The organism is Lysinibacillus telephonicus (assembly GCF_039654155.1).
GTDB classification, from domain to species: Bacteria; Bacillota; Bacilli; order Bacillales_A; family Planococcaceae; genus Ureibacillus; species Ureibacillus telephonicus.
The window spans coordinates 581,201-638,871 of the sequence record NZ_CP155468.1 but is presented as its reverse complement, the minus strand read 5'-3'; the positions used below and the strand labels follow the sequence as shown (position 1 = coordinate 638,871).

60 protein-coding genes and 1 other RNA gene (2 of these 61 running past the window's edge) are annotated in these 57,671 nt (G+C 34.8%); 26 read left to right on the top strand and 35 right to left on the bottom strand.

Annotated elements, in window-relative coordinates; translation table 11 throughout:
- A protein-coding gene (locus MKY04_RS03105; protein WP_126293143.1) for a response regulator transcription factor crosses the window boundary here: on the top strand, window positions 1-21 show its end. Its footprint begins 696 nt before the window's first position; the window shows 21 of its 717 coding nt (coding positions 697-717); its start codon lies beyond the left edge, outside the window; its stop codon occupies window positions 19-21.
- Window positions 18-1,412, top strand: a complete 1,395-nt coding sequence (locus MKY04_RS03100) for a HAMP domain-containing sensor histidine kinase (RefSeq protein WP_346235287.1) — start codon at window positions 18-20, stop codon at window positions 1,410-1,412. The genes MKY04_RS03105 and MKY04_RS03100 overlap by 4 nt, the downstream gene beginning before the upstream one ends.
- A gap of 261 nt (window positions 1,413-1,673) precedes the next feature.
- Here MKY04_RS03100 and MKY04_RS03095 read toward each other — a convergent pair whose 3' ends face one another.
- Window positions 1,674-2,189, bottom strand: a complete 516-nt coding sequence (locus MKY04_RS03095) for a hypothetical protein (protein ID WP_346235286.1) — start codon at window positions 2,187-2,189, stop codon at window positions 1,674-1,676.
- A 570-nt stretch (window positions 2,190-2,759) separates the two neighbouring features.
- Window positions 2,760-3,626, bottom strand: coding sequence for an SDR family oxidoreductase (locus MKY04_RS03090; RefSeq protein WP_126293133.1), 867 nt, complete (start codon window positions 3,624-3,626; stop codon window positions 2,760-2,762).
- A 342-nt stretch (window positions 3,627-3,968) separates the two neighbouring features.
- On the opposite strand from MKY04_RS03090, the gene MKY04_RS03085 reads away from it, so the two are divergent.
- Both MKY04_RS03085 and MKY04_RS03080 read left to right on the top strand, forming a co-directional pair.
- The gene (locus MKY04_RS03085) at window positions 3,969-5,108 is read left to right on the top strand and encodes an IS110 family transposase (RefSeq protein WP_346235219.1); all 1,140 of its coding nucleotides are present in this window, start codon (window positions 3,969-3,971) and stop codon (window positions 5,106-5,108) included.
- A gap of 214 nt (window positions 5,109-5,322) precedes the next feature.
- A protein-coding gene (locus MKY04_RS03080) for an IS3 family transposase (RefSeq protein WP_410799540.1) occupies window positions 5,323-6,680 on the top strand; the annotation gives its coding sequence in 2 pieces (ribosomal slippage) (window positions 5,323-5,809 and window positions 5,809-6,680; 1,359 coding nt in all).
- Between the two features lie 429 nt (window positions 6,681-7,109).
- Here the strand turns inward: MKY04_RS03080 and MKY04_RS03075 are convergent.
- The 3 genes from MKY04_RS03075 to MKY04_RS03065 form a co-directional block, all read right to left on the bottom strand.
- Window positions 7,110-7,736, bottom strand: coding sequence for a nitroreductase family protein (locus MKY04_RS03075; protein WP_346235285.1), 627 nt, complete (start codon window positions 7,734-7,736; stop codon window positions 7,110-7,112).
- Window positions 7,737-7,822: 86 nt separating this feature from the next.
- Window positions 7,823-8,257, bottom strand: a complete 435-nt coding sequence (locus MKY04_RS03070) for a MarR family transcriptional regulator (protein ID WP_346235284.1) — start codon at window positions 8,255-8,257, stop codon at window positions 7,823-7,825.
- 183 nt (window positions 8,258-8,440) lie between these two features.
- Entirely contained in the window at window positions 8,441-8,698 is a 258-nt protein-coding gene (locus MKY04_RS03065; RefSeq protein WP_346235283.1) for a hypothetical protein, read from the bottom strand.
- Window positions 8,699-8,832: 134 nt separating this feature from the next.
- Between MKY04_RS03065 and istA the strand changes: the two genes are divergently transcribed.
- The 3 genes from istA to MKY04_RS03050 all read left to right on the top strand — a co-directional run bounded on the left by istA (window position 8,833) and on the right by MKY04_RS03050 (window position 12,746).
- Window positions 8,833-10,263 carry an IS21 family transposase gene (istA, locus tag MKY04_RS03060; RefSeq protein WP_346234451.1) on the top strand — a complete coding sequence of 477 codons (1,431 nt, stop codon included), beginning with the start codon at window positions 8,833-8,835 and terminating at the stop codon, window positions 10,261-10,263.
- Window positions 10,256-10,981 carry an IS21-like element helper ATPase IstB gene (istB, locus tag MKY04_RS03055; protein WP_036180664.1) on the top strand — a complete coding sequence of 242 codons (726 nt, stop codon included), beginning with the start codon at window positions 10,256-10,258 and terminating at the stop codon, window positions 10,979-10,981. The genes istA and istB overlap by 8 nt, the downstream gene beginning before the upstream one ends.
- 406 nt (window positions 10,982-11,387) lie before the next feature.
- Window positions 11,388-12,746, top strand: a complete 1,359-nt coding sequence (locus MKY04_RS03050; protein ID WP_346235867.1) for an IS1182 family transposase — start codon at window positions 11,388-11,390, stop codon at window positions 12,744-12,746.
- A gap of 168 nt (window positions 12,747-12,914) precedes the next feature.
- On the opposite strand, the gene ssrS is transcribed toward MKY04_RS03050, so the two are convergent.
- The 7 genes from ssrS to MKY04_RS03015 form a co-directional block, all read right to left on the bottom strand.
- Window positions 12,915-13,101: non-coding RNA, 6S RNA (gene ssrS / locus MKY04_RS03045), on the bottom strand.
- 109 nt (window positions 13,102-13,210) lie between these two features.
- A complete protein-coding gene (locus MKY04_RS03040; protein WP_346235282.1) occupies window positions 13,211-14,146 on the bottom strand; it encodes a class I SAM-dependent methyltransferase in 936 nt (311 codons plus the stop codon).
- A gap of 98 nt (window positions 14,147-14,244) precedes the next feature.
- A complete protein-coding gene (locus tag MKY04_RS03035) occupies window positions 14,245-14,559 on the bottom strand; it encodes a putative quinol monooxygenase (protein ID WP_346235281.1) in 315 nt (104 codons plus the stop codon).
- A gap of 455 nt (window positions 14,560-15,014) precedes the next feature.
- Window positions 15,015-15,431, bottom strand: a complete 417-nt coding sequence (locus tag MKY04_RS03030) for a hypothetical protein (protein ID WP_346235280.1) — start codon at window positions 15,429-15,431, stop codon at window positions 15,015-15,017.
- Window positions 15,432-15,469: 38 nt separating this feature from the next.
- Window positions 15,470-15,961 (bottom strand): hypothetical protein, encoded by a 492-nt coding sequence (locus MKY04_RS03025; protein ID WP_346235279.1) that lies wholly within the window; start codon window positions 15,959-15,961, stop codon window positions 15,470-15,472.
- 23 nt (window positions 15,962-15,984) lie between these two features.
- The gene (locus tag MKY04_RS03020) at window positions 15,985-16,275 is read right to left on the bottom strand and encodes an N-acetyltransferase family protein (RefSeq protein WP_342774119.1); all 291 of its coding nucleotides are present in this window, start codon (window positions 16,273-16,275) and stop codon (window positions 15,985-15,987) included.
- Between the two features lie 20 nt (window positions 16,276-16,295).
- Window positions 16,296-16,475, bottom strand: a complete 180-nt coding sequence (locus tag MKY04_RS03015; RefSeq protein WP_342774120.1) for a hypothetical protein — start codon at window positions 16,473-16,475, stop codon at window positions 16,296-16,298.
- 117 nt (window positions 16,476-16,592) lie between these two features.
- Here MKY04_RS03015 and MKY04_RS03010 point away from each other — a divergent pair, with 117 nt between their 5' ends.
- The 3 genes from MKY04_RS03010 to MKY04_RS03000 all read left to right on the top strand — a co-directional run bounded on the left by MKY04_RS03010 (window position 16,593) and on the right by MKY04_RS03000 (window position 18,231).
- Window positions 16,593-17,045 (top strand): MarR family winged helix-turn-helix transcriptional regulator, encoded by a 453-nt coding sequence (locus MKY04_RS03010; protein WP_126295252.1) that lies wholly within the window; start codon window positions 16,593-16,595, stop codon window positions 17,043-17,045.
- A 119-nt stretch (window positions 17,046-17,164) separates the two neighbouring features.
- Window positions 17,165-18,067, top strand: coding sequence for a permease (locus tag MKY04_RS03005; protein WP_126295253.1), 903 nt, complete (start codon window positions 17,165-17,167; stop codon window positions 18,065-18,067).
- 14 nt (window positions 18,068-18,081) lie between these two features.
- Window positions 18,082-18,231: a hypothetical protein gene (locus tag MKY04_RS03000; RefSeq protein WP_185807769.1), complete on the top strand. Its 150-nt coding sequence runs from the start codon at window positions 18,082-18,084 to the stop codon at window positions 18,229-18,231.
- Between the two features lie 133 nt (window positions 18,232-18,364).
- On the opposite strand, the gene arsC is transcribed toward MKY04_RS03000, so the two are convergent.
- The 8 genes from arsC to MKY04_RS02960 form a co-directional block, all read right to left on the bottom strand.
- Complete coding sequence (arsC, locus tag MKY04_RS02995) at window positions 18,365-18,784, bottom strand: arsenate reductase (thioredoxin) (protein ID WP_126295254.1); 420 nt, start codon at window positions 18,782-18,784, stop codon at window positions 18,365-18,367.
- Window positions 18,785-18,806: 22 nt separating this feature from the next.
- A complete protein-coding gene (locus MKY04_RS02990) occupies window positions 18,807-20,102 on the bottom strand; it encodes an arsenic transporter (protein ID WP_126295255.1) in 1,296 nt (431 codons plus the stop codon).
- Window positions 20,103-20,116: 14 nt separating this feature from the next.
- Complete coding sequence (locus MKY04_RS02985; protein ID WP_126295256.1) at window positions 20,117-20,461, bottom strand: ArsR/SmtB family transcription factor; 345 nt, start codon at window positions 20,459-20,461, stop codon at window positions 20,117-20,119.
- Window positions 20,462-20,604: 143 nt separating this feature from the next.
- Window positions 20,605-21,801 (bottom strand): PLP-dependent aminotransferase family protein, encoded by a 1,197-nt coding sequence (locus MKY04_RS02980; protein ID WP_126295257.1) that lies wholly within the window; start codon window positions 21,799-21,801, stop codon window positions 20,605-20,607.
- Window positions 21,802-22,114: 313 nt separating this feature from the next.
- On the bottom strand, window positions 22,115-22,714 hold the full coding sequence (locus MKY04_RS02975) for a YdhK family protein (protein WP_185807770.1): 600 nt from the start codon (window positions 22,712-22,714) through the stop codon (window positions 22,115-22,117).
- A gap of 171 nt (window positions 22,715-22,885) precedes the next feature.
- Window positions 22,886-25,300: a heavy metal translocating P-type ATPase gene (locus MKY04_RS02970; protein ID WP_126295259.1), complete on the bottom strand. Its 2,415-nt coding sequence runs from the start codon at window positions 25,298-25,300 to the stop codon at window positions 22,886-22,888.
- Between the two features lie 99 nt (window positions 25,301-25,399).
- The gene (gene copZ / locus MKY04_RS02965) at window positions 25,400-25,606 is read right to left on the bottom strand and encodes a copper chaperone CopZ (protein WP_126295260.1); all 207 of its coding nucleotides are present in this window, start codon (window positions 25,604-25,606) and stop codon (window positions 25,400-25,402) included.
- A 75-nt stretch (window positions 25,607-25,681) separates the two neighbouring features.
- Window positions 25,682-26,008 carry a metal-sensing transcriptional repressor gene (locus MKY04_RS02960; protein WP_421664551.1) on the bottom strand — a complete coding sequence of 109 codons (327 nt, stop codon included), beginning with the start codon at window positions 26,006-26,008 and terminating at the stop codon, window positions 25,682-25,684.
- A 216-nt stretch (window positions 26,009-26,224) separates the two neighbouring features.
- Here MKY04_RS02960 and MKY04_RS02955 point away from each other — a divergent pair, with 216 nt between their 5' ends.
- Window positions 26,225-26,392 (top strand): hypothetical protein, encoded by a 168-nt coding sequence (locus MKY04_RS02955; protein WP_346235278.1) that lies wholly within the window; start codon window positions 26,225-26,227, stop codon window positions 26,390-26,392.
- 100 nt (window positions 26,393-26,492) lie between these two features.
- Here MKY04_RS02955 and MKY04_RS02950 read toward each other — a convergent pair whose 3' ends face one another.
- The 3 genes from MKY04_RS02950 to MKY04_RS02940 form a co-directional block, all read right to left on the bottom strand.
- The gene (locus tag MKY04_RS02950; protein WP_126295261.1) at window positions 26,493-26,762 is read right to left on the bottom strand and encodes a DUF1292 domain-containing protein; all 270 of its coding nucleotides are present in this window, start codon (window positions 26,760-26,762) and stop codon (window positions 26,493-26,495) included.
- Window positions 26,763-26,854: 92 nt separating this feature from the next.
- Window positions 26,855-28,309, bottom strand: a complete 1,455-nt coding sequence (locus tag MKY04_RS02945; RefSeq protein ID WP_126295262.1) for a protein adenylyltransferase SelO — start codon at window positions 28,307-28,309, stop codon at window positions 26,855-26,857.
- 260 nt (window positions 28,310-28,569) lie between these two features.
- Window positions 28,570-29,112 carry a hypothetical protein gene (locus tag MKY04_RS02940; protein ID WP_126295263.1) on the bottom strand — a complete coding sequence of 181 codons (543 nt, stop codon included), beginning with the start codon at window positions 29,110-29,112 and terminating at the stop codon, window positions 28,570-28,572.
- A gap of 244 nt (window positions 29,113-29,356) precedes the next feature.
- Between MKY04_RS02940 and MKY04_RS02935 the strand changes: the two genes are divergently transcribed.
- On the top strand, window positions 29,357-30,736 hold the full coding sequence (locus MKY04_RS02935) for an MATE family efflux transporter (RefSeq protein WP_126295264.1): 1,380 nt from the start codon (window positions 29,357-29,359) through the stop codon (window positions 30,734-30,736).
- 116 nt (window positions 30,737-30,852) lie between these two features.
- On the opposite strand, the gene MKY04_RS02930 is transcribed toward MKY04_RS02935, so the two are convergent.
- The gene (locus MKY04_RS02930) at window positions 30,853-31,806 is read right to left on the bottom strand and encodes a LysR family transcriptional regulator (protein WP_185807772.1); all 954 of its coding nucleotides are present in this window, start codon (window positions 31,804-31,806) and stop codon (window positions 30,853-30,855) included.
- Window positions 31,807-31,992: 186 nt separating this feature from the next.
- On the opposite strand from MKY04_RS02930, the gene MKY04_RS02925 reads away from it, so the two are divergent.
- From MKY04_RS02925 to MKY04_RS02900, 6 genes are all read left to right on the top strand, one after another.
- Window positions 31,993-32,778: an ABC transporter ATP-binding protein gene (locus MKY04_RS02925; RefSeq protein WP_126295266.1), complete on the top strand. Its 786-nt coding sequence runs from the start codon at window positions 31,993-31,995 to the stop codon at window positions 32,776-32,778.
- 166 nt (window positions 32,779-32,944) lie between these two features.
- Entirely contained in the window at window positions 32,945-33,691 is a 747-nt protein-coding gene (locus MKY04_RS02920) for an ABC transporter permease (RefSeq protein ID WP_410799423.1), read from the top strand.
- Window positions 33,692-33,717: 26 nt separating this feature from the next.
- Window positions 33,718-34,725 carry an ABC transporter substrate-binding protein gene (locus MKY04_RS02915; RefSeq protein ID WP_126295268.1) on the top strand — a complete coding sequence of 336 codons (1,008 nt, stop codon included), beginning with the start codon at window positions 33,718-33,720 and terminating at the stop codon, window positions 34,723-34,725.
- Window positions 34,726-34,744: 19 nt separating this feature from the next.
- A complete protein-coding gene (locus MKY04_RS02910; RefSeq protein ID WP_126295269.1) occupies window positions 34,745-35,383 on the top strand; it encodes a cysteine hydrolase family protein in 639 nt (212 codons plus the stop codon).
- A gap of 114 nt (window positions 35,384-35,497) precedes the next feature.
- Window positions 35,498-36,949, top strand: coding sequence for an MFS transporter (locus MKY04_RS02905; protein ID WP_126295270.1), 1,452 nt, complete (start codon window positions 35,498-35,500; stop codon window positions 36,947-36,949).
- A 182-nt stretch (window positions 36,950-37,131) separates the two neighbouring features.
- Window positions 37,132-37,323, top strand: a complete 192-nt coding sequence (locus tag MKY04_RS02900) for a DUF4177 domain-containing protein (RefSeq protein WP_126295271.1) — start codon at window positions 37,132-37,134, stop codon at window positions 37,321-37,323.
- A 205-nt stretch (window positions 37,324-37,528) separates the two neighbouring features.
- On the opposite strand, the gene MKY04_RS02895 is transcribed toward MKY04_RS02900, so the two are convergent.
- The 4 genes from MKY04_RS02895 to MKY04_RS02880 form a co-directional block, all read right to left on the bottom strand.
- Window positions 37,529-38,743, bottom strand: coding sequence for an ISL3 family transposase (locus tag MKY04_RS02895; protein ID WP_346235277.1), 1,215 nt, complete (start codon window positions 38,741-38,743; stop codon window positions 37,529-37,531).
- A 153-nt stretch (window positions 38,744-38,896) separates the two neighbouring features.
- Window positions 38,897-39,451, bottom strand: a complete 555-nt coding sequence (locus tag MKY04_RS02890; RefSeq protein ID WP_126294311.1) for an NADPH-dependent FMN reductase — start codon at window positions 39,449-39,451, stop codon at window positions 38,897-38,899.
- Between the two features lie 90 nt (window positions 39,452-39,541).
- Window positions 39,542-41,380, bottom strand: a complete 1,839-nt coding sequence (locus MKY04_RS02885; RefSeq protein ID WP_126294312.1) for a cation:proton antiporter — start codon at window positions 41,378-41,380, stop codon at window positions 39,542-39,544.
- 97 nt (window positions 41,381-41,477) lie between these two features.
- Window positions 41,478-42,284 (bottom strand): NAD(P)H-binding protein, encoded by an 807-nt coding sequence (locus MKY04_RS02880; RefSeq protein WP_126294358.1) that lies wholly within the window; start codon window positions 42,282-42,284, stop codon window positions 41,478-41,480.
- Window positions 42,285-42,441: 157 nt separating this feature from the next.
- Here MKY04_RS02880 and MKY04_RS02875 point away from each other — a divergent pair, with 157 nt between their 5' ends.
- Window positions 42,442-43,491 (top strand): PseG/SpsG family protein, encoded by a 1,050-nt coding sequence (locus MKY04_RS02875; protein ID WP_126294313.1) that lies wholly within the window; start codon window positions 42,442-42,444, stop codon window positions 43,489-43,491.
- A gap of 112 nt (window positions 43,492-43,603) precedes the next feature.
- Here the strand turns inward: MKY04_RS02875 and MKY04_RS02870 are convergent, their stop codons facing one another.
- From MKY04_RS02870 to MKY04_RS02850, 5 genes are all read right to left on the bottom strand, one after another.
- Window positions 43,604-44,419 (bottom strand): ABC transporter ATP-binding protein, encoded by an 816-nt coding sequence (locus MKY04_RS02870; protein WP_346235276.1) that lies wholly within the window; start codon window positions 44,417-44,419, stop codon window positions 43,604-43,606.
- 34 nt (window positions 44,420-44,453) lie between these two features.
- Complete coding sequence (locus MKY04_RS02865) at window positions 44,454-45,494, bottom strand: FecCD family ABC transporter permease (protein ID WP_126294315.1); 1,041 nt, start codon at window positions 45,492-45,494, stop codon at window positions 44,454-44,456.
- Window positions 45,487-46,515: an iron ABC transporter permease gene (locus tag MKY04_RS02860; RefSeq protein WP_346235275.1), complete on the bottom strand. Its 1,029-nt coding sequence runs from the start codon at window positions 46,513-46,515 to the stop codon at window positions 45,487-45,489. Before MKY04_RS02860 ends, MKY04_RS02865 begins: the two co-directional genes overlap by 8 nt.
- A 26-nt stretch (window positions 46,516-46,541) precedes the next feature.
- Window positions 46,542-47,561: an iron-siderophore ABC transporter substrate-binding protein gene (locus tag MKY04_RS02855; RefSeq protein ID WP_346235274.1), complete on the bottom strand. Its 1,020-nt coding sequence runs from the start codon at window positions 47,559-47,561 to the stop codon at window positions 46,542-46,544.
- Window positions 47,562-47,659: 98 nt separating this feature from the next.
- A complete protein-coding gene (locus MKY04_RS02850) occupies window positions 47,660-49,282 on the bottom strand; it encodes an AraC family transcriptional regulator (protein ID WP_346235273.1) in 1,623 nt (540 codons plus the stop codon).
- A 462-nt stretch (window positions 49,283-49,744) separates the two neighbouring features.
- Between MKY04_RS02850 and MKY04_RS02845 the strand changes: the two genes are divergently transcribed.
- The 3 genes from MKY04_RS02845 to MKY04_RS02835 all read left to right on the top strand — a co-directional run bounded on the left by MKY04_RS02845 (window position 49,745) and on the right by MKY04_RS02835 (window position 52,338).
- The gene (locus tag MKY04_RS02845) at window positions 49,745-49,930 is read left to right on the top strand and encodes an SE1832 family protein (protein ID WP_126294319.1); all 186 of its coding nucleotides are present in this window, start codon (window positions 49,745-49,747) and stop codon (window positions 49,928-49,930) included.
- 91 nt (window positions 49,931-50,021) lie between these two features.
- The gene (locus MKY04_RS02840; protein ID WP_126294320.1) at window positions 50,022-51,590 is read left to right on the top strand and encodes an ABC-F family ATP-binding cassette domain-containing protein; all 1,569 of its coding nucleotides are present in this window, start codon (window positions 50,022-50,024) and stop codon (window positions 51,588-51,590) included.
- A 184-nt stretch (window positions 51,591-51,774) separates the two neighbouring features.
- Window positions 51,775-52,338, top strand: coding sequence for a hypothetical protein (locus tag MKY04_RS02835; RefSeq protein ID WP_126294321.1), 564 nt, complete (start codon window positions 51,775-51,777; stop codon window positions 52,336-52,338).
- 348 nt (window positions 52,339-52,686) lie between these two features.
- Here the strand turns inward: MKY04_RS02835 and MKY04_RS02830 are convergent, their stop codons facing one another.
- On the bottom strand, window positions 52,687-52,974 hold the full coding sequence (locus MKY04_RS02830) for a hypothetical protein (RefSeq protein ID WP_346235272.1): 288 nt from the start codon (window positions 52,972-52,974) through the stop codon (window positions 52,687-52,689).
- A 734-nt stretch (window positions 52,975-53,708) separates the two neighbouring features.
- On the opposite strand from MKY04_RS02830, the gene MKY04_RS02825 reads away from it, so the two are divergent.
- The 3 genes from MKY04_RS02825 (at window position 53,709) to MKY04_RS02815 (ending at window position 56,131) form a co-directional block, all read left to right on the top strand.
- Window positions 53,709-54,563: a DUF2167 domain-containing protein gene (locus tag MKY04_RS02825; RefSeq protein ID WP_246020296.1), complete on the top strand. Its 855-nt coding sequence runs from the start codon at window positions 53,709-53,711 to the stop codon at window positions 54,561-54,563.
- Window positions 54,564-55,213: 650 nt separating this feature from the next.
- Window positions 55,214-55,618 carry a transcriptional regulator Spx gene (spx, locus tag MKY04_RS02820; RefSeq protein ID WP_126294323.1) on the top strand — a complete coding sequence of 135 codons (405 nt, stop codon included), beginning with the start codon at window positions 55,214-55,216 and terminating at the stop codon, window positions 55,616-55,618.
- A 69-nt stretch (window positions 55,619-55,687) separates the two neighbouring features.
- A complete protein-coding gene (locus MKY04_RS02815) occupies window positions 55,688-56,131 on the top strand; it encodes a MarR family winged helix-turn-helix transcriptional regulator (protein ID WP_126294324.1) in 444 nt (147 codons plus the stop codon).
- Window positions 56,132-56,355: 224 nt separating this feature from the next.
- On the opposite strand, the gene MKY04_RS02810 is transcribed toward MKY04_RS02815, so the two are convergent.
- Window positions 56,356-56,901: an RNA polymerase sigma factor gene (locus MKY04_RS02810; protein ID WP_126294325.1), complete on the bottom strand. Its 546-nt coding sequence runs from the start codon at window positions 56,899-56,901 to the stop codon at window positions 56,356-56,358.
- Between the two features lie 162 nt (window positions 56,902-57,063).
- Here MKY04_RS02810 and MKY04_RS02805 point away from each other — a divergent pair, with 162 nt between their 5' ends.
- Window positions 57,064-57,671, top strand: partial view of a dipeptidase gene (locus MKY04_RS02805; protein WP_346235271.1) — the beginning only. It continues 775 nt past the right edge of the window; only the first 608 of its 1,383 coding nucleotides appear in the window; its start codon is at window positions 57,064-57,066; its stop codon lies beyond the right edge, outside the window.

Sequence of the window (57,671 nt, the reverse complement as noted above, 5' to 3'; positions counted from 1 at the left end):
GTAAAGGAAGGGTTAACATGAAAGGTACAGTACGTATTTTAAAGCGATTTATTGGTGCAACAATGTTAATCTCTGCTTTTCTAGTAGTTTTCAACTTTATACTTTTAGGCTTTTGGTTAGTTAAAGGTATGACTGGTGTGCAATCTCCTGCTTCTATTGTTCAGGATGTTGCAGAAAATTTAAATCGCCCATCAAATAATACTCCTTATTCATTAGATTCTTCAGTTATAAAATTACTTGATCAGAATCATGCATGGGCAATGCTCATCGACGATAATACCGGTTATATAGCATGGGATTATATGATCCCCAAAGAACTTCCTGACCAATATTCTTTGACAGACATAGCTAAATTTACAAAAAACTATTTAGAAGATTACCCTGTTTTTGTATGGGAACACAATGATGGATTGGTAGTTGTTGGCTATCCTAAAAAAAGCTTGGCAAAATATGAATATATACTTCCAGTAGCTTGGGTTTCTTCTTTACCGTTAAGGATGGCCGTTTTGCTGCTTATAAATATTGTAGTAGCGCTACTTTTATCGCTTCTTATCGGCTATAGACTCGTTCACTCTATCCGACCGTTAACACAAGGTATACAGGCACTTGCTGAAGATAGAGAAACTTTTATAGAACCAAAAGGAATTTTGGCTGATCTTGCACAAAGTGTGAACCGAGCATCTACTTTATTACGGAAAAAGAATGAAAGTTTGAAAAGCAGGGATGAAGCCCGTTCAAACTGGATTGCAGGTATTTCACACGACATCCGAACCCCTCTTTCAATGGTGCTAGGCTATTCCAGTAATCTTGAGGAGAATTGCGATATCCCAGCTCAACAAAGACGCCAGGCGGGAATTATTCGGCAGCAAGGAGAATATTTACGATCTCTTGTCAGTGATTTAAACCTAGTTTCAATGCTTGAATATGAAATGCAGCCGCTTAACAAAAAGCTAATCCGCACCTCAGTTTTAATAAGACAAATTGCAACTGAATTTCTAAATAACGGTTTAGATGAACGCTTTATATTAGAAGTAGACAATTTAGACGAAAATGTTAAAGTCAATGGAGATGAACGACTGCTGACACGTGCTATTAATAACCTAATACAAAACAGCATTAATCATAATCCTGATGGTTGTTTGATACGCCTACAGACAACCTTTGATGAAAGCAATAATTCTTGTAGTTTCATTATTGCTGATAATGGCAAAGGCATTTCCCAAAGTGAAATTCCAAGTTTATTAGATTTACCTTATTCATCTAAAAGAAAACATCCACGTAACAATGGACATGGGTTGGGACTACCAATGGTTGAAAGAATTGCAAAGGCTCATCAAGGACATTTGATTTTATCAAGTGATATAGGAAAAGGTTTTAGAGCAGAGCTTGTACTACCTGTAAATGATAATTGATGATTATAAGTTTGTATAATGCTTTAGCCGTTATAAGCATTGAAAAAATGGATTATAATTCTCCCTTATTTGAACGCATTATCCTTATCAATCTAGAAGAATTTAATTTTTACGTCGAACAGGTCTTTAAAAAATTAAAGTAATCAAGATTTAAAAAGCTGCGTCTCAAAAGGCTATAGAAAAAAGCAGAAATGTTGTTAAATCAACGTTTCTGCTTCAGTTTTTAATATACAAGTAAGCTATGCGACAATATTAAACTTATTATTCTTCTATCAAATCATTATATCTAATCATTGAACTGCATTTATAATCGCTACATTCAAAATAATAGGGTTGTTCCGATTCTTTTGTAGTAATTTTCACCTTGTATCGATATGGAAATCCATCACCCTTTGTATACTCTCCTACTTCCACTGAAAGTATGTTTTCGCCATCAAGATTTAACGCTTTATATGCACTGGAAGCACCAGTAAGTAACAATTGCTTCTGATGAAAATCCGCATGTTTTTGGCTATTAAAATATACCGCCGAACCTATTACAACAATAAAAAGCAAACAGAGAGATGTTATCACGGCTGTATATAAATAATGGAAGTTTTTCATAACCATACCCTTTAAAAAGAGAAAAACAAGGATTGTGAAAATAGCATACATTATAGTAAATAAGATAGTCGTCTTATTGCTAAAACGCATTTGATAGATAAATATAATAAAAGCATATATGATAATTAACCCTACCCATATTGGAATAAGCTTCGGATCTTTTTCTTTTGCCATATACAATCCTCCCGTAAAACTCTTTCCCTATGAAAATGGAATTTAGTTAAAATAAAACTAAATGCCTAAGGATATCTATTGAATATTTAGCTTCACCATAGAAATAATAGACTGATTAGTGACATAATCAAAATTTTTAACTTTACTACTAACGCCTAAAGTTTGTACACTAATTAATTTTGAAGTGGAAGTCCTTCTATTATTCTAATATTAAAGAATAGAGTCCACTACTTTAAAGAAAACATTAACGCTCCGGGTTTTATCCACAGTTTTTGTAAAGCAAGTGGCTATAAACATATATATCTATGTCAATATTTAAAAACTATTTAATTTTACATTATCATTATCTCCTTTATAATACCAATCGTATTATCAAATATTAATTCTATGGGGGAAAATTGAAATATAAATTCTGTAAATCTATATTAAACTCATTTAAATTTCGACAATGTTTCTTAGTTTTTCTAAAAAGGGCTTTTTTTATAAATCTGTTTTGTTTGTATTACTTTTTTTATTAATTTATTCCTAGTGTTCAGTAACAAAAAAGACCATAAAAAGCCTATTCACACACTAATCCCCAAACAACCCTTCAGGTGCAGGAATTGCCTTTTCTGCTTTACGGCTAACTTCTTCCCACTGTTCCCAAACAGCAATGCGATTTTTTATCGTTTTGATTGCTATGTCATAGACAAAACTTCCGAGAATCAGACGAAGTGGTGGATTTTCACTATTCACCAATTTTAAAATAGCTTCGGCTGCTAGGCGAGGATCACTATCAACTGAGCCTTCTGAATGTTGTTTCGCCAGTTCTTCTTTCACCGGGTTATAAGCATCTAACGGTTGGCTAGTTTTCATTTTCACATAAAGATTTGTCCAGTATCCCCCTGGTTCAACAATGGTCAGTTTCACTCCAAAGTGAGCAGCTTCTTGCGCTAAAGCCTCACTCATCCCCTCTAAAGCAAATTTACTTGCACTGTATACGCCACTCATTGGCCCTGAAAGTACTCCACCAATACTAGAGATTTGAATAATATGTCCAGAGCGTTGTTTTCGTAAGTAGGGCATAGCCGCCTGACACACCCAAAGAGCACCAAAGAAATTTGTTTCAAGCTGACTTCTAGCCTCCTCCTCACTTTGTTCCTCTATCATCCCTAACACCATGTTTCCTGCATTATTGATTACTATATCAAGCCTCCCGAAATGTTCGAATGCCTTAGTAACTGTATCGAAAACCGCACTTCGATCTGTAACATCCAATTTCAATGGAAGAAGAGCTTCCTGATACTGATTCATCAACTCATTAAGCTTATCAATATTTCTAGCAACTGCTACAACTTGATCACCTGTTTCCAATGCAGCCTTTGTAAACTCATACCCCAGCCCACTACTTGCACCAGTAATAAACCACACACGATTATTTTTAATATTTATCATCATTAAACATCCTCTCATTTAGAATTCTAATCTATGCATTTTTTGTCATTTTATACTTTCTTATTTATAATCCCTTCCATCTAAAACAAAATAAACAATCATGAGTTTTTTACACCCAACCCTGGCATGAAAATAAGTACCTTCGGTTCATAATGGTAATGACACAAACAGGATGTAAGACGTGGCTTTTTTTGGTGGCTTTGACCCTGTAAAATAAACTGTTTGAGTGAATTTGGTGTTCAACCCTTTGTTAGCTCCACTTGATAGTAGGATGACTACGTACAGAAAAATGCTTATCTTCAAATTCACTCACTGTTTGTGATCTTAATGAATCGGAGTGATTTCATGGAAGTATTTATTGAGAAGTGTGCAGGTTTAGACGTACATTCAGAAACGATTGTAGCTTGTGTTATTAAAGGTAATCATGAAGACGAAATGTATATAGAGACCGAAACATTTCCAACACTCACAAAAGATTTATTTAGGCTTTTAAAATGGTTAGAGGGACATGAAGTTACACATATTGCAATGGAAAGTACGGGTGTGTATTGGAAACCTGTATTTAACATCTTAGAAGATTTCTTTGATATCACGTTAGCTAATGCCCAGCGAATTAAAAATGTACCCGGAAGAAAAACAGATGTTTCAGATGCAGAATGGATAGCGAAGTTATTACGTCATGGTTTGATAGAAAAGAGCTTTGTTCCCCCTGTAAATATTCGTGAACTCCGAGATTTAACGAGACTACGTAAAAAGTGGATTAGTCATTTAGTTTCAGAGAAAAATCGAATCCAAAAGGTATTAGAAAGTTCAAATGTCAAACTAAGTACAGTAATCTCGGATGTATTTGGTGTATCAGGTCGAAAACTATTAAATCGATTAATTGAACAAGGCTATGTCGACGAAACGGATGTAGAAAAAGATATTCATGGGAAGTTGATTCCGAAAAAGCAATGGATTACAGATTCCTTATTTGGAACAATAAATGAGCATCAAATCTTCCTGATTCGTCAGTCCTGGCAACATATTCAATACTTAGAAACCTTAATTTCAGAAATCGAAGAACGGGTGGATCAACTACTTCAAAATTATCAAGAAGAACTACAGTTGTTAATTACCATACCAGGAATAAGTAAAGATACTGCAGCTGTAATTATTGCAGAAATAGGAGTAGAAATGGAACAGTTCCCGACATCTCAACATCTTGCATCATGGGCAGGAGTTTCACCAGGGAATCACGAAAGTGCTGGGAAAAGGAAGAGTACACGTACAGTGAAAGGAAATCCTCATATAAAATCCGCTATGTGTGAAGCAGCGTGGGCTGTTTCAAGAAGTCGAAATCGATGGCTGGCAAACAAATATTGGTCATTAGCAGCACGAAGAGGAAAGAAAAAAGCACTCGTTGCGATCTCGCATCGAATGCTTCGGGTTATTTACTCCATGTTATTAAACAAGGAGCCTTATAAAGAACCCCAAATGTCATAACTTAACCAAAACCAAAAAGTAATATACAAAGTTACCCCACAACAGGTAGCTCTGCTTTCTTATTGGCTTTTTTCGGTCAATTTAAGAATAAACATATTTGATTAATAGTATTCAAAGACCGAAGGGATTAATTATTTTCACAGAAAAAAACACAGGCTCTTTGAACTGCCCCGTAAAAGTTAGACACTAATCTAATTTTTACGGGGGTTTTTTTATGGCAAAATTAACAGTTAAACAAAGAATTCAAGCGGTTGAACGATATGTAAATGGACATGAGTCCATGAATGAAATTGCGAAGGATATCGGTCTCACTCAACGGGTTATCAGTGACTGGGTCCGTCTTTACCAAGAGAATGGAAGAGAGGCATTCCTTAAATCCTATACAAATTATTCTGCTGAGTATAAAATGAGTGTACTAAATTATATGAACGAAACAGGTACATCCTCAATCGACACAGCTGCGATATTTAATATTTCATCTCCGGGCATGATTAGAAACTGGAAGAAGAAGTATGAAATTGGTGGTTATGATGCCCTTGTTTCTAAGAAAAAGGGGCGACCGTCGATGAAAAAGGATTTAACAAAAACAACGAAACCAGTACCGGCTGAAGGATCTGTAGAAGAACTAGAGGCACGGATTAAGCAACTAGAAATGGAGAACGCATATTTAAAAAAGTTGAACGCTTTAGTTCAGATGCAGGAAAAATTACAAACCAAATCAAAGCGCAAGTAATTTATGAACTAAAGGAAATCTATGAAGTGGTGGAATTAATCAAAGTCGCTGATATTCCACGTAGCACATACTATTACTGGGAAAAACGTTTAAGTCGTGCTGATAAATACGCTAATGTGAAAGCTGCTATTCAGACCATTTACCACGAACATAAAGGTCGTTATGGGTATCGTCGGATTGCTAAAGAATTAAAGAAATATGGTTTCAATCATGATCCAAAAACAATTCATAAATTGATGAATGCCATAGGCATTAAGTGTGAAGTACGAATGAAAAAATACCGTTCTTATAAGGGAAACGTTGGGAAAATTGCGCCAAATATTTTACAACGGGATTTTAAAGCAGAAAACATGAATGAGAAATGGGTAACTGATGTGACAGAATTTCATCTATTTGGTGAGAAACGTTATCTATCTCCTGTACTAGATTTGTGTAACGGTGAAATCATTGCCTACACGGTAATGAGTCGACCGGTGTATAAATTAGTTGATGAAATGTTAAAACAAGCGTTAACTCGTCTACAACCAGGTGATCAAGTCATCCTTCATTCGGACCAAGGGTGGCATTATCAAATGAGCCAATATCAACGAACATTAAAACAACATAATATTACACAGAGTATGTCCCGTAAGGGCAATTGTTTGGATAATGCAGTCATAGAAAATTTCTTTGGCTTATTAAAATCTGAGCTACTATATCTACAAAATTTTGATAGTATAGAACATTTTGAGAAGGAACTAGAAGAGTATATTTACTATTATAATAACAAACGAATGAAGTCAAAATTAAAAGACCTAAGCCCGGTGGAATACCGAACTCAGGTCCTTGGAGTAGCCTAATTATATATGTCTAACTTTCTTGGGTCAGATCACTTTACCTGTGCTTTGAATAATCGAGAAAATTTATGGGTGAAGAATATGGAAAAGTTTAATAATTAAATCTAAATTACAAGAAACCACCAGCGTATCTAGCTGTGAATATTTTTAATTTTAGGTACACAAAAAAGGGGGCAGATTTCTCCCCCTCTCTTAAGCATTTTAATATACCGTTTATAGGTTTCTTAAAAATAGGCAGACTAATCCCGATTACTCTACACACAGGTAGAGCCTTTAATAACTATTAAATTAGTTAAATAAAGAAAAATCGGAAATAATATATCCCATCTTAAGCAACCCTCCGTTCATCTAGTTGCATGTAATATAACATAGGTTAGTTGTTAAAACAATAAATAATAAGCAATCAAAATGATTTTTAAGTACCACACTTATTTAAATATATCTTACTACCTGTTCAATCGGCAGACGTGATGACCCATAAGCAGGAGCTGCTGCTTCACCAATAGCAATTAGTAGAATAGGTATTTCATTTTTTGGTAAGTTAAATTTTTCAGCAAATTTAACTTTATCAAAACCACCCATCGGCACTGTATCATATCCCATTTCTTTAGCTAATAACATAATTTGCATTGATATTAGTCCAGCATCAAAATGCACAATGTTTTTTAATGTTTCTTCTGGTAAGTTACCGTATAAAGAAAGTGAATTTTTAATCATTAAATCAGCTACTTCTCTAGCCATAAAACCTTGTTCAAAATTCGCATCATAAATTTGTTGTGCTCGTTTATACATTTCAAGATCTCCAAGCACTGCAATAATTGCGGAAGAAGTCTCAACTTGCTCTTGATCATTAGCAATCTTACGTAATTCTTTTTTAACTTGTTGATCTTCAATAACGATAAAGCGCCATGGCTGCATATTACTTGAAGAAGGAGCTGTTATAGCATTTTGTAATAAAGTTTCAAGTTTTTCATGTGGAATAACAACGCCCTCTTTATATTTACGAACTGATTTTCTTTCATGCATTAATTGTTCAATTGTTGTTTGTGTCATTGGCATCATTGATACCCCTTTCAGTATATTTATATAAAATTTAAGTAATGAAAAAGAAATTAGTGAGCAATGCGACTTCTAAAAAACCCTTTTTAACCATTTAGTTTTTCACTGTTATTAAGCAGTTTTTTTACCAAAGTTTGAAGCTGCTGTATCTCTTGCTCTGTACATTCATGAAATAAATCATCAAAAAATTGCTTTCTTTCTAAATCACAGTGCTCTAAAGCATTTTTACCAGCATCTGTAATCTCCACAATTACTTCCCGATTATTTTGTTTATTACGATTACGAATAACAAAATTATTTTCTTCAAGTAATTTTAAGTGTCTTGTTATAGCAGCTTGATCAATCTTCAGCGAATGCTGTAATTCTATTTGGGAAAGCTGTCCCCTTTTAAGCAATGTGTACAATATTTCATATCTGGTTAAGCTAATCCCCGTTCGCTTTTCGAAATTTTGAGTGACTTGTCTATCAAGATTTTTAAACATAAGGAGTATATGTTTTTTTTCTTCACATGATTGTTGCATTTCTTCCCTCCTTATAAATGACTAATCAATAGTTGACAAGTCAATTATAGTGTAAAATAGTAATTAATCAAGCTTTTTGCTTATAAAAAATACGTACCTAGTGTATATTTCCAAAATAAAACCCCGAACAAGTACATTTTACTTAGTGTTCCTATTCGGGATCAAAAATCTATATATTATGGTTTAGCAATTCTCACGATTGTTATTATTTTGATTACGGTTGCGATTGAAATTTAAGTCCTCTGCAAACTCTTCACGATTATTGTCGTTTTGAATGCGCTCTCGATTAAAGTTTAGATCTTCAGCAAACTCTTCACGATTATTATCGTTTTGAATACGCTCGCGATTAAAATTTAGATCTTCAGCAAACTCTTCACGATTATTTTGATTTTGTTGTTGGTTGTTGTTTTTATCCATCATCCATCTCACTGTGTATTGCATAATAAAAGTGCAGACTAGTGCAACGAATTTGTACAGAGTCTAGCACTTTTTTAGTGCAAAAAAATAGACTTGCCAGCCACCCCAAGTCACTCTACTGTTAAAGTGTCGAATTTTACCAGTGGAGGTTTGAAAGGATGCTAGCAATGTCTGAAATTAATTGTATCAAAACTTTAAGAAATGAAAAAGGATTGTCTATTTCTAAAATTGCAGAAACTATGAATGTAAATTGGCGTACCGCCAAAAAGTATGGTGATGGCAATCAGTTACCTCAAGAAAAAAAGCATATTAAAAAAGGGATGATGTACGAAGAAAAATGGGGAGAAATCGTTATAGACTGGCTTGAAGAAGATCTCAAACTAAAGAAAAAACTACGTCGAACAAATAAAAAAATAGTTGCGGATTTAAAAAGGATGGGGTTTAAAGGATCGTATCGAACGGTCTGTAACTTTATTCAAGAATGGCGTGCGACAGAAGATGATGAAGTAAGTAAAGGGCATGAGCGATTACAACATCCAGAAGGTGAAGCGCAACTAGATTTTGGCGTAATGGAGGCTGTTCAAGACGGAGAGATTGTCGATGTTCATGTTTTAGTTATGACGTTCCCAGCTAGTAATACTGGTTTTGCGATACCGATGCCTGGAGAAAATTTGGAGTGTTTCCTAGGTGGGTTACAAGAGCTGTTTAAGCAAGCTGGTGGAGTGCCAATTAGTATTCGAATTGACAATTTAACACCTGCGGTCAAAAAAGTACGCAAAGGTGATACAGAAGCTGAATTAACAGAAGCATTTCGCCATTTCCAAAACTATTATGGCTTTAAAGTGCAAGTGTGCAATCCATCCAGAGGTAATGAAAAAGGAAATGTGGAAAATAAAGTAGGCTATGTACGATATAACTTCTTTAGCTTACCACCAGTCATAAAAGACTTTGAAGATTTAACGGAACAATTAAAGCAACAACTGAAGGAAGATCGTGACCGACCACATTATGAAAAAGAAGAACTCATTGAGGATTTATGGCAGCAAGAGCAAAAGCAATTAATAAAATTACCAGAAGATCCGTATCCAGTATTTAAGCAGTTTCCGATTAAGTTTAATAAGTATAATGAGTTTAAGTTAGACAAGCATTTTATTCATGTGCCTAGAGCGCGTAACTATGTGCAGTTATATTGCATTACGTATTGGGATTCATTCAAAGTGATTACAAATGAGGGAGAAATTTTATTATCAGATGCAAGACCTTATATGAAGAAACGACGTTTCATTCCATGGAAAGATATTTTAAAAGATTGGTTAAAAAAGCCTCGTGTTATTGGGCATTCACGTTATACCCCTTATTTACCGACTCGTATAAAGGAGTATTTAACAGTTCCATCCTTGGCATTAAGGAAACAGCGTCTAAATGAATTACTCACTCTTTTAGTGACTCATGATATGAAAGAAATTGACCAGAATTTTTATGAACTTATTGGAAAAAATAGCGATGATCAAGAACATCCTTACGGTGTAAAATGGACTGATTATGATGCGCTATCTCCTAAAGGAATGGAGGCTTCAAGTCATGAATAATGCCATTTTACAATTGTGTAAGCAATTGCGGTTAGCTCATATCGCTGAAGCAATACATGATGTTCCATTTACAACACCTGAAGAATATATTTACCAACTTTTATTAAAAGAACAAGATGGTCGGGAACAAGCAAGGATCGCAAGAAACTTAAAGAATGCCCGATTTATCGATACGAAAACATTAGAGGGCTACGAATGGCACAAAGATATTTGTTTACCTAGTCATCTATCGAAAGAAGAACTAGTGCAGCTCGATTTTATTCGAAGAAAAGAGAATGTAATTCTAGTAGGGGCGCCTGGAACTGGTAAAACACATTTAGCTTCAGCACTGGGTAGAAAAGCTTGTGAGCAAGGTTTTGAAGTACGTTTTTATCGAGTTTCGCATTTAGTAGAAGAATTGGAACAGGCTTTACATGTGGGGAAATTAAAGCAATTTCGAAATAAATTAGAGAAAATTGATTTAATGATATTGGATGAAATGGGTTATCTTCCATTTGGTAAAGAAGGAGCGGAGTTACTTTTTCAAATCATTTCTGAATTTTACGAACAGAAGAGTTTGATTATCACGTCAAATTTAGAATTTAGTCAGTGGAATCGTATTTTTTCAGATTCACGTTTAACGGCAGCTCTGGTGGATCGTTTGATTCACCATGCCCATATTATTTCTTATACGGGACAGAGCTTCCGTTTAGCCAATGCGTTGTCGAGAAAACAGTAAAAATATTGGGTGGCAACACTCTGTATTTTTCATTGCAATTCTCTGCATTTTTATCTTGCAAAATACACTCACCTCCATCTAGATTATTGTGAGAAGTATAAAGAGCTTTATACATTAAAATAGGTAATATTTTTGTAAACAAAAAACACTCTTAAATGAGTGTTCAGACTGTAGACAAACTCGAAAATTCGAGTTTGCCTACAGTCTTTTTTCTTTTAAAATAAAATTAATAACCCTTTTTGAATAAGTTAGTTGATTTCCGTTTCGGCGGACGCTTTCCGCGGGCGTGGGCCAATCCTCCTCGTCGCTACGCTCCTGCGGGGTATCGGCCGTCACGCTTTTCCCGCAGGAGTCGCCGCCTACACTACAATCAACTACTTCTAAATATACGTTGAGGTGAATGGAAATGATGTCGAAAAATCAAATAAATGAACGCGATCAAATTGAGATGATTACGATTGAAGAACTTGTACCAAAAGACCATCTTGTTAGAAAGCTTGAATCAGCCATTGATTATTCTTTCATCTATCCACTAGTAGAACCGCTGTATTCTAAATTAGGTCGCCCGAGTGTTGACCCAGTCGTATTAATCAAAATGACATTTGTTCAATATGTATTTGGAATCCGTTCAATGCGTCAAACAATAAAAGAAATCGAAACGAATATGGCGTATCGATGGTTTTTAGGATTTGGCTTCCATTCAGAAGTACCACACTTTTCAACCTTCGGTAAAAACTATGAACGTCGTTTTCAAGACACAGATATCTTTGAACAGATTTTCTATCGAATACTTAAAGAAATTGCTGATAAAGGATTACTAAGTGCTGACCATGTTTTCATCGATTCAACGCATGTTAAAGCGAGTGCGAATAAACGTAAATTCGAGAAGAAGATGGTACGTAAAGAGACTCGGGCATATGAAGCTAAACTTCAAGAAGAATTGAATCAAGATCGGATTGATCATGGGAAGAAACCATTCCCACCAGATAAATTTGAAAAAGAAGAGATAAAGGAAATTAAAGAAAGTACGACAGACCCTGAAAGTGGCTACTATGTAAAAGATGAACGAACTAAGCAGTTTGCTTACTCATTTCATGCGGCAGCTGACCGCTATGGATTTATACTCGGATCAATTGTGACACCTGGTAATGTTCATGATAGTCATATGCTTCAACCACTTGTTGAAAAGGTAATGGAAAAAGTGAAAAAGCCACTTGCTGTTGCTGCCGATGCTGCTTATAAAACACCTGCGATTACTAAATTCTTATTTGAACATGATATTCAACCAGCACTTCCTTATACACGACCAAAAACAAAGGATGGATTTTTACGCAAACATGAATATGTCTATGATGAGTATTATGATTGCTATCTTTGCCCGGAAGGGCAAGTCCTTAAATATACGACAACGACTAAAGATGGGAAACGCCAATATAAATCAAACCCTACTCAGTGTGTAAACTGTCCTTTACTTACTCAATGTACAAGTAGTAAGGATCACAGAAAAATCATTGAACGTCATATTTGGGCACATCATGTAGAGGAAGCGGATCATCTTCGTCATCAAAGTGATATCAAACAAATATATGCTAGACGTAAAGAAACGATTGAACGTGTCTTTGCAGATGCAAAAGAAAAGCATGGTATGCGATGGACAACCCTACGTGGAATTAAAAAATTGTCTATGCAGGCGATGCTTACTTTTGCTGCCATGAATTTAAAAAAGCTTGCTAATTGGACGTGGCAAGCTTCAGAAATGGCCTAAAATATAATACTCGAAGAGTGTTTTTACCCCAAATAAGTCGGTTAAATACCCAATAATCTATTAAAATTACAAAAGACCTTCAGAATAAGCCCATTCTGAAGGTCTTTTGTCAACAACCTGAACACTCTTAAATGAGTGTTCTCGAAGTCCTGCTTTACAAAATTATGTATACAAGCCACCTTGCCGTAATTATTATAGAAAGTTTTAAACCACCACTCCTCAAAGTGGGTGTTCGCAAAAGATTTCCTGTATATCATCAGCTAATGTGATGCTCGCCATTCCACCTTCGATATAAAACTCCCTTTTACAGCTTAAAGGTTAAAACTTAATATTTATACGTACAACGCAGCTTTAACATTATAATACTAGGAAATATTATATTGTGCAAGTAAGTGTTTTTAATACAAAAAGTCAAAGTTTAATTTATGGAAATTAAGGGTTCCTCTATTGTTAATATCCATTATTTATGAAAGTCTTACTACTTTTGTTGAATGTTCAAAAGTCTCTACACTATAATTTTTATTATGCGTTATTAACAATTCTTCGAAAAACGAAAGACCCGGTGCATAAATAAAACTTCCACCAACTTTTAATGAATTTAAGATTTCCATATACTTAAGAGCATAAGATTCAAATTTCCCATCTGCTTTTAAATGATGGTGAGTAAAATGATTAGAAAACGCCATATGAGAGATTATTGTTCTCCAAGTCTTTGGAGAGAATGAAACTTCAAGCCAATTCCTCTTAAACAAATAATCATTAGATTTTACATTTCGGTCTATTCCAAAAGCTTCGATGCCCTTTTCTCGTAAAAAATAAACTAAGTGACCTTGAGAACCACATCCTATATCTAAGACAGGTTGTTCAATTGTTTCTAAATCAATATTTAATAACTTTAATTGAAAACTAGGCGTGTATTCTGCGCATTTTACTTGAAATAAATCTGGTGCTTCCTTATATTTTTTTAATATTTCAGCACCATTTGATTCATATAAAAATGCTTGTAAGTTTTTATAATGTCCAGCAAACAAGCAATCAATGTCTTCTTCTGAAATGTAATTTTGATACGCCAGAGCACAAACTTGATCAAACAAATTTGCATAAATATTTCTAAGAATTTTATAATCTTTACTATTAAAATCCAGGTACTGATTTACCTCCAAAAATAACTTGATGGATTTATCCGAAGCATAGTTTATTAATTCTCCATAAGTACCTTCCTCTTTTGAAAGCGCGATAAACTCTTGTATTTCATGTACTTTTTGCGCTAATAATTCCTTAGATTCCTTTGAGGCAGTTAATATTAATTGTCCATTTACCAACTCGTATAATAAACTTTTGTTTTTATTGTGAAATATTTGCTGCTCGATTACTTTCTTAAAGTCTCTAATGGTAAACATCTTCCACCCTCCTGAAAATTACATTAAATGATTAGCAGCTGCCCCCTAGTTAGATAATAACTGAGCTTTAATCCCTTTTGGTCAAAGCCTTAGTTAAATTAGTTAGATGATATCCCCTTACCTCCAATTGCTGATAGAATATTTATTCTCTCCATTCCAGTAATAATTGGTTTTGCACGATTGATTAAAGTTTGTGTAGCCTCGAGAGATAAAGAAGCTTGATGGGCTTCTTCATTACTCCACACTTCATAAACGTGAATAGCATTTGGTTCGGTCTCAGAAATATTTACGATATATATCTCACACTCATCTAGATCCTTCATTGATTTTGCTGCTTCTAACAAAATTTCTACCATTGTATCCCGTTTTCCCTCTTGAACAGTAAACTTTCCAAACAAACTAAATTTACTCATAAAGCTCCTCCTTCATCATGTCTTCTGCTAATTTGTTCTACATCCAAAAACAATTTACCTTTTTCTTTGCATTAATAAGGAAAGAATATAATCAATACAATGTTTTAATACTCCATATAAGTAAGGCTTTACTTTATAAATACATAGAAGTTCGATTAATATTAAAAAGGCATAGAAATCTAACCTTCTTCGCCTTTTCTTATTTTGCATATATTAAAATTAGTCAAAAGTTATTAGCTGCTTAGTTCCCCATTCACAAATCATATATAATCGATTTTCCCTTAACTCCGCAGTTAGGCGTCCGCTCGTTTTTTCCGTTAAGTCTTTTGTTAATTGGTTTTTATGGTAGAGACTTAAGAATTTCATGCTTGGATGTAGATTGTACTCATTTAGTTGCTGCCTTTCAAAATAAAAAGCACTCTATTTTAATTAGAGTGCCCTCCTATATTATGATATTAAGGTGTAATTCCTTCGCTTTTTAAGTCATCCCTATTAATATACACATTACCATTTACTCTATTAAATCGAATGCCATTAAAAGTATCTTCTGAATCATTTTCAAGATAATCGATTGGCATTTCAGGTACTTCATAAATCACTTTAGCAACATACCCAGGTATTATAAAAGCCATATCCCATTCTATCTGATTATCAACCATAGTCGCTGCCTCAGTAAACATTATCTCATCATAAAGTAATGCATGGTCCTCAACAGCAACCCATAATATAGGATCGACATTGTCATTATTAGGTATATAACTTATTGCTGAATCGTAGTCAATATCTGCATATGAAGACCTATCTACAATATGAATGCCTTCCTTTATTTTTAAATACTTATCTACGATTCTTGTAGCCTCCTGAGCATACAAACCTTGAACTAACCACTCTTGATATGTATCCCCAAAAGTTATTCATTTATGTCATAAATTAAAATATCGAATAATTTTTCATCTACATAAAGCAAAATAGCCCATTCTCCTTGCTCTGGAAATTGAACAGATGAAGGTGCATGTGCATCGGCCCCGTTGTTTTCTCCTCCAAGTTGAAGTGACCAGCCTGTCATTAATATAGGATGGACGGATTTTGTTTCTTTATGGAAGCCTACTATCGTGAGCTCTTTACCAACTGGATCATTGTTTTCCCATAGGTGCCACATCCATTTTTGACCGTTTAGGCTTGGCATACCTGCACCGATAACGCCTGATTTGTTTTCATTTCCTATGATTCCGCTATCACCGAACATGACTGCTTTTTGATCCCAATCAATGGATTCAAAATCACCGACTTTTACAAAATCTGGGATATCCTCAGGCAGTGAAACTGACTGTTCTTTCGCACATCCTGCTATGATTAAGCACATTCCCAGCATAATTAGTGCCGTTAGTTTTTTCCTCAGCATAAACATCCCCCTTACTTTTTCATCTAAATATATGCTTTACTCCTACGCTCTAACAGCACAGTATCTCTCCAAACACCATTTAGCTTTCCTATTTTTTCACGGGTACCAACAATACGAAACCCTACCTTCTTATGTAGTTGGATACTCGCTTCATTTTCCAGCAACACTGTAGATTGCAAAGTCCAAAAACCATTTCTTTCGCTTTCTTCAATAAGGTTAGTTAGCAACGCTGTACCAATTCCCTTCCCCTTCGCTTTTGGCGATACATAGATGCTTACTTCGCCAACTCCCGCATAAACACAACGACTTGACACTTCACTTAAGGCAACCCATCCTAAACCTCTTTATCTATTACCGCTACGAATCTACAAGTAGGATGATGTGATTGATTCCATTGGTCGAAACTAGGAGCAGTAATTTCAAATGTCGCATTTCCAGTAGCAATCCCATCTAAATAAATGTTTTTTACACTTTTCCAGTCATTATCAACCATATTTCTAATTTCAACTGACATTCCCATTTCCCCTCTTACTATCATAATTTGTAAAAAATATAGCAAATATTAGTTGACACGTCAAATAGTTGTATAATACAATCACCTTAATAAATTACTCTGTGTGGTGAAAAGTATATGAAAAAAGTTGAAGCTGGAAAAGAACATCAACAACTTAGAGAAATGCTTCAAATTTTAATCCGACGCTTTGGTTTACTTGAAAAAGAAGGTGCACAATGCTGTGGTGTTACATTAGTTCAAAGTCATATTTTATTTGAAATTCAACGGGCAAAGCAGCTTACATTAAATGAGCTATCAGCCTCTTTAGGGCTTGATAATAGTACGCTAAGTCGACATATCCAAGGACTTGTGGAGCGAAATTTGGTTACTCGAACACAATCCCCTACCGATCGTCGATACGTTCTTATTTCATTAACCGAAGATGGTGAAAAATATGAAAATGATATTACAGATCAAATGAATACCTACAATTTTGAAATACTTTCACATATTCCTTCAGATAAACGTGAACAAGTGCTAGAAAGTATAGAACTACTTTTACAGGCTATGAAAAACAGCAGTTGCTGTTAGTAGCCTTTCTTTCAGACTAATACTTGTATATTGCAACGGTTGTAATAACAAACCAAAACTATTAGTTGTAAATTACAACTATTATAAGACAAATTAATATAATGGAGGAATTTTTAATTATGTTTGAGTTACTTTCAAAAATCTTTATAGAGTTTCTTTCATTAAGTAAAAATTTATTAGTTTTATTTATCGGAATTTCATTTTTAATCAGTTTCTTGCAAGCCTATGCTCCTATTGAAAAAATCGAGAAATGGATGGGAAGCAAAAATACTTTAGTAGCAAATTTTGCAGGGGCATTTCTTGGATTTATCACACCTTTTTGCTCATGCTCTACCATTCCACTATTAGTGACAATGCTCAATCGAAATATTCCTTTTCAAACAGTTATGACTTATTTATTTAGTTCTCCGTTGCTAGATCCATGGATTATTGCACTCATGGCTTATATGTATGGTGTTAAAGCAACGATTATTTACACAATTACAACATTTATCTTTTCGATGATCATTGGTTGGTATTTAGATAAGAAAAACTACAAAGAGCATGTAAAAAATGTCTTTATTAAAGGAACAATCCCAGAACAAAACCGAGAGCGTAGACGAAATCTTTTGCTTAATATTAAGCTGTCCTTTAAAGAAACTTGGGAATTAATAAAAACTGTGCTTGTTTATATCCTTATCGGAGCACTTGTTGGGGCGATTATTAAAGAAGCTGTACCTACTGATTTTCTAAACTTAATTTCTGATCAAAATCAATGGTGGGTAATTCCATTAGCAGCGGTTATTGGTGTACCACTATATATCCGGTTGTCCACAATGTTGCCTATGGCTCAAATACTACTTGCCAACGGTTTTCCCATCGCGCCGACAATGGCATTGTTAATTGGTGGTGCTGGAGCTAGTCTACCCGAAATTATTATGCTAAAGAGTATTTTTAGTACGAAGTTAATCACAGCGTTTATAACATCCGTGTTTTTAATGGCTACTTTCTCAGGGTATTTATTTTTAATAATTGAATTTTAAAAGGAGGTGAAAAAATGAATATCCTATCACTTTTTAAAGGAAGTCAAAAAAAGAAAGATTGCTGTGACATTCAAATTATTGAAATAGAAGAGGAAAAAATTAATTGCTGTGATGGAAATAGTAACGAGCAATGCTGTACGGATGAAAATAATAAAAACAATTAACATCTTGGTAAATTCGGGCTTGTCGCATGAGATATGGGTAACCCCCTTACATCTCATGCGGCAATTAAGCGCGAATTATTTCTATTGCCTGTTCTTTAAAACTATAGATGAGACATCTAGCAAGTACTTTTTGTTATTCCCCTGTTGCAGCAAAGTGTCTAATTCTTTCACCTATTTCATCGCGAACACGCTGGAAAAATGCCCATTTTTCTTCATCAGTTCCTTGAGCTTTTGCTGGATCATCAAAGCCCCAATGTTCCCGTTTAACCGAAGGGGGTGTAACTGGACATTTGTCTGCTGCATCGCCGCATAATGTAACAACTAAATCTGCGTTGTTTAATATTTCAATATCTATAATATCAGAAGTTTGATTTGAAATATCAATTCCTACTTCATTCATAGCTTTAATAGCATTCGGGTTGATTCCATGTGCTTCTATGCCCGCGCTCTTCACTTCCCAGTCAGTGGGTAAAAGTTTTTTTGCCCATCCTTCTGCCATTTGGCTTCTGCAAGAATTTCCTGTACATAAAAAGTAAATCGTTTTTTTATTCATGCTTGTCTCCTTAAAAATGTTATTAAAATACGATAAGAGTTAAGTATAAACCTAATAATGTAAAGAACAGAATTGGGATTGTTAACACAATACCCGTTTTAAAATACGTTCCCCATGAGATTTTCACGCCCTTTTGAGAAAGAACATGAAGCCACACTAATGTTGCAAGTGACCCAATTGGTGTAATTTTTGGTCCTAAGTCAGATCCAATTACATTCGAATAAATTAGTGCTTCCCTTAAAATTCCTGTTGTATTCGTCTCTGCAATTGCTAAGGCATCAATCATAACAGTCGGCAAATTGTTCATAATCGAAGATAAGAATGCTGCAATAAAGCCCATCGCCATTGTACCTACAAACAGACCCTGTTCTGCAAAAAATTCAATGACACCAGCCAAGGAAGCTGTTAACCATGCATTGCCCATTCCGTAAACTACAACGTACATTCCGATTGAGAAAAATACGATATTCCATGGCGCTCCTTTAACAACAGCTGTTGTATTAACAGCTTTGCTTCTTCTAGCCATTAATATGAAAAAGATTGCAATTATACCCGCCACAAAGGAAACAGGAATATGAATAAATTCACTCGTAAAATAACCAATTAATAATATTCCAAGCACAAACCATGAAAGTCGGAACATTTTATAATCCTTTATTGCTTCTTTCGGAATTCTTAATTTTGATAAATCATAATTAGTTGGAATATTTTTTCTGAAATAAATTAGTAAAACAGTAATAGTCGCAATTAATGAAAAAATGTTAGGGATGATCATTCTTGAGGCGTATTCTGCAAAACCAATATTAAAGTAGTCTGCTGATACTATATTTACCAGGTTACTCACGATAAATGGCAAAGAAGTCGTATCTGCTATAAATCCACTTGCCATAATAAATGGGAAAATTAATTTTTCTTTGAAGTTTAAATTTTTTACCATTGCTAAAACAATAGGCGTTAAGATTAAGGCAGCTCCATCATTTGCAAATAACGCAGAAACAACTGCACCTAAAATACTCACATAGACAAACATTTTAATGCCATTACCTTTTGCGATTCTTGCCATATGTAATGCTGCCCATTCGAACAATCCGATCTCATCCAATATAATCGAGATTAAAATAATTGCAATAAATGTTAAAGTCGCGTTCCATGTAATTCCGACAACCTCAGCTACATCATGAAAATCTACCACACCAACTATTAATGCCAGTACAGCTCCTCCACATGCAGTCCAGCCTATATTTAAACCCTTTGGCTGCCAGATGACAAAAATTAGTGTTATTAAAAAAATGAATGATGCCAATATTGGAGTAATCAACAAACTCCCTCCTCCTACTTACATGAGATGCGCAATCCTTGTTCTTTAAGTTTTTGTAGATGAAAGTCTTGATTAGGGAGATGATGAAGTAAACTTTGTATAATCGGAAAATACTTACACTGCCTATTCAAAGAATAAATAACCCATTGCCCTTTTTTTGTTTCTTGAACTAACCCAGCATCCTTTAATTTTTTTACATGCTGACTAATAGCTGGCTGGCTCACCTTAAAAACTTCCACAAATTCACAAACACAATAATCATGGGATTCCAGCATTTTAATCATCGTTAAACGTGTTTTATCACCTAAAAGCTTTAAGATGGACGCTGTTTCATCTATTTCTTTCACTACTTCCTGCAAAATATTCACCTCCAATTAAGTAGCAAAAAATATATAACAATCCGCTTATATAATAATTCACTTATATATAATTTTCAAGGTTCATACACAATAAATAAAAAAGCAGGACATAGTCAAAAGTTTGACTAAGCCTGCATTGTTACTTACACTATTTGCTTTTCAGAGGTTAGAGAATATAAAATTTTCCCTAAACGTTTAATCCCTTCCTCAATCATTTCTGGAGAAGAGTTTGTATAATTTAACCGCAATGTATTTACGTTTGTTTTACTAGTATAGAATGGATCTCCAGGTACAAAGGCAACTTTTTCTTCCATCGCTTTATAGAAGAAATCAAGAGCCGATGTTCCCTCTTCTAATGTAACCCAAATGAACATACCTCCATCCGGTTTTGTATATTTCACAGTAGATGGGAAGTATTTAGCCATTGCATTCAGCATTGTATTTGCTTGCGTTTGGTAAAGGTTAATTATTTTCTTTACATGAGAGTCTAAATCATTATTTACTAAATAATCATGAATAATAATTTGAGAGAAAATATTTGTGTGCAAATCTGTTGCCTGTTTCGCTGTATTAATATGGTGCATTAACTCTTTATTTTTCGTTACGATATAGCCTAGGCGCATCCCTGGAGTTACGACTTTCGAGAATGAACCAAGCAACACAGAATTTTCTAAACGACCAGCACCGATATATGGCAATTGTTCACCATGCCATCTTAAATCCCCATACGGATCGTCTTCAATTAATACAACATCATAGTTTTTAACTACTTCATAAACGGCTTCACGATTTTCCCTTGAGTACGTAATTCCAGTTGGATTATGGAAATTAGGTACAGTATAAATAAATTTAATATTCCGATTATTTTTTAGTGTATCTTCTAATTGTTCTACATTTAATCCATCTTCATCTAATACAACTGTATAAAAACTAGGTTCGGCTAAAGTGAATGCTTGGATAGCACCTAAATAACCAGGTTCCTCCATCACTATTCCTTCGCCTTTATTAATAAGTACTTGTGATATTAATTGCAACGCCTGTTGAGAACCAGTTGTAATTAAAATATCTTCTGGATCAAAGTCTAAACCGTGACTTTTCTTATATTTTTCGACGATATATTGGCGTAACGGCAAATAACCTTCAGTAGTTGAATATTGGAATAATTTCGCACCATTTTCTTCGATTGCATGATTAATCGATTTTTGCAAATCATCAATTGGAAATGAAATTGGATTTGGTAAACCTCCAGCAAACGAAATGACGTCAGGTGCATCTGTCACCTTTAGTATATTTCGAATGAATGATGATGGAGTATTTAATATCTTATTTGAGTACTTCATTTATATTTCCCTCTTTTTCGGATAGTCGCTGAAAAGATTCTATAAAATCAAATCAGTGTTATCCGATTTTATCAGACTATTTAAAAAATTTCAAAGGGAAAATTAATAAAAAATGATAAAACATAGAAATTATTTATTCATTTCAAAAATAAATATCCATAAACCGCTCGAACAATCAATTTTCAACGAATATACGGTAAATATATTCTAATTTTTGATTTTATAAAAATAACATGAAATTTACATCACTATGTTATGTGAATTTTGCATTAAAAAGTATTCATAAATTTTATGAATTGGACTTTTACAAGTGTTACTCTGCAGATAATTCACTTTCTTTTAACCACTTATGATTTGCTACTGTTTCTCCCGTAGTAGATGTGAAATTTACCATATAAACTGTTGTATCTTCCACTGTATCAATAACACCAGTTGCACCTAGCATGCCTGGTTCGTGATCAGCATTAATGACTACTTCTGCACCTTGGTCAAGAGTTTCTTCTCCATATCCCTTTATTTCTTCTTTAATAACCCATTTATGATTTTCTTGAAATTCATTTCCATTTGTCGGCGTATAGGAAACTGAATAAACAGTTGTATCGTAAGCCCCTACAATTGTTGCTTCAGATCCAAGCATTCCCTCCATATGATCTCCTTTAATAGTAGCTTTACTGCCGACTGGAAATTTAGGGTTTTCAGCTTCTTTTAATCCCTCTGGAACATCACCTGTACTTGAGTGATTCGGGAGTGCTGTATCCCCATCCTCATGTTTATCCATTTCTTCATTGTTATTTGTGACAGTTGTCCCAGTTTCCGACGTATCACCATTGTTCGTATCATTCCAGCCGCAAGCTGTTAGCAAAATAGTTGCAAAGAGTGAAGTTATTAGCAACAATAATTTGTTCTTCATCATATGCCTCCTAAAGTTTTTTGAACAAAATCAGTTCAACTTTTACTTTAAGGATTGACCTTAAACTATTTTCTATTCATAAAGTTAGTCCAAATTAAAGATGCTTTTTTGAATAAAAAAGAAGCTAAATGAATAGCTTCCTAATAGTTTGATGATAAAAGGTTAAAATTATCTTTACTTATCTAGCCTTGCTCTTTGTAATCTTAGTGCGTTTAGGACTACTGATACAGAACTAAATGCCATTGCAGCGCCCGCTACCCAAGGAGCAAGGAATCCAGCAGCTGCAATTGGAATTCCTATGATATTGTAACCAAATGCCCAGAATAAATTTTGTTTAATATTAATCATTGTCTTATGACTCATGATGATAGCATCTGCAATACTGTTTAAGTCACCACGGATTAAAGTGATGTCTGCTGCTTCCATAGCAACATCTGTACCTGTTCCGATTGCCATTCCTATATCTGCTACAGCTAATGCAGGTGCATCATTAATTCCATCGCCAACCATGGCAACCTTCTTACCTGTTGACTGAAGTTTCTTTACTTCTTCCGCTTTTCCTTCTGGTAAAACTTCAGCTATTGTTTGTCCAATTCCAACTTGAGCAGCAATGGCTTTTGCAGTTCTCTCGTTGTCACCTGTCATCATAATAACTTCTATGTTCATTTCTTGAAGACGTTTTATTGCTTTTTTTGAAGTTTCTTTGATTGTATCAGAGACAGCCACTAAACCCGCATATTGACCATTTATACTTGCTAACATTGTTGTTTTCCCGTTGGCTTCTAATTCTTCCATCATGTTCAATATTGAAGTAATATCAATATTGTTTTGATTCATTAATTGGCGAGTACCTACTACAACTGCTTTTTGATTTACAATTCCTTTTACTCCATAACCAGGAATTGCCTCAAATTCTTTAACATCTCTTAGTTCTATTCCACGTTCTAGTATTCCTCGAACAATTGCTTGGGCAAGAGGATGTTCTGATTGTTTTTCAACAGATCCAATAAAAGAAAGAAATAATCTTTCACTGATATGTTCCTCTGCATAAACATCTGTTAATTCAGGTTTCCCCTTCGTAACAGTTCCAGTTTTATCTAGCACAACAGTGTTTATATGCTGTGTTTGTTCTAGATACTCCCCACCTTTAAATAAAATTCCTAATTCAGCTGCTCGGCCTGAACCAGCCATAATTGAAGTAGGAGTTGCTAAACCAAGTGCACATGGACAAGCAATTACAAGAACTGAAATTAAAGCTTCCAGTGCAGAGCTAAATTCTCCAGGTGTAATAAATACAAGCCAGATAATATAAGTAATAATTGCAATTCCTATAACGATTGGAACGAATATACCTGAAATTTTGTCAGCAAGTCGTTGAATAGGAGCTTTTGAGCCTTGTGCATCTTCCACTACCTTTATAATTTGAGATAGAGCTGTATCTCTACCAACCTTTGTAGCAGTCATCTTTACAAAACCATTTTTGTTAATTGTTGATCCATAGACTAACGAGCCGACTGTTTTATCAATTGGAAGACTTTCACCTGTTAACATCGATTCATCGACAGCTGTATTCCCTTCTACAATTACACCATCTACTGGGATTTTTTCACCGGGTTTTACTAAAATCGTATCTCCGATAATTACTTCTTCCAGTGGGACTTCTTTTTCTATCCCGCCCCGAACAACTAAAGCTGTTTTCGCTTGTAGTCCCACTAATTTCTTAATTGCTTCAGATGAACGTCCTTTTGCTTTCGCTTCAAATAACTTTCCTAAAAGAATTAAGGTAATCAGAACTGCGCTTGTTTCAAAATAAAGCTGCGCATGATGATGTTCACCAGATAGAATCGTTTGAAACACACTATAAAAATAAGCAGCAGAAGTTCCGATAACAACGAGGACATCCATGTTGGCGCTTTGATTTCTCAATGCTTTAAAAGCACCTACATAAAACTGCCACCCTATAATAAATTGTACTGGTGTTGCTAATATCATTTGAACCCAAGGATTCATTAAAATAGCTGGAACGTAAATAAAAGAAGTAAAAGAGAAATGACCAACCATTGTCCATAAAAGCGGCAAAGACAAAATCGCTGAAATAATGAATTTTTGTTTTTGTTTTTGAATTGCTTTTTCACGGAAATCTACTGTATCTTGCTCATTTTCCTTTAAATGTGCAAGATAACCTAATTTCTCTACTCTTCCCACAATGTCCGCGACGGAAACTTGAGATGGATAATATTCTACAGTGGCATGTTCAAGCGCTAAGTTAACATTTGCTAGCGTTACGCCCTCCATTTTATTGAGTCCTTTTTCTATTCGATTGGCACAAGCAGCACACGTCATTCCTGTTATAGCAAATTCCTTTTTATCTTTTACAACACCGTAGCCTAATGCTTCAATTTTCTTTTCAAATTCTTGTTGACTTACCTTCTCAGGATTATACTTTATAACAGATTTCTCTAAAGCTAGGTTGACGTTAGCTTCTTCAACTCCATCAATTTTGTTTAATCCCTTTTCTATCCGATTTGCACAGGCTGCACATGTCATTCCGGTAATTTGTAGACTCGTTTCTTTTACTTCATTACTCATTATTTCACCTCTCCCCATATACCTGCATAGGGTATTTAAAAAATGTGAAAGAGAGTGCTTTTTAAGCACTCTTTCGCTCAATATATAAAATGGCTGTTACTATACTACATCATAGCCTTGATCATCGATTGTTTCTTTAATTTCATCTAATGTTACTTTATCATGATCAAATGCAATGTTCACTTTTCCAGCTTCTAAGTTTATCTTTACTTGTTCAACACCTTGTAATGAACCAACACTTCCTTCAATAGCTTTTACACAATGGCCACAAGACATTCCTTTAACGTTTAGTGTTACATTTTCCATAGTTTATTCTCCTTTATAATTAAGTTTAATAGATACTATACAGGGGTATATTTTTTGTAAAAAAAATTATTATTTTTATCTTCTCATTAGTTTTTGAATAGTTATTAATAATTCATCGAGCACCTCTTCATCCCCTTCAGCTAAACGGTCAACAACGCAGCCTTTTAAATGTCCTTGCAGCAGAACTTTTGCTACGCTATTTAAAGCTGATTGAGTTGCCGCAAGTTGAGTGATGATATCATCGCAGTAGACATCTCTTTCAACCATGCCTTTAATCCCGCGAATTTGACCTTCGATTCGATTTAAACGAGTCGTTAAATCTTTCTTAACATGCTCTGGATGATGACTTTTTCTGCATGATTCCAATTCGAATTTTTCGTCGTTTATTTTATCCAGTTTCACCAACCTCCATTCGGTATTCACATTATAAGATACCCATATAGGGTATGTAAATAATACTGTATTTTATAAATAAAAAAATTTATCATACTAAAGTTATTAGTATGATGCTCTCCCGTAATTGAATATATCAATAAAAATTATTGTAGTTTATTGCCTATGCACTGCTACCTATATTGCATATGTTGTTTTGATAACATAATTAAAAGGAGAGAAACTATGGATCCTCGTTTGGCACAACTTCTTCAATTGACAAGTTTATATGGTACATTAGCTAAGTTTTATGAGCATATTGATCCAGAGAAGCACATTTATTTTTATAAAAAACATTTTATGTATGAGAAACAGCTTGTCCAATTATATTGGTCTTTGCACCATAAGTCATAATAGTTATTTTATGCAATATTATAAATGTTTAGTAGTAAATTTTTAATTTTACCCACTAAAAAAGCGTCTCCTACTGGAAACGCTTTTTATTGTATAAAAATTATTCATCATCTTCCATTATTTCATCAAAGGCAGCGGAAACTTTGTCAAATTCCTCATCGCTTTCGATAGCACTAAAGTCGCCCTCATCGTCAACTTTCAAAAAGAAAACGTCAATATCTTCTTCCGTTTCTTCTTTTAAATCTTCTACAAAGCTCACAGCAACATACTCTGTTCCTTCAATATTTATCGAAGCTAATACTTCTACCTCTAACTCCTCTTCATTGTCGTCTGTAATTGTGAAAACCTCGCCTACTTCAATTTTTTCCATGAGCTATTCTCCTTTGAAAAGTATCATATTTCAACATATTATTTTATTTCCATTGTGCAATTGAATCATACAATAAAAAAATTAATTTAAAATCAAGTTCCGCAAAATGTACGATACAGAATATTTGATGGCTCAGGAAGCTTGCAGTAATCATCTTGCTCTGCTGAATATGCATAAGGGTTGGATAGAACTTTTAATAATTGCTCCATCACACTAAAATCACCTTTTTCAACCGCTGCTTCTAATGCCTCTTCAACACGATGATTGCGAGGAATAACGGATGGATTGCTATCCTTCATCAACTGTATAGAATCTTCTTTAGATTGCTGCTGCCTCGCCATTCTTGCTTGCCATTTTTCAAACCATTGATTGAATTCTTCCTTGCCATAAAATGGACTATCCTCGAGTTCATTAAGTGTTAACGCCCGGAATGTATTCGTATAATCTGCTTTATATTGTTGCATCAAATTAAGCAGTGCATCGATTAGGTTTTTATCCTCTTCTTCTTCATCAAACAACCCTAACTTTGATCGCATTCCAGCAAGCCAATAATCTTCATATAACCCCATATATTTCGATATTTCATTTTGGGCTAGTTCAAGAGCTTGGTCTTCATCTTCATGAAGAAGAGGAATGAGTGATTCAGCAAAGCGGGCTAAATTCCACCCTCCAATTATTGGCTGATTTCCATATGCATACCGCCCATGAGTATCAATCGAACTAAATACTGTGGCAGGATCATAAGTATCCATGAAGGCGCACGGACCGTAATCAATTGTTTCCCCACTTATTGTCATATTATCGGTATTCATTACACCATGAATAAAACCAACAAGCTGCCATTTTGCAATTAAATCTGCTTGCCGCTTAATAACTTCCTGAAGTAAACGAAGATAGCGGTTATCACTATTGGGAATTGAAGAGTAGTGACGCAAAATTGTATAGTGAGCCAATACCTGTAGATCTTCAAAGCTTCCCCAATTCGCAACGTATTGGAATGTTCCAACTCGAATATGGCTTGAAGCAACTCTCGTTAAAATAGCTCCTGGCAACTCTGTTTCACGAATAATTGTATTGCCAGTTGTGACAACAGCTAAACTACGTGTAGTTGGTATACCTAATGCATACATTGCTTCACTAATAATATATTCTCGCAGCATTGGACCAAGTGAAGCTCGACCATCTCCGCCTCGAGAAAAAGGTGTACGACCTGAACCTTTTAATTGAATATCAAATCGCTCACCTTTTGGAGTAATTTGCTCGCCATATAGCAAAGCTCGACCATCCCCGAGCATTGTAAAATGGCCAAATTGATGGCCCGCATATGCTTGTGCTAGAGGCTGTGCTCCTTCTGGTGCAGTATTACCTGCAAGTATTTCAACACCTTTTTCGCTTTGCAATTTATCAATGTCTAATCCAAGATCTTCGGCTAACGTTTTATTTAATTTAATTAACTTCGGTAAACTTACAGGGTTTAATTCTACATTAGCGTAAAAAGAGTTTGGTAGACGTGCATAGCTATTATCAAAATTCCATCCTATTCCCATGTTGTCCCTCTTCTCTTTATTTAAATTATCAGCTCATTGACGCGTTTTACCTTCCCTCGAAAACGAAAAAACTTGTTAGTTCAGATATTTCGGCGTACTAGTGTCAACATGGACGTAAAAAGTACTTTTGGGGATAAGCGACAGCCCTTAGTTCTCAAACATGTAAGTTTTGTCGATTATCACAAGGATAAAGGCTATGCGCAGTAAAGGATTCTTAAGTTTTTCTAAGTTATTTTCTACCTTTGCCTGGGAATTATACTTTATGCATGAAACTGTATTTGTGCCTTGCCTTTGGAAAATCCTGTAATTACAAAACAAGCAGTAAATGCAACAAAAGTTACCATAATAGCAAGGAATAATCCAAGCGCTCTCATAAATGTATCATCACCTGGAAAATATGGCTCGATCGTTACATACTTGTAAAGAAAAATTACTGTTAATATTAAATAAAAGCTGCTTCCTATCGCTGCCATTTTTAGACGATCTTTTCTCTTACCTTGCCAAGATTTGTTGATTATGCTCCATAATACAAGACTTGTAATCACTGCAACAGCCATTACAATTAAATGAACATAAGGAATTAAGAAGGCCATTAATATGTAAAGTACTAAACAAGTTAGAAAAAAGAGAAGTCCATTCATGAAAAATAAAAAGAGACCCGAAATCCAAAAGTTTTGAAACCAACTTGTATTTTTTAGTACCATTCCAAATTTATTATTTTCTCCAAGAAAACTGACAACAGATGATTTAAAAAATAAAATTAGCACTACCCCTATTAGGCCTAATAAAAATATTAATGTCAATTAAGTAACCTCCAATTAAATTAATACAATTAATATAAACGACTATTCTAATTGGAAGTTTCCCCCTGTAATACAAGCTATATTTCTATAATTATTTAGTAAGTTTTTATAGTAAATAATTCTCATTACATCCTCCCTTAATTTAAAACGTTTTCATTTTAACAATTTTTTTAACTACACACTTTTTTCATAACTTTTATGGTAATATATTTTCTTATTAAAATACTTTAGAAAGAGGGACATCATGAACGAAACAATTCAAAAACCTCAAGAGAAGTTAAGTTTATTTCATTTAACTTGGCCGATTTTTTTAGAGGTTTTCTTATTTATGTTGATGGGTCTTGCTGATACCTTTATGCTCAGTGCGGTTTCAGATGACGCGGTATCTGGTGTGGGGACAGCTAATCAATATATACACATTGCAATATTAATTTTGGAAGTTGTCGGAAACGGTGCGGCAATTGTTGTCTCTCAATATCTTGGATCTCGCCGATTTTTTGAAGCAGCTAGAATTTCAGCGCTGGCAGTAACACTAAATTTGTGCGTTGGTCTTATTATGTCTGCTGTTTTTATTTTATCAGCCAACCAGCTTATGGTAATGATGAATTTGCAAGGACCAGTACTTGAACATGCACAACACTATTTAATTATTGTAGGTGGAGGTCTCTTTTTACAAGCCATCATCAACTCACTAGCCGCAATTATTCGTGTACACGGTTGGACAAAACAAACAATGTACGTATCACTTGGAATGAATGTGATTCATGTAGTCGGAAACTATATTTTAATTTTCGGTTCATTTGGTGCACCAGAGCTAGGAGTACAAGGTGCAGCTATTTCTTCAGTAGCTAGCCGATTAATTGCTGTATTTATTTTCTTCTGGCTTTTATATCAAGTGTTGGAGATTAAAATCAAGTTTGAATATTATTTTACGTTCTCAAAAGAGTATGTGCGTAAAATTTTATCTATCGGTTTACCAAGTGCCTTTGAACAAATTTTGTATCAACTATGTCAAATTATTTTCTTGTACTATGTGACGTATCTTGGAGCAGAGGCATTAGCTGCCCGACAATACGCAAATAATATTTCAATGTTTACTTATCTATTTGCAATTGCAATCGGAATGGGTACATCCATTATCGTCGGCCGCCTTGTTGGTTCAGGGGAAAAAGATCTGGCTTACAAACAGTTATGGTTTAGTGTAAGAATTGCAATTGTTATTACTATCGCAATGGCCTCACTCGTTACAATTTTCCGTGAACAACTGATAGGCCTTTTTACAACAAATCCAGAAGTAATAAAGTTCGGTGTTTCAGTATTAGTATTAAGTCTATTACTTGAAACAGGGCGTACTATTAATATCACAATTATTAATACATTACGTGCTACAGGAGATGCTCGCTTCCCTGTTAAAATCGGATTCCTATCTATGGTCTGTATGAGCGTTCCACTAGGATACCTTCTAGTGTTCGTTTTAGATATGGGATTAGTTGGTGTTTGGCTGGCAATCGCCGCTGATGAATGGACTCGTGCAATCATTGTTTTATTTAGATGGAGAAGTCGAAAATGGGAACGCTTTGCTCTAGTCTCTCCAAAAAATGACAATGAAGCTGTGCAGGCCTAGTTAATATAAAATGTATAGTTCTCTTTCTTTTTAAATACTACGAACCCCAAAATTCTTTTGATTTTTTGGGGTTTTTATTTTCTTCTTCCCTTCCAAGACATAAAATACATAAAAGGCTAGAAATCTCCTACTCTCATCGATTGTTCTATTTTATTCAATTCTTTCACTATATTTGGTTTATCAAAATAATTTAGAAATATTTGTGTTGCTTCAGTTAAATATCGCTCCTTGAGCCACATAAGGATAGATTCAGAGTAAAACTTTGTATCTGAAAATTGATATGCTTTTAAATTTTGATTTGGAAACTGCTTTAGAACGGATTGTGGTAAAATTGTTGCGCCAATACCCGCATCTACCATAGCGATTATTGTTAATATGTTATTACTTTCAACAACCAAGTTCGGAGTAAATTGATGACGCTCACAATGTTCCAATACTTTCTCATAAAGGCCATATCCGGTATCTCTTTTAAGTAACATTAGAGGAAATTGCTCAATTTTCCTAAAAGGAATTTCAAATGATGGCAAATTTAATTCCCATGAAGCAGGCATTATAAAAACAAAATCTTGTTTTTCAAGAGGAATATATTCAAAGACACCTTCATCGACTGGAAGATTAAGAATAACTAAATCTATTTCTCTAGCATCCATTCTCGTAAAAAGCTGATTGCCGTCAGTATGAACAATTTTAATTTTTATATTCGGATAATCTCTGCAAAACTGTTTAATTCGTTCAAATAAAATAGAAGACTGAAAGATTGCACTATAGAAAATAGATACTGCTAATGTTATTTGCCCTTTTACCCCCTTTCCCAATTCAGTCATTTCCGTTTTCATTTCATCGTATAAATTGATAATTTTCTTCACTCGTTCATATAAAATCTTGCCATGGGGAGTTAAATCAAGCTTCCTTCCTCTTCTTTCAAACAACTCAATTCCAAGAGTTTCTTCAATAATCTTCATTTGCTGACTAAGAGGAGGCTGTGAAATATGCAACCGTTTTGCTGCTTTGGACATATTTACATCTTCTTCAACTATAACCATAAAATTTTTTAAATGTTTCAAATCCATTCCACCACCCCTTCGCGTCATATTTATTAACATAAAAATAACCTTAAAGTATCTAATAATCAATTTTTTTGTACTTATTATTTGAATTTCAAATAGATTTTATTTGAAATTAAGATTTTCAAAATAAAACATGCTATGTTACCTTTTAATCATGTTATAAAAACTAACATAAAGGAGAGGGCGATTATGGAAGGGCGATTTAAGTTGGAAATAGTAAATAACACAAAAATTTTTAAAAAGAATGGAAAAGAATTCATCGCTTTGCGGGATGTCACACTTCAAATTCCAGAAGGACGCTTTGTTAGCATTATTGGTCCAAGTGGTTGTGGAAAGTCTACACTGTTCAACATTATTGCAGGTTTGATTAAACCCACTATGGGGCAGGTGCTGCTTGATGAAAAAAATATTATTGGAGAGAACGGTCATGTAGGATACATGCTGCAAAAAGACTTATTACTTCCTTGGCGGACAATTCTAGAAAACGTTATTTTAGGGTTAGAAGTAAAAGGATATAAAAAGTCTGAAAGCGAAGCGAAGGCCCTTCCATTAATGCACAAATATGGCCTTAAAGGATTTGAAAAGCACTATCCAAGAGAATTATCTGGTGGTATGAAGCAACGTGCAGCTCTACTTAGAACAGTATTATACGATTCCGATATTATTTTGCTTGACGAACCATTTGGTGCACTCGATGCTCAAACACGTTTAGTCATGCAAAATTGGTTGCTTCAAATCTGGACGGATTTAAAGAAAACCGTTTTATTTGTAACACATGATATTGATGAAGCAATTTACCTCTCAGATGATATTTATGTATTATCACCTAGACCTGGTCGTTTAAAAACGAAAGTAACAGTTAATTTACCTAGACATCGCAGCGAAGAAACTATGGCCTCAAAAGAATTTGTTGAATTAAAACAACTTTTATTGAATTTGTTAAAAGACGAAGAAAATGATTCAAAGATTGTTTAATAAAACATCAGGTCAACTAATCCACGGCTGTTTGTATTGATTTTTTAAAAGGAGGTAATTTTTTATGAAAAATTCTGCTGAAATTATAACTGATAAAACATTATTTCAAAAGTCAGCACCTGTTTCAACTGTTGTCATTAAAGATGAAGAAGAAATAAAAAAGAAGATGAAGCAAGCAACAATAGTAGGACAAGTAATACTCGGAGTAGGAATTATTGTACTTTGGGAGTTGCTTACTCGCTTTGGAATTTTAGATACCTATTATTGGAGTAGCCCGATCATCATTGTTCAAACGACTTGGATTGCATTAACTGAAGGTACACTTTTGTTTGACATCGTTTATACGTCTGGCTCCACGATTATCGGTTTTATTCTAGGCACTATTATTGGAGCGTGTATTGGTCTTTCATTTTGGTGGTCCCCTCTTTACTCCCGCATCTCAGAACCATATTTAGTAGCGTTTAACTCGATTCCAAAATTGGCGCTTGCCCCTGTTCTTGTCATCTTACTTGGTATCGGATTTGGCTCAAAAGTAATGCTCGCATTTTTAATGGTTGTTATCGTTACTGCACTTGCTGCATTTAGCGGTGTGAAAGCAATAGATTATGATTTAGAAAACCTACTTTTCTCTTTAGGTGCTAAAAAACATCAAGTGTTCACTAAAGTTGTAATCCCATCTTCTATGCCTTGGATTATTAGTAGCTTAAAGATCAATATTGCACTTGCTCTTGCCGGTGCAATTGTTGGAGAGTTTATTGCCTCAAGACACGGTGTAGGCCGCATGATTTTATATGCTGGTCAAATTATGGATACGAATCTCGTTTGGGTCGGTGTTGTTGCGTTATCTATCCTATCAACGCTAATGTATGTGGCAACAGTTTACTTAGAAAAGCTATTAACAAGAGGCAACTAATTTCAATATTTAAAGGGGGAAATCCTATGAAGAAACTAAAGAAATCATTAATTGGTGTATTATCTCTCTTTCTACTTCTAAGTTTAGCAGCATGCTCTTCAACACAATCAGAAGAAGTGGAAAAATTAGTCATTGCTGAACCTGTACATTCCATCGGCTACTTACCACTCTACGCTGCAGTCCATGAAGGATATTTTGAAGAAGCCGGATTAGATGTTGAAATCATTACTGCAACTGGCGGCGCCCATGTAACAACCGTTGTAAGTGGTGAAGCTTGGGGAAATATTGGAGGGCCAGAATCCAATCAAATGGCAAATAACGGAAGCTCAGATCCAATTGTTTCTGTTGTCAACGTCGTTAACCGCGCGAATGTTTACTTAATGGCAGCAACTGAACTAAACTACCAGCCAACTACAGAGCCAGCAACACTAAAATCATATTTTGAAGGAAAAACAATTGCCGCAGGTCGATATGGTGGAAGTTTAAACCTACTAACTAGGTGGCTCTTAATGGAGGTTGGTTTAGATCCGTCAACAGATGTAAAGCTTGAAGAACCCGCTGACCCAGCTGCCGTTGTTTCATTGGTTCAAAATGGTGCGGCAGATATTGCAAACGGCTCAGAACCGCAAATAAAAAGTGGACTTGATTTAGGAATTTGGAATGAGCCTTTCTATAAATTTACAGATTTAGGCGACTATCCGTATTCAGTTATTAGTGTTAAAAAGTCGACTATTGATGAGGACCCTGAAACAGTACAAGCATTTGTAGACGCTATCGTAAAAGGATTAGAGCTAGTTGCAAAAAATCCAGAAAAAGCAATGGAAGTATTAAAAGCAGAGTTCCCTACTACAGAAGAAGCTAGCTTACAAGCTGCCCTTGACCGTGCTTATGAAGATAATTTATGGAGTGAGGATGGCTTCATTAGTGAAGAATCTGTTGAAAGAGTATTTGATGTTGTAGAAAAAACCGGTATTTATACTGATGGCTATGTATATCAAGAATTAATCGATATGCAATTTGTAAATAAAGAATAACTATGAGGAGGAAGTTTTTATGAATGAAATAAATTCTCTATCGTTACAAAAAACAGCATTAATTGTTGTTGATGTACAAAATGATTTTTGTGATCAAAATGGTGCATTAGGCAAGCAAGGGGCAGATACGTCTATGGTCAAAGAGATGATTCTCAATTTGCAAAATTTAATCCACTCTGCTCGCGAATTAAATCTGCCAATTATTTTTATTCAAACAATTCATGAAGATGCGACTGATTCAGAAGCATGGGTATCTAGAGGAAATACAAAAAATGTTGAACATAACCAAGTATGCCGCAAAAATACCTGGGGGGCAGATTTCCATGTAGTTGCCCCACTTGAAACTGAGACGATTGTTATCAAACATCGATATAGTGCGTTTTATAATACACGACTCGATTCCATTTTAAGAACTTTTGGAATCAATAATTTACTTTTTACAGGAGTGGCAACAAATGTATGTGTCGACAGTACAGCAAGAGATGGCTTTATGAGGGATTATCATATCACAATGATTTCGGATTGTTGTGCTGCTTATTCCGAACAAGCCCACTTAGCGGCATTACAAAACATAGATTCACATTTCGGAAGAGTAGCTACATCAAACGAAATTATCGAGGAATTAAAAAGCAATAAAACTTCATTCATTCGAATTTAAATACAAGAAGGTTGTCCAATCAATCATTTGAAAGTATTGGACGACCTTCTCTAAATTAATAGCTTTAATTGCATTGCGCCTGCATAGTTAGTTTCGTCGTTAAGGAGGCAAACAATGAAGAACAGCTCAAATCCAGCAATGTATGAAACGATGATTCCAAATCGGAAAACATCAGAAATTTCAACGATTGCCATTTTATTAGCCGTTATCCCAGGATCGTTCTTATCCCATTTTTCCGCTGGTCTAGTGAACATTGCGCTAACTGATATTACAAACGATTTTCAAATTTCTCTAAGTCTTTCTCAATGGATTGTAACTGCTTATTTATTAAGTGTAATGATTTTTCTGCCGATTATGGGAAAGCTTTCAGACCAATTTGGACGGAAAACAATCCATAACTCAGGGTATATTTTTTTTGGCATTGGTGTACTTTTTTCATTTTTGTCTCATTCAATCATCTATTTACTACTATCAAGAATTTTACAAGGAATTGGAGCCGCAATGCTGCAATCTGTCAATATGGTGATTATTACAGAAAATGTCCCCACCGAAAAAAGAGTAAAAGCTTTAGGGTTAATTGGAACTTCGGTAGGAATTGGAGGGTTGCTTGGAGCACCTGTTGGCGGAATTTTAATTAATTGGTTTTCATGGAACACCCTTTTTTTGATTCAATTACCTTTTGTACTATGTGCCTTAATCGTTGCGATTCACTTTATTCCTAGTGACCCTAGAGGCACCAAAATTCGATTTGATTTTATCGGTGCATCATTATTCGCATTTTCAATTACTCTTATCGTCTTTGTCTTAAGTCAAATTGGTGAAGGTATCTTCCATTTAAAGCAAGTTGTAATCGTAGGTATTGGATTACTTAGTCTTTTCACTTTTATTAGATGGATAAAGCGCTATCATTCCCCATTTATAGAGCTTTCTATTTTTAAACATCCGATTGTTAAGATTGGATCATGTATTATTATTGGCAGCTATGCAGCGTGTTTTGCGACAATCGTTGTTCTCCCCTTTTATTTAAGAGGAGTATTAGAATATTCAACTACAGCTTCCGGCTTATTGCTAATGATATATCCGCTATTCCTTTCCTTCTTCGGCCCAATTAGCGGAGCAATATCTGCAAGAATAGGTTCTTATAAAGTTGTTCAGATTGCACTTTTATTTATGATTGCTGCATTTACCTTCTTTGCATTTCTTAATATGGATTCACCAATGTGGACAATAATTGTTATACTAGCTGTTTTAGGAATTTCAATGGGGCTTTTAACCTCCCCTAATTATGATTTAATAATGGAAAATATCCCAGCAGCATTTTTAGGAAGCATCGGTGGTACCATTGCACTGCTGCGCAATTTAGGTATGGTTGTCGGTACTGCACTCGGAATTTCCATCGTTAATTTTTCAGCAATTGTTCCTGTGACAAAATGGTTAACATTAGATAATATCGAGGAACAGATAAGTATTTTAAATGGATTTACAAATGTTTTTATACTGTTCATTTGTATTCTTGTCGTTTTATTCATACAACTAAAGATAGTTGGTAGGAAAATCCCTTCATAACAAAAACCCTTCAAGCCAGAAAATTTTAGGTTTGAAGGGTTTTATAATTAATCGTTTGTTTACCGATTCATCGGTTTTATTCTAAATATAAATTGCGACAACAAATTCGCTCGTTTTTCTGAAACTATTAACTTGTTTAATACGTATAACTACTAATACAACCTACATTGGAGAGATAAAAAATGTATGAATATAAATTTGTAAGAATTGAACTTAATTTTTGGGGTAATAATCCAAAAGATGATTATCAAGATATTATTATCGAACATGGGAAAGAAGGATGGAGATTTGTCCAAATTTTCGCTCCACCAACTAAAGGATATGGTGCTGCTGCATATTTTGAAGTCATTTTTGAAAGACCCATCAATCAATGAAGAAGCGTGTTTTAAAACGGAATCGGACTTAAGCATAGGTCTTTCACTCAATACCAATACGTATAAATTGCTGCTTTTTTTCGATAATTTTTCATTTCATTTATTGCTAAACTATTTTCTAATTAAGCTACCGGGGGTGTCTTATTTTAATAAAAAAGGTTCTATGTCAAATGTTGGGGTGAAGTGATATTACACGGCACCCCGATTATCCTAAATGAACCCCAATTTTCTTATATAAATTATTTAATAAAATTTTCGCTTTAAAGTGTTCATAGCTTCTAAAACCATAAGCATTGCGCTTCAAAACTTTTGATTTATTATTAATTCCTTCTAAAAAACCATTTGAATATCCAAAACTTAAACTATTTAAAATTTCAACTTGCCAATTTTTTAGCGTTTGAATAGCCTTTAAAAATGCCGGAATATTTGCTTTTTCTACCTTTCGGTAAAAGGCTTCTAATCTTTTTTTTATTTCTATCAAATCATTTGAAGTTTTTGCCCAATCAAACCATTCGCAGTAAGCTTCTTTTAATTCATAGGCTTGCTTTAGTTCCTTCGACATTCCTATGTAACGATTTAAGTACCAACGATTCGTTTCTGTTAACTTATCAAATCGTTTATATAGTACATGACGCATTTTCTTACATTTCTTTCGATCATATGCATGCCATTCTTTTTGAACATTTCGACGTACTTCATCTAGTGCCCAGTAAATATAACGACAATAATGGAAGCGATCCGCAATGATAATCGGGCGATTTAATGCCTTCCTAACTGCTGCTTTAAAGCTTGGATTCATGTCCATAACCACAATTTCTACATCTGCACCGTATTTCATCAAGTAATCCTTAATGGTTTCTTTTCTACGATTTGGTAAAATATCAATTGGTTCATGTGTTTCCGCATTGGCAATAATTAATTGATAAGTTCCCGCATCGGTATCTGCTTTATATTCATCAATCGCGATACATTTTGGTAAATGAACCCCTTCATTTAATTGTTCCTTTACTACTTCTTTAAAGCGACGAATCACTGTTGAGCTTGATGTACCAAGTACTTCAGCTGCTTCTTTAAATGTTTTTGCCTTTATTGAACGGATTCGTACAACTTGATTCCATTCTTTCGAGAAACGTTGATATTTATCCACGAAAGGGGATTTTTCTGAAAAACGTTTCCCACATTGGCATACATAACGACGACGTTTATAAAAAAGGACGGTTAATCGTTCAAACCATTTTAAATGATTAATTTTTTGAATTCGATAATCATGGACTTTTGATGTTATATTCTTGCATGCTGGACATTGATGTTCTTTTTTTGGTATGGAAACGTGTAGAACAATACGTTCCCCCATCTCCTCCACCTTATGAACAGTTACACCTTTTAATCCTGGAATATTCATGTTAAAATTCATTTGCACGTATCACCTTTCATTGCTTGTTTCTCGACAATTCAAGTATATAGAAATCGGTGATTACGTGCTTTTTTATTTATGAAATTTTTTCAAACCCCAACAAATATTATAGAGCCATAAAAAAAAACAGGACGCCCTCTCTTAGGACGTTCCCGTTAATCAATCCTTGTCTACCTGTTCCTTTAATAGTGGTTCACTTAGTTTGCAATATTGAACGAACACTCTTGCCAATTCACGTAAACGCTGAAGAATGGCATCATCAATAATGTTATTTTCTTTATCAAAATGTGAAGCATGTGTATATACGTAGTTTGGTGTAACCAAGCAGCGGAAGTAATCTAAAATAGGTCTTAACTGATTTTCTACAACTAAGTGGTGTTGATATGTGCCACCGTTCGCTACCATGGAGACTGGTTTATAACGCATTGCTTTTGGATTTATCATATCAAGTGCATTTTTTAACACACCTGGAATTGATGCTTGGTAAATCGGCGTAGCGATTATATAGCCATCTGCCTCTTCAAATTTTTGAATCATTTTTTTCATATCATCATTAAGGGGACTTCCATCTAATATCTGATGCTGTAAGTCAGCAAAGTATAAAATCTCAAGTTCCAGCTCTTTATTGAATTCTTGAATATATTGTTCCACTTGTCGTAAAATGGCACCTGTTTTTTCGCCGAAAACAGTACCGTCTACAAGTAATATTTTCATGTTGTATATCCTCCACTTTTCTATTTCCATTCGTTATTGTAACAGATGCAGCAAATGTCGAATAGGGAACGATTTTCAATTTTTTAAATTTCAGTCTTTTGTCGGAATATCAACATTACTTGCTTTTTCAAGTGCTTTTTCCATTTTACGAGTAGGTGAAGTTAAACTAACAATGGTTGTCCCTGGCTCAAATGCACGTTTCTTTGCATTAGATAAAAACACTAAATTATTATCTTTATCAACTGCGAAAAGTGGAATGGTTTTATGGCTATCATCCTCAAGAAAATCCCCTAACGTATATTGTTCTGTTAATTGTGTTTTCCGGATCATATAACCTTCATCAATATAACGATTTAAAGTATGAATATCATTATCCTGGTCAAATAATGCCTTTCCACCAATTGACTTACTATAATCACTTGGATCACCTGTGTGTATTGGTGTTTGGAAAATATTCTCACGTCCAAGTTCCGGAACAAACCTTTGGCAAATTAGAGCATTATAAGAATCTTCTTCTGTAGCAGCTATTAAAATTTCATATGGTGTTAAATCCACATGATATTCTGTATGTTCGCTTAAAATATCCCCTACTTCTGTTTTAATTCCAAGTTGACGCGCTTGTGAAAGTGCGCCCCATGATCGATCTATTATTAATACTGGTTTATTATAGGATTGGATTGCCTCAGCAAATATCGCACTAAATGGACTCCCCCCCACAATCATAACACCAGTTTCTTCAGTAGCCTGAAGCCCAAGCTTTCTAGCCAACCAACTAATCGAAAATCCATGAGCAAGTACAGTAGCAAAGACAAGTGCAAGTGTTAAAGCAGTGATTATATCAGCATCTTGAAAGCCAGCCTCAGATAATCTACCCGCAAAAAATCCAGAAACTGTAAGAGCAACAATCCCTCTTGGAGCAATCCAACCAATTAACGTTCTTTCTTGCTTTGTTAATCCAACCCCTATTGTAGAAAGCCAGATTGATAAAGGTCTTACAATAAACAACATTGCTAAAACGAATATCAACATTCGCCAATTCAAAATATCCATTAATGTATTGTTTGATAATGAAGCAGTGAGCATAATGAATATACTTGAAATCATAAGTACTGAAATATTTTCTTTAAAGTGCAGTAAATCTCTAAACGATGTTAAATGCATGTTTGCCATGACAATCCCCATAGCTGTTACTGCAAGCAGCCCAGTTTCATGCATAATCCCATCTGATAAAACAAATACCAACAATACACTTACTAAAACAATCGGTGATTTTAAAAATTCTGGAATATACCCATGCTCTAATAATCGACCAAGCAAATAACCTGCACCGATACCGATTATAGCTGTTAAAACAGAGGCACCAAAGAACATGAGTAATGATGTTCCCGTAATCATTTTATTCGCCCATAAAACTGCCTCCATAGCAAACAAAGCGACTAATGCACCAAATGGGTCTACTACAATCCCTTCCCATTTCAAAATCGTTGCGGGACGTTCCTTCAATTTAGCTTGCCTTAATAAAGGCATAATAACAGTAGGACCTGTTACAATAAATAGCCCTCCAATAATAAAGGAAACATCAAGAGAAATTCCGGCTAAAAAATGGGCTGCTAAGGAACCGGTAATCCAAGTGATTAGAGAACCTACTGTAGATATGCGAAATATCGAGCGGCGAAACCCTTTAATTTCCCGTATATCTAAGCTTAAACTTCCTTCAAATAATATAATTGCAACTGCGAGTGAAATAATTGGATTAAACAATTCGCCAAAGCTTTCTTCTGGATTGAATAAATGTAAAAGTGGACCAACAATCAATCCAACCAGAGACATAATGACAATAGCTGGAAGTTTGAAGCGCCATGCAATCCATTGTGATACAATACCAAGCATTACAATGGCTACCAATTGGAAAGTTATGGAGTCAAGCATCATTACATCTCCTTTTCATTTCAAAAAATAAAATCCTCCACTGTATGTAGTATTTGCGGAGGAATCTCTTTCATTCCATTATTTATTTTGATTTCGATTAATTATCAATATCGTTATTTGTTTTTATTTTTCTTAATTTTTTCTGATCAAATACAACTTCTTCATCTAAAGGTGCGATTTCCTCACTCTTCAATTTATCCCAATTGAAAAGCTTTTCACGATCCGGACCTTCCTCTTTTTCCTTTATAGGCATTTTCATATTTGCAAGCTCATCTGCCTCATATATGGATACTTTCGATTTTTTACTATGTAATGCAATTACCATCATAGCAAGGGCAACTTGGGTTGCTTCAATTGAGCGATATTTTTTTACAGGGCCAATAAGAATAGGATTTAGAATTTTTAACATCCATTCCCCTATTTTTTCTCCGAATCGGAATTCATTTCTGTCGCCAACAAGCAACGATGGTCTTACGATTGACAGTTGCGGCAACTCCAAAGCCATTAACTCCTGCTCAAGCTTACCCTTCACTCTGTTGTAGTAAATAGCGGAATTTTCTTTCGCCCCCATTGCAGACACAACGATGAAATGCATAATACCACATTTTTTAGCAAGAGAGGCAACTTGCAAAGGATAGCTTACATCAACTTTTTCAAACTCCTTGCGGGATCCTGCCTTTTTTATCGTTGTTCCTAAACAGCAAAAAATTTCATGTGCAAAGTCAATGTCTTTTTCTTCAAGCTGATCAAATGAACGTACTTTTACAGTAAGTTTTGGATGTTCATAATCTAGTTTTCTTCGTGCAATCGCTACAACTGAAATATATTCTTCACTTTCACATAGAAGTTTTATTAGAGCGGAACCAACCAGGCCTGTTGCCCCTACTACAATAGCAGAACGCATTTTCACTTTTATGCCACATCCTTTCATGTTTCTCTTATTCACTGCATAAACTTGAAAATCTATATGTCTCTTATGAAAGTATTATATTGTCAATTTTCACACATACTTTCAAAATTTTCACCATAATTTATTTATAGTTGGGAAAGGATGGGATTTTATGCACAACGAATTAAGTGTAAATACTCTAAAAAAGAAAATTGTCTTTATCGTAGAGCATAGTTTAATTAAAGGATATTATCCACTTGAGCGAACTGCTATCTTAGCAAAATTATTAAATACCGAAGAAAATATTTATATCTTTTTAAAACAAACAGGTCCTGAAGCCATTGAAATTTTTACAGATTTACAGCTTTCTCCTATTTTATTCGACAATTATGATGAACTTAAAATGCAAATTCGTAATCTTGAGCCAGATTTAATTGTTCAGGACGGAAAAGATACATTAATCGAACATATTGAACAACTGCGTCCTTATTGTAAAACAATTGTTCACTTCGACGATTTTGGTGAAGGTGGACAACTTGCTGATTGCAATATAGTTGCTCTTTATGAAGAAATGAGAGAAAATACAGCACAAAATATATTAGCAGGTACTTATGCATTTGCAGTAAAAGATACACTAAAAACTATCGCTGAGGAACGAGTTTCAAACGAACTATCTAATCCACCACATATTGTTGTCGCCTATGAGGATGGAGACGAGAATAATTTAACATACCGCACATTACGCCACTTAACTCAATTACAAATTCCATTAAAAATTACAGTTGCAATTGATCGAGAATACCGCCACTCAGTTGAAGATTTGCAAATGATGGTTTTAAGCCGTCGCAATACAAAGATATTTAAGGATGACCAAGCCCTAGAGAAACTTTTACAGGAAGCTGATATTGTGATTTGCAATGCAAATTACACACCATATAAAGTTGCTACAGTTGGTATTCCTTGCATTACTGCAGCGCAAAACGAACGCGAGTTAAACAATGCATTCCCTAGAGAGCATAACGGATTTATTCATCTGGGTCTAGGTCGTAAAATGAAACAATCCAATATTCAAAATGCAGTAATGGAGCTTCTACTACATGAAGCAAGACGCGAGCGTGCAGTTCGCAAACAATTCGAGCTAGAAATTACAGATAACAATGATGTACTAAAATCCTTACTATTAGATTTTGCTTATGAGCGCCATAATATGGTGCCTTTGTGAGTTATATAAAAGACTTCAACCAGCCAGTACATTTTCTAATATATTGGCTGGTTTTTCATTACTATTACACTTAATAAATCTATCTTGTATATGAAACTAATAGTTTCAAAGATTAAAAGTTATTAACTCTTTTTGAATTAATACTCCGCCCCTTTCCATACGGAATAAACAAAGGTGTCCCAAATATAGGATCGAAAGTTATTTCACAGTGCATGTTGAACACAGTAGCCACTGTTTCTTTTGTCATCACATCTTCCGGCTTTCCGGCTGTATATACGGATTTATTATGGATTGCAACAATGTGGTGTCCGTACCGACATGCTAGATTCAAATCATGCAGAACCATTACAATCGTTCGCTGCTCCCGTTCATTTAATTCATAAAGTAAATCAAGAATTTCAATCTGGTGTGCTAAATCAAGATAGGTAGTGGGCTCATCCAACAATAATATATTAGTTTGCTGCGCCAAGGTCATGGCTATCCAGGCACGCTGACGCTGCCCCCCAGATAAAGAATCCACAGTTCGATGATCTAGTTCAGATAATTTTGTTTCATGTAATACTTTGTTAACAATACGTTCATCTTCCTTTGACCATTGTTGCAGCCAGTTTTGATATGGATATCTTCCTTGACGGACCAACTCTTTTACGGTAAGTCCCTCTGGAACAATTGGTCCTTGAGGCAAAATACCCATCTGTTTTGCAACTTCTTTCGTTGGCAATTTAGAAATATTTTTTCCGTCCAACAGTACTGCTCCACCATCTGGTTTAAGCAATCGGCAGATAGAACGCAACAGTGTAGATTTACCACAGCCATTACTACCGACAAATACAGTGATTTTCCCTTCATGAATTTGTAAATGAAGATTATCTATAATTCGTTCTTGACCATAAGACAGCATTAGTTCTTTTGTTTCCAACATTTGCATCCCTACTCTCCTCCTACTAACAAATTGCAGTTATTTATTTGTTCCGGTTACGGTAAAGCAAGTAAATAAAAAAGGGAGCACCCACTGCAGAGGTAAATACACCAACTGGAACATCCTGGGGTAAAAAAGCTGTTCTACCTATAGTATCAGCCAGCAGAACTATAAGACCTCCAATGAAAGCCGATGCTAGTATTAAACTTCTAAAATTGGAACCGACCAGTTTTCGTGCTATATGAGGAGCTATCAAGCCAACAAAACCTATTGCTCCTGCAACAGCTACAGCTGATCCTGCAAGCGCAACACTAATCATTAACAAAATCGCACGATGATACTGTAAAGGAGAACCGAGTCCCCTCGCAATATCATCTCCAAGTTGTTGAATCATAATATTGTGCGAAAATATAAAAGCAAATGGAATAAATACAGCCACCCATGGAAGCAAAATTAATACATTACTCCATGAAGAACCATAAACACTACCCGTCATCCATATGTAAGCTTGACTTGCAGAAGCTGAAGGGCTAATTGTTATCATTAGCATTGTTAAAGCACTGGTTATTGCCGACATACCAATTCCAATCAATACAAGGCGTGTTGAAGTTACTCCTCTCCTCCATGCCAATAAATAAATAATGATTGATACGAGTCCCGCTCCACAAAACGCAGCAAATGGCAGCCAGTGAATACTTACCTTACCGGCTAAATAAGTAATAAAAGTCACCGCTGTAAAGGAAGCACCGCTAGAGATTCCAATTACGTCTGGTGAGGCAAGCGGATTACGGATAATTCCTTGCAAAATCGCTCCAGATACCCCTAATGCCATACCAGCAAGAAATCCTACTATCATTCGAGGCAACCGTAAAATACCTAAAATAAGCACTTGATCCTCTGTACCTTGTCCCACCATTGTTTTCATTACATCAAAGGGAGTAATAATTACATTACCTAAGCAAATGCTAAATAGAAAAGCTACGATACTTAGAATAGCGAGACATATAATAGCTTTTAAATTCCGTTTATAAATAAATAATGAAAATTTATCATGTTTGCTTCGTATAACATATTTATCAGCCATGGTGTTCCCCCTTTTTAGAAAAGCCTTTACGAGCAATGTAAACAAAGAATGGAGCACCAATCAAAGCAGTCATTATTCCGACTGGCACTTCTCCCGGCATAATAATAAAACGCACCGCTACATCTGCAAGCAACATTAAAATCGCTCCAAGAATTGCACTGTAAGGAATAAGCCAACGATGATCTACCCCAACAAGAAAACGGGCAACGTGCGGAATGACCAAACCTACAAAACCGATTGCCCCTGCTACTGCTACTGTACTTCCAGCTAATACGACAATCGTTAAAGCAATTAAAATTTTAACTAGAACTGTTTTTTGCCCTAGACCCATAGCGATATCTTCACCAGTGGTCAATATATTTACAGCCCGTCCAAGGAATAATGCAGTTGCCATCGCAATGAACATATAGGGCAAAATAGGCCATAGCATGTTTATTTCCCGACCTGCTATCGATCCAGCTAACCAGAATAAAACCTCTTGTAACCCAGATTCATTAAGCACTAACATTCCCTGTGTAAAGGAAGAAAATAAAGCAGTCATTGCTGATCCAGCAAGGACGATTTTTATTGGCTTTGCTCCATCTCGCCCTAAGGAACCAAGGACATATACTGTAGCAGCAGCTACACCAGCACCTAAAAATGCAAACCATACTAATTGTGAAAAAGAACTGATATTTAGAAAATTTAATGCCATAACAACGAAAAATACTGCTCCTGCATTTACACCAAATACACTAGGGGAAGCTAGAGGGTTTCGGGTTAATGCCTGCATAAGTACACCCGCGATAGATAAATTCATGCCAACTAAAGTTGCTATTACTGCTCTTGGAACTCGTGTTGTTTGCACAATAACATGAAAATCAGATGTTGAATCGTATTGCCAAAAAGATTCCAAAGCCACAAAAAACTGAATTTTTGTTGCACCAAACATAAGGCTGATTATAAACGCTAAAATCAGAAAAAAAAGGCCGAACAACAGCCCGACTACTTTGGTTGATGTTCGACTAAACAATGCAGCCATATTTAATCTCTCCTTTTGAAGAAATGCTAATTAAGGTTTTGAAAGTATTCAAATAAATCTTCCACCATTAAATTTGCTGCCATCGGTCCAGATCCATTGTTCCAGACAGCAGTATCCACCTCAAAAACCTTATTATTTTGTACAGCTCGCAAATTTTGCCAAAGTGGGTGTTCCATCCATGAAGCCCTAATATCTAATCTTCCATCATCCCTGTCCAAGCTTGTCTGATCAAAGATTATATCAGCATCCATTTGAGGTATATTTTCCTTTGTTGTAAGTTTTACACCCCACGATTCACTTTTTTGATTATCCGGACGTGGTATACCTAATTCGTCCAGGACAAGAGCAGCAAAACCGGTATGTACAATTCTTACATGGTCTGCCCGAAAGTCGATAACTGAAACCTCAATATTATTTAATTGGTCACCCATCTCTGATTTGAACTCTGCTACCTTTTTATCCCATTCCTTCAAAAACTCCTGTTCTTTGTCCTGTTTATTTAAAGCAGCAGCCGTTATTGACAATGTTTCTTTCCATAGATGAACCTCATCTGTCATTACCGTTGGTGCAATAGCACTCAATTGGTCATAAATTTTTTCATGTCGGGTTTTTGAAGCAATAATTACATCTGGATTTAAAGCCGTAATTTCCTCTAAATTAGGTTGATTTTCTGATCCTAAATTTGTTACTCCATCCATTTTATCGCGAATATAATGGTACCAAGGCTGCTCAATCCATGATTCAACTGCACCGACTGGTTTAACACCCAACTGTAAAGCAGCATCTGTTGCACCTTGGAATAAGGTTACAACTTTAGTAGGTGTACCAGTAATCTTTGTGCTTCCCATTGCGTGTTCCACTGTCCTTACTTCATCTAATCCATTTTGTTCGGTCTTTTTATCATTAGAAGCAGACCCTCCCCCTTCAACAGACGCTTCATTTACTTCTGTACTTGTATTATTGCTATCACTGCCGCATCCAGTTATAATCATGGCAATTAGCATTATAAGTAGTCCAATTAGCCACTTGTTTGAAAGTTTTTTCATATTAATCTCTCCTTTTACACAATTCCATTTGTGATATTGATAATCATTATCAATTATAGAGCGATTTTCTATATTCACCATGGATTTTTCCGACTTTTTTATAAGAGATTATTATTATTTCTTTCAAACACTTCTAAAATTTTATCCAATAATATTTCGTGAGACATTGCATTATAGCTTGTATACAAATGACGCATATCAAAAAGGTTATACGTTTTAATTTCTTTTTGCTTGATGTGATTTTTCCATCTCTCATCCTCTAACAATATGTTTAACTGGTGTTGAATCCTCCAATCAGCATAAGTGCTTCCATCATGCTGAAAATTTGTAAATATTATGTGGTCTGCTTCGCAGCAAAGTAATTCATCCATTGTAATTTCCTTATAATGAGCGATTTCATCCACACCTTTTGGAGCTGTAAGATGCAAATCGTTATACAAAACGGTTCCAATGTTTCGTTTACCAAACAAATACATATTGTTATCGATGCCAAAAGCAACGATAAGCACCCTATCATCCCCTATTCTTCCTTTTATACGATGACGAAGTTTCTCTGCCTTATCCTCATAGTAATCCATCCATCGGTCCGCCTCATGCTCCTTTCCAATAATGCGAGCAATTCTTTGAAAATGCGTTCGCCAATCTTCTGAATAGTCAAGTATGATAGAAGGTGCAATTTGTCCGACCATCTGTTCATATGATGTTATTGTCTCCCCCCTTTTTCCACGGCCTATGATTAAATCCGGTTTGATATCCCACAACCTATTCAGTTCAGGGACTTTTTCTCCAAGCATTAACGTATGATTTAATTTGACAGGAAATGCAGCATTAACTATTGCTGCATAGGGTTCCGTTTTTAAAGCAAGTAAATGCCCAGTTACTAAATGATTAAGAGAAGCTAACTTCCCTTCCATCTTAATTCGATTTACATAAATAGTTGGGGCAACTCCGATTTCCGTCTTGAATTTCCGACTGAAATAAAATTCATCACGAAAACCAAGACTAAATGCAATGGATTTTATAGACTCGTTTGATTGGATCATCCTCTGTTTCGCATGGCGTATACGTAATTCCGTTAAATAAGTGACAGGACTTTTTTTATATATTTTTTTAAAAATACGAGAATAATAATCCGGATTTAATCCAGCAACTGCTGCTAGTTCATTTCTAGTGATCTGTTCAGAAATATGCTGTTCCATATACTCAATGGTACGGTATAAATGTTGGTTTACACTTTTCTTACGTTCTTGTACATCATGTTCAAGCAAGGGGATAAACATTTCCTGAAAATAGACATCAACTTTTTTAAACTTCCACTTATCACTTTTATTTAGTAATTGATCCAATTCTTCGACAAAGCATTTAACAACATCCCAATTTTTCACAACAAGTTCAACTGACTCATTCAAAATCAAATGAAGGTGAGATTTCTCTAGCGCTTCTAACGCCTCAAATTGTATATCGTAATAATAAGAATTGTCACCGTTAAGTGAAATATGGACCCACGATCCGCATGGCACAATGAATAGATGTCGATTGTCCAATGAATAATGCATAGAATCAATTATGACTTGTCCTTTCATTTCCATAAAAACAAGTAAAGAAAAATAACTATTTGACTGTTGGTAAGTACTTAACTTCTTCTCATGGCGTCGCATTGCACCTAGACGAAAGTAATCGTTCTTCCCTTGTAGAATATAAGAAGAATTGTCTATTTCCATTAAAAGCACACCTCTCTTTGAGAATGATTATCATTTATAAGTTTAAAACAACTCCTGTTCTTGCTTCAACAACAAGAATGTAATATGGTGAAATGTTCTATTCACTTTTCAAGTAAAAGTTACTGTGAGGACAATTTAAAAGGTTAAATGAAGAGTTTTAAGTGTAGTTATTTAAGAAAAAAATGACTTGAAAAGAATTCTCTTAATCTATGTAAAGAAGATATTATAAATTAAAAAAATAAGTTGAAGGGTTTGTTGCTGCGACAAATACATAATACTCTACAATTACAGTTATTATTTGAGCTCGAAAAAATGAATCTTAAAATTTCATTTTTAGCCCCCTCCTGTTTGTCATTGCTGTTGTTTACTAATGTAAAACTTCCTTGTCCTGTGTTACAATGTTCAGTAGATATTTTTATTAAATTATAATTACGATTGTTTAAATAAAAGGAGCGTCTTTCCATGCAAACTAAAAGCGAGCTTCAACAAAAAATTGCAGAACTAAAAATGGATTATATAAATTTACAAGGTGATATTGAAAAGCTTGAAAGTACAGGTCATGCTGATTCTGTAAAAAAAGCGGAAGAACGCCTTGCAAACATGGAAAAACAACTTGCAGAACTGAATAAGCAGCTCGCGGCGTTGTAACATGCCGCGATTTTTTTATGGAAACGTTTTTAATTAAAACGAGATTGGGTTTTATACAATATCTTATTTATTATCGGAGGAACATATATTTATGGCGATATTAACGGTTGAAAATTTGGGTCATTCCTTTGGTGATCGTACACTTTTTAAAGATGTATCATTTCGTCTTGTTGAAGGTGATCATATTGGCCTTGTCGGTGCAAATGGTGTAGGGAAATCTACGTTAATGGGTATTATTACTGGTCAAACCATCCACGATACAGGGCGTGTTGAATGGCTTCCAGGAACTCATTATGGCTATTTAGATCAACACACTGTGTTAACTGCTGGTCGTACTATGCGTGATGTTTTGCGTGATGCCTTCCTTCCGCTTTATAAAAAGGAAGAAGAATTAAATGAAATTGCTGGTAAAATGGCAGATGCAACGCCCGAAGAGCTAGAGGATCTACTAGAGCAAATGGCTGAAGTACAAGACGCATTGGATGCGGGTGATTTTTATACGTTGGATATAAAAATAGAAGAAGTTGCCCGCGGTTTAGGCTTAGATGCAATTGGATTAGATCGTGATGTTGCTGCTCTTTCTGGTGGACAGCGTACAAAAGTTTTACTAGCAAAACTTCTACTTGAAAAACCAAAAGTCTTATTGCTGGATGAGCCGACTAACTACTTAGACGAAGAGCATATAACATGGCTTTCAAATTATTTAAAGGATTACCCGCACGCATTTCTCTTAATCTCTCATGATACTGAATTTATGAACGGAGTCGTTGATGTCATTTTCCATTTAGAGTTTTCGAAGCTTACACGATATACAGCGACATATGAAAAGTTTTTAGAGCTTGCGGAAATAAATAAGCGCCAGCATATCGATGCATATGAGAAACAACAGGAGTTCATTAAGAAACAAGAAGAATTTATTGCGAAAAATAAAGCACGTTATTCTACAACAGGTCGTGCAAAGTCGCGTCAAAAACAATTAGAACGATTAGAACGAATTGACCGTCCAGAAACAGCGGTGAAACCTGAATTTAGTTTCAAAGAATCCCGTGCTTCAAGTCGTTTTGTTGTAGAAGCTGAAAATTTATTAATTGGTTATGATCCAGCAAAACCTCTATTGCCTCCTCTTACATTTGCCATTGAACGCGGGGAGAAGATAGCATTGATTGGGATGAACGGTGTTGGTAAATCAACATTATTGAAAACAATGCTAGGTAAAATTAATGCTCTTGGCGGAAAAGTAAGTCGTGGGGATTTCCTATTCCCTTCTTATTTTGAACAAGAAGTGAAAGCTGGCAATATAACACCAATAGATGATGTATGGAATGCATTTCCTAACATGGATCAACATCAAGTTCGTGCTGCTTTAGCACGCGCTGGTCTAAAAAATGAGCATATCTCTCGCCCACTAAATTCATTATCTGGTGGTGAGCAAGCAAAAGTCCGTCTATGTAAATTAATGATGGAAGAATCCAACTGGTTAATCTTTGACGAACCTACCAACCACTTAGATGTTGATGCAAAAACTGAATTAAAACGTGCAATGCAGGAATATAAGGGGACGATTGTTTTAGTTTCCCATGAACCGGAGTTTTATGAAGGTTTAGCAACAAAAGTATGGAATGTACAGGACTGGTTTACGACAGGAAAAACGGATTTATAATAGAGACGGTTTGGGCATCGAGGGATGCTTAAACCGTTTCTTTCATTTACGCAGCTCATAATACATATTTTAATGATATGGGAAAAACGCGACAATCCCTCTAAGACAAGGTTTTTGGAATTTTTTATAGAATATAAATTAATATAGTATTCTTTTTAAAATTAAATTTGAGGATGTGCATTTGATGGGTTTTTTCAATCGCTTTTTTAAAAAAGTAGAAGATGTCAATAAAGGAGAATCTGCTGTTTCTGAACTAGAATCTGAGTTTTATCTAGAATCACCAGTAGAAGAAGCAAAAAATTTTTGGGTAGAAATTGCTCAGAATATTATCGTAAATTCGGTTAAGGCTACAAACAACACTGTAGAACGTGCCTTTATTTTAGTGGATATGGGGGAACAACCCTCTTTCGATATTTTTTACCAAATTGATGGCAATCTAATTATGTGGCATGATCTTGAGGATCCTATAATAAAAGAAAAGATTGAAAGTGAATTACTACCTCAAGCACCTAATGTTGCTTCCGCAGTAAATGGTGAATTTGTTCAAGCCCGACACCCTCGGATTGCATTTGCCGAGCTACAATTTGAATGGGCAACTGGCGCTTGGTTTTCTCATATAATTTGGGAAGACGATGACCATGCAAAGCTAGTGAAAGAAGAAATTTTAAGCAAATGGTTCAAAATACTGAGTGCGGAAATTAAAAGCACACCATTAGATAGTGATTCCAAACTTTCATGGTATCCATAAAGTTTTTATTATGCTTGAAATGATTTAGAGGTTAATTTACTAGACGAAAACAAATAGATTTACCTTAGGATGTAATTTTTCAACTCGTGAAGTGTATTCGATAGTTATTAATCGGGTACGCTTCTTGATTTTAAAAAATTAAAAACTAATCAATTTCATAATTCGTATTTTTCAAAAGGTTAGAGTACCCCTAATATGAAAAATTGCGTTATTTACACTATGCTACTTGATTGCAATTTCTTCTTATCTCCCAAAAATATCTTCTAAGCTTTTTTATCTGATGGATTAAATATACCTGGTGTATAACTAGACATCTCCCCTATAGAACCAACTATTTCTCCTTCATATTCATATATTAAGGATAAGATTATCTCCTTCGGGGTCCTTCTCTTTTAATTTATAAGTGGTTATTTTTAGCTCTTTTCCTATATAATTTTCAACAAATGTTATATTAGAGGCTTTATAGTTTGCGATAGTTTCTGGTGCAAAATCCAGTTTTACTTGTTTAGTTGAATTGAATGATGCAATTGTCCAATCTAAACTTACTATGTATGCAAGATGTTCTTTATCAATACTTTTATTGGTACAAGCAACTAGAATAATTGTAAAACTTAAAATAATCATTAACTTCTTCATAAATATCCCTCTCTGTTGAAAGAACTCTTTACAATTAATTACTTTATAACAAAATAAAGTAATAGTTACAAAAACCACCAAACCAACTCAATACAACAACAAATCCAGAGGATTGACAAGCTTGATGAAAGATCTGCTCAAAATCATAGCCTAGCATCAAAACGATGGGAACTATAATCAAATAAAAAGTCCAAACTAAAAGATTATCAAAGGCAATAGTAGATAAGTTAAAACTAGAAAATATACAAACTCCCCTTCCTCGCTTCCTTTATGAGCTTTTACTAAAATAGCAATCACTAGTGTTAACCAAACAAAATGCATGACTACCTCAAAAACTCGCCGCATATCAAAAAATCACATGAGCATTGCTTTTCCACTATAATTAAGAAAATACGATCTGATTATTCGGTTGTCTGTTCATAGCTTTTTGAAGTTTACTAAGAGATTCTCTAATATTCCCCCATGGACATCAAATTATTTTGAAATAGAGAAATTATTAAGAGGGATTATTTAAATGGTATAAAATGGAACTTATTGATATCCAAATAACCAATAGTATACGGGGTTTTTATAGTAATTTCTATTTATTTACATTTATTTCCCTTCCCTTTTAATTTTTAGTTGCTATAATAATCCCTGGATACATTTGGAATAGCTGTTTTCGACTGGTAAATACCCATTTCACTTGTAACTAATTTGAATCAAAATATCGAAAATATCGGGGGAATTTTAGTTTGAAACGACTTATTGTAATGCTTCTAGTATTTTGCATGATGTTTAGTGCAACAGCTGCTGCGGAGGGTGAATATAATTGGATTGAAGGAGGCACAACTGTTGACTTAGGAGACATAGCCTCTATTGAACTTGATCCAGGATTTATTTTCCTTGACGGAGAAGAAACAAAGCGAATGGCGCAAGATTATGGTGATCCAATTTCCGGTCTTGAAATCGGTAGTATATTCCCAATGGACGAGAGTCAAACATGGGCTGTTTATTTCGATTATGAAGAAACTGGGCACATTAAGGACGATGAAAAAATCGATGCCGACGCATTATTGAAGAGTTACCAAGAGGGAACTGAAGAAGCAAATAAGGATCTACAACCTAGTGAGCGTTATTATGTAACTGGCTGGGACATTGAACCGTTTTACGATGAAAAAACAAATAATTTGACGTGGTCTTTATTACTAGAAGATGCTAATAAAGAAACTTTCCTAAATTATAATACGCGAATTCTCACAAGAGAAGGGAACATTTCGGTCATTCTTGTAACAGACCCTCAAAATATGGAGGCAAATAAACAGATACTTGACGAAAAAATATTACCTCTGCTGAATATTAAAGAGGGAAATAAATACACAGATTTCAATGAGTCTACAGATAAAGTAGCTGAATATGGGTTATCCGCTCTAATTCTAGGTGGAACTGGTTTAGCAGTAGCTAAAAAAGCTGGTTTAATCGCTGTCCTTCTAGCATTTGGTAAAAAATTCGGAGTTCTCGTAGTAGCCGCGATTGTTGGTCTTTGGAGCTTCATTCGAAAAAAGAAAAAGAACAAAACATCTGAGACAGTCGAGCCTATAAGTGAATAATCAAGCTCAGTTCCAACACATTTGTGAAGGAACTGAGCCTTTTACTTTCATAAAAAGATCACATTTTCTCTTTTATTTAATATGAAATTTTTATCTTCTAAAGTAATCAACCACACAATTACCCATGTCTGTTAAATCAAGTTACAAATTTTTTTAACGTTTTTTTTAGCAAGCTCAAATACTCATGGATAATCAATCATTATTACAGTAACATCAGAATTGTCTTAAATTCTGTTTATAGCTCCTTCCCTTCATCCAATATGTAAAATCTTTTATTATTTTTTGTTCTTAATAAGTGACCGAAATATCATCACAAAAATTGGTACTGAAAATGCTTTAATAGAATCAACAATCCCCTACCCTTCAGTCAAAAAATAGCCCTATTTCCCTAAACTTTCAAAATTATATTTTTCACAGAAAACTTCAATTTACAATTACTAATCAAGTGAAAGAAAACCCAAAAAGTTGAAACTTTTCTCGATTATAGACGTATATATTTATAGAAGAATGGTTATATATTTTATTAGAAGCCCACTTATACTTTTTTAGAAAAGCTATTGACTTACATTTATCTTACTAGTAAGATATAAATATAAACAAACATATCTTATTTGTAAGCTATTACAAAACAAAGAAAGCGAGGAGATTTTATGACAGTTACAATTTATACACAATCAAGCTGTTCCTCTTCACGAAAAGCCATTAAATGGTTAAAAGAAAATAATATTGCTTATTCAGAAAAACGTATTACTTCACAACCTTTAACATTAGCAGAATTTAAAAATATATTAAGAATGACTGAAGATGGAACTGATGAAATTATTGCGACAAACTCTAATGATTTCAAAAACCTTAATGTTGATATTGATCAACTTTCCATTCAGGATCTTTATAATTTAATTCAACAACATCCACGTATGCTGCGCAGCCCTATCCTACTTGATGAAAAACGCATCCAAGTTGGGTACAATGAAATGGATATTCGCCGTTTTATCCCACGTAAAGTGCGTGCATATGAATTAAATGCTATGCAAAAACTTGCAACACAAGGTTAATCACAAGTCTAGCGATTCTGATTCTGTATTTAAGTTACGGAATTAATTATGTAAGTGGAGCTGAACAAAATGGATAACCAAAGATATGAAACCCTTTCCTCTCTTTTTGAAGTTGTTTCTTCATTAGAGCGTAAATGGGCAAATGAATGGAACCAACAAAATATTTTAGGATTTTCAAAATCTCATATATTACTTTTAGATTTATTAGCGAAAGAAGGACCAAAACGCCCTTCTTCTATTGCTGAGCGTTTGAAAGTGACAACTGGTGGAGTAACTGTTTTAACAACGAAACTTATCAATAGTGGTTTAATTGAAAAAACGCAAAGTAGCGCAGATCGCCGTGCTTCTCAAATCGCCATTACACCAGAGGGCGAAAAAGTACTAAAAGAATCACAAGCTCAAGTAACAGCAATGGTTAACTCAATGTTCGGCATGCTTACTAATGACGAAATTAAAACGCTACATACAATCTTTGAAAAATGCCTTCTGAATGGAAACGGTTCTTCAAAGTAGTTTTTATGAGAATCAAATTACAATTTTGGGATGCAGCGCACCTCAATCAAAAGAATAGTTTATAGGAAATTACGATGTTTATTAATCTAAAACCCAAATAAAAACGCAAGATGCTATAAAATGCACCTTGCGTTTTTTTTATTTATATATAGGGAGTATTATAAGCTATTAAATTTAAGGAACTTTCATCATTTTGAATCGTCAAATGAATTACTAGAATATCCTTAAGCCATTACAACATCTTGTAAAGATGTATCTGCTAGCATTATTTCTTTCAAGCGCGCTTTAGCACGGAAAAGTCTTGATTTTACAGTACCAATTGATACTTTCATTAAAGTTGAAATTTCTGCTAGAGAATATTGGTCAACATAGAAGTACCATAATGTTTTTTGATAAATGCTATCTAGTTGCAACATTTTTTCTTGAACAATTTTTGTTACTGCAACCTTTTCAATCTGCTCTTCAGTAGATATTTCATTATTTGGAACCAAATCTAAAATCGGTACGTCTAATGTTTCAGGTTGATTCATCATATATTTACTTCTTCGAACATTTTTGCGATAGCGGTCGCGGAATGTATTCATTGTAATGGTTGTAAGCCATGCTTTAATATAATCAACCTTGTCAATTTGTTCTTCATTACGTACAACTTTTAACCAAACCTCTTGCATTAAATCTTCAGCCTCTGCTGAATTGCGTGTTAATTTTAAACATAAATGATATATATAACGATTATATTCTTCGTAAATTCCAGCTAAATAGTTAGTCATGATTATTTCCTCCAATTTCTAACTTCTGACTACATTTTCCCAAAAACTTGCATTACACTCTATCGTATTTGCTTTCAATTTCATTACACATATGTAAGATTCGAAGTGGCAGAAACACTATGCTATACTTATTTTTACAATTAATGAAATGAGGGATTTTATATGAGCCATCTGGAAAAATTAGATGCTTATTTCGCTAAAAACCGTGAAAGACATTTAGAGGAGCTATTTGAATTCCTTCGCATCCCAAGTATAAGCTCATTATCAGAGCATAAAGAGGATATCAAAACTGCTGCAAATTGGTTAGCAGATCGACTTCGTAAGCTCAATATTGAAAATGTATCTGTTGATGAAACTGCAGGACACCCTGTTGTCTATGGTGAGTGGCTTCATGCTGAAGGAAAACCAACAATTCTTTTATATGGACATTATGATGTTCAACCAGTTGACCCACTCCACTTATGGGATTCTGAACCTTTCAATCCTGAAATCCGAGACAACAAATTGTATGCTCGAGGTGCATCGGATGATAAAGGACAAGTATTCATGCATTTAAAAATGATAGAAGCATTGTTTGAAACTGAAGGTACACTTCCTGTGAACGTAAAATTTATTTACGAAGGTGAAGAAGAAATTGGCAGTCCAAATCTTCCTGAATATGTAGAAAAAAATAAAGAAAAATTATCAGCCAATCTTATCTTGATTTCGGACACAGGACTTTATGCACCTGGAAAACCTGCTGTATGTTATGGTTTACGCGGACTAACGGG

Coding starts and splice junctions, on each gene's coding strand:
- MKY04_RS02900 (WP_126295271.1), top strand. CDS start 37,132: ATGTATGAATATAAATTTGTAAGAATTGAACTTAATTTTTGGGGTAAT.
- MKY04_RS02845 (WP_126294319.1), top strand. CDS start 49,745: ATGCAAACTAAAAGCGAGCTTCAACAAAAAATTGCAGAACTAAAAATG.
- MKY04_RS02910 (WP_126295269.1), top strand. CDS start 34,745: ATGAATGAAATAAATTCTCTATCGTTACAAAAAACAGCATTAATTGTT.
- MKY04_RS02915 (WP_126295268.1), top strand. CDS start 33,718: ATGAAGAAACTAAAGAAATCATTAATTGGTGTATTATCTCTCTTTCTA.
- MKY04_RS03050 (WP_346235867.1), top strand. CDS start 11,388: ATGATGTCGAAAAATCAAATAAATGAACGCGATCAAATTGAGATGATT.
- MKY04_RS02885 (WP_126294312.1), bottom strand. CDS start 41,380: ATGCTTGACTCCATAACTTTCCAATTGGTAGCCATTGTAATGCTTGGT.
- MKY04_RS02945 (WP_126295262.1), bottom strand. CDS start 28,309: ATGGGAATAGGATGGAATTTTGATAATAGCTATGCACGTCTACCAAAC.
- MKY04_RS02840 (WP_126294320.1), top strand. CDS start 50,022: ATGGCGATATTAACGGTTGAAAATTTGGGTCATTCCTTTGGTGATCGT.
- MKY04_RS02950 (WP_126295261.1), bottom strand. CDS start 26,762: ATGGAAAAAATTGAAGTAGGCGAGGTTTTCACAATTACAGACGACAAT.
- MKY04_RS03025 (WP_346235279.1), bottom strand. CDS start 15,961: ATGCTGAGGAAAAAACTAACGGCACTAATTATGCTGGGAATGTGCTTA.
- MKY04_RS02905 (WP_126295270.1), top strand. CDS start 35,498: ATGAAGAACAGCTCAAATCCAGCAATGTATGAAACGATGATTCCAAAT.
- MKY04_RS02935 (WP_126295264.1), top strand. CDS start 29,357: ATGAACGAAACAATTCAAAAACCTCAAGAGAAGTTAAGTTTATTTCAT.
- MKY04_RS02815 (WP_126294324.1), top strand. CDS start 55,688: ATGGATAACCAAAGATATGAAACCCTTTCCTCTCTTTTTGAAGTTGTT.
- spx (WP_126294323.1), top strand. CDS start 55,214: ATGACAGTTACAATTTATACACAATCAAGCTGTTCCTCTTCACGAAAA.
- MKY04_RS02975 (WP_185807770.1), bottom strand. CDS start 22,714: ATGATGAAGAACAAATTATTGTTGCTAATAACTTCACTCTTTGCAACT.
- MKY04_RS03010 (WP_126295252.1), top strand. CDS start 16,593: ATGAAAAAAGTTGAAGCTGGAAAAGAACATCAACAACTTAGAGAAATG.
- MKY04_RS02930 (WP_185807772.1), bottom strand. CDS start 31,806: ATGGATTTGAAACATTTAAAAAATTTTATGGTTATAGTTGAAGAAGAT.
- MKY04_RS03070 (WP_346235284.1), bottom strand. CDS start 8,257: ATGCAACAATCATGTGAAGAAAAAAAACATATACTCCTTATGTTTAAA.
- MKY04_RS02835 (WP_126294321.1), top strand. CDS start 51,775: ATGGGTTTTTTCAATCGCTTTTTTAAAAAAGTAGAAGATGTCAATAAA.
- MKY04_RS03075 (WP_346235285.1), bottom strand. CDS start 7,736: ATGCCAATGACACAAACAACAATTGAACAATTAATGCATGAAAGAAAA.
- MKY04_RS03100 (WP_346235287.1), top strand. CDS start 18: ATGAAAGGTACAGTACGTATTTTAAAGCGATTTATTGGTGCAACAATG.
- copZ (WP_126295260.1), bottom strand. CDS start 25,606: ATGGAAAATGTAACACTAAACGTTAAAGGAATGTCTTGTGGCCATTGT.
- MKY04_RS03000 (WP_185807769.1), top strand. CDS start 18,082: ATGAATATCCTATCACTTTTTAAAGGAAGTCAAAAAAAGAAAGATTGC.
- MKY04_RS02860 (WP_346235275.1), bottom strand. CDS start 46,515: ATGGCTGCATTGTTTAGTCGAACATCAACCAAAGTAGTCGGGCTGTTG.
- istB (WP_036180664.1), top strand. CDS start 10,256: ATGAATAATGCCATTTTACAATTGTGTAAGCAATTGCGGTTAGCTCAT.
- arsC (WP_126295254.1), bottom strand. CDS start 18,784: ATGAATAAAAAAACGATTTACTTTTTATGTACAGGAAATTCTTGCAGA.
- MKY04_RS02810 (WP_126294325.1), bottom strand. CDS start 56,901: ATGACTAACTATTTAGCTGGAATTTACGAAGAATATAATCGTTATATA.
- MKY04_RS02955 (WP_346235278.1), top strand. CDS start 26,225: ATGGATCCTCGTTTGGCACAACTTCTTCAATTGACAAGTTTATATGGT.
- MKY04_RS03095 (WP_346235286.1), bottom strand. CDS start 2,189: ATGGCAAAAGAAAAAGATCCGAAGCTTATTCCAATATGGGTAGGGTTA.
- MKY04_RS02850 (WP_346235273.1), bottom strand. CDS start 49,282: ATGGAAATAGACAATTCTTCTTATATTCTACAAGGGAAGAACGATTAC.
- MKY04_RS03085 (WP_346235219.1), top strand. CDS start 3,969: ATGGAAGTATTTATTGAGAAGTGTGCAGGTTTAGACGTACATTCAGAA.
- MKY04_RS02970 (WP_126295259.1), bottom strand. CDS start 25,300: ATGAGTAATGAAGTAAAAGAAACGAGTCTACAAATTACCGGAATGACA.
- MKY04_RS02865 (WP_126294315.1), bottom strand. CDS start 45,494: ATGGCTGATAAATATGTTATACGAAGCAAACATGATAAATTTTCATTA.
- MKY04_RS02855 (WP_346235274.1), bottom strand. CDS start 47,561: ATGAAAAAACTTTCAAACAAGTGGCTAATTGGACTACTTATAATGCTA.
- MKY04_RS03035 (WP_346235281.1), bottom strand. CDS start 14,559: ATGAGTAAATTTAGTTTGTTTGGAAAGTTTACTGTTCAAGAGGGAAAA.
- MKY04_RS02980 (WP_126295257.1), bottom strand. CDS start 21,801: ATGAAGTACTCAAATAAGATATTAAATACTCCATCATCATTCATTCGA.
- MKY04_RS03040 (WP_346235282.1), bottom strand. CDS start 14,146: ATGTTTACCATTAGAGACTTTAAGAAAGTAATCGAGCAGCAAATATTT.
- MKY04_RS02920 (WP_410799423.1), top strand. CDS start 32,945: ATGAAGCAAGCAACAATAGTAGGACAAGTAATACTCGGAGTAGGAATT.
- istA (WP_346234451.1), top strand. CDS start 8,833: ATGCTAGCAATGTCTGAAATTAATTGTATCAAAACTTTAAGAAATGAA.
- MKY04_RS03065 (WP_346235283.1), bottom strand. CDS start 8,698: ATGCAATACACAGTGAGATGGATGATGGATAAAAACAACAACCAACAA.
- MKY04_RS02830 (WP_346235272.1), bottom strand. CDS start 52,974: ATGAAGAAGTTAATGATTATTTTAAGTTTTACAATTATTCTAGTTGCT.
- MKY04_RS02880 (WP_126294358.1), bottom strand. CDS start 42,284: ATGCGTTCTGCTATTGTAGTAGGGGCAACAGGCCTGGTTGGTTCCGCT.
- MKY04_RS03090 (WP_126293133.1), bottom strand. CDS start 3,626: ATGATGATAAATATTAAAAATAATCGTGTGTGGTTTATTACTGGTGCA.
- MKY04_RS03005 (WP_126295253.1), top strand. CDS start 17,165: ATGTTTGAGTTACTTTCAAAAATCTTTATAGAGTTTCTTTCATTAAGT.
- MKY04_RS03015 (WP_342774120.1), bottom strand. CDS start 16,475: ATGTCAGTTGAAATTAGAAATATGGTTGATAATGACTGGAAAAGTGTA.
- MKY04_RS02890 (WP_126294311.1), bottom strand. CDS start 39,451: ATGAAAATATTACTTGTAGACGGTACTGTTTTCGGCGAAAAAACAGGT.
- MKY04_RS02925 (WP_126295266.1), top strand. CDS start 31,993: ATGGAAGGGCGATTTAAGTTGGAAATAGTAAATAACACAAAAATTTTT.
- MKY04_RS02870 (WP_346235276.1), bottom strand. CDS start 44,419: ATGCAAATGTTGGAAACAAAAGAACTAATGCTGTCTTATGGTCAAGAA.
- MKY04_RS02875 (WP_126294313.1), top strand. CDS start 42,442: ATGCACAACGAATTAAGTGTAAATACTCTAAAAAAGAAAATTGTCTTT.